General features: G+C 66.1%; 55 protein-coding genes and 1 pseudogene. 31 read left to right on the forward strand and 25 right to left on the reverse strand.

Going from position 1 to position 56,215, the window contains the following annotated elements:
- Window positions 1-807: DUF3027 domain-containing protein (locus tag A5709_RS09985; RefSeq protein ID WP_068119715.1), on the forward strand; the 807-nt coding region annotated here is incomplete at its 5' end.
- Here A5709_RS09985 and A5709_RS09990 read toward each other — a convergent pair.
- Window positions 804-1,259, reverse strand: coding sequence for an SRPBCC family protein (locus A5709_RS09990; protein WP_068119717.1), 456 nt, complete (start codon window positions 1,257-1,259; stop codon window positions 804-806). The two genes, A5709_RS09985 and A5709_RS09990, sit on opposite strands and share 4 nt — an antisense overlap.
- 32 nt (window positions 1,260-1,291) lie before the next feature.
- Window positions 1,292-1,567, reverse strand: coding sequence for a DUF2530 domain-containing protein (locus A5709_RS09995; RefSeq protein WP_067951523.1), 276 nt, complete (start codon window positions 1,565-1,567; stop codon window positions 1,292-1,294).
- Window positions 1,568-1,721: 154 nt separating this feature from the next.
- On the opposite strand from A5709_RS09995, the gene A5709_RS10000 reads away from it, so the two are divergent.
- The 3 genes from A5709_RS10000 to A5709_RS10010 are packed head-to-tail and all read left to right on the forward strand — an operon-like array spanning window position 1,722 to window position 3,249.
- Window positions 1,722-2,153, forward strand: a complete 432-nt coding sequence (locus A5709_RS10000; RefSeq protein ID WP_067951517.1) for a MarR family transcriptional regulator — start codon at window positions 1,722-1,724, stop codon at window positions 2,151-2,153.
- Entirely contained in the window at window positions 2,150-2,983 is an 834-nt protein-coding gene (locus tag A5709_RS10005) for an RNA methyltransferase (RefSeq protein ID WP_068119719.1), read from the forward strand. The genes A5709_RS10000 and A5709_RS10005 overlap by 4 nt, the downstream gene beginning before the upstream one ends.
- A complete protein-coding gene (locus A5709_RS10010; protein ID WP_067951513.1) occupies window positions 2,980-3,249 on the forward strand; it encodes a DUF2537 domain-containing protein in 270 nt (89 codons plus the stop codon). The genes A5709_RS10005 and A5709_RS10010 overlap by 4 nt, the downstream gene beginning before the upstream one ends.
- Here the strand turns inward: A5709_RS10010 and sepH are convergent.
- Both sepH and serC read right to left on the reverse strand, forming a co-directional pair.
- Window positions 3,246-4,019, reverse strand: coding sequence for a septation protein SepH (sepH, locus tag A5709_RS10015; RefSeq protein WP_067951511.1), 774 nt, complete (start codon window positions 4,017-4,019; stop codon window positions 3,246-3,248). The genes A5709_RS10010 and sepH overlap by 4 nt on opposite strands.
- A 197-nt stretch (window positions 4,020-4,216) precedes the next feature.
- Window positions 4,217-5,335: a phosphoserine transaminase gene (gene serC, locus A5709_RS10020; RefSeq protein WP_156768005.1), complete on the reverse strand. Its 1,119-nt coding sequence runs from the start codon at window positions 5,333-5,335 to the stop codon at window positions 4,217-4,219.
- A gap of 244 nt (window positions 5,336-5,579) precedes the next feature.
- Here serC and A5709_RS10025 point away from each other — a divergent pair, with 244 nt between their 5' ends.
- Window positions 5,580-6,605, forward strand: a complete 1,026-nt coding sequence (locus A5709_RS10025) for a diiron oxygenase (RefSeq protein ID WP_067951507.1) — start codon at window positions 5,580-5,582, stop codon at window positions 6,603-6,605.
- Between the two features lie 20 nt (window positions 6,606-6,625).
- Complete coding sequence (locus A5709_RS10030; protein ID WP_068119724.1) at window positions 6,626-8,323, forward strand: FAD-dependent oxidoreductase; 1,698 nt, start codon at window positions 6,626-6,628, stop codon at window positions 8,321-8,323.
- On the opposite strand, the gene A5709_RS10035 is transcribed toward A5709_RS10030, so the two are convergent.
- Both A5709_RS10035 and A5709_RS10040 read right to left on the reverse strand, forming a co-directional pair.
- Window positions 8,320-8,778, reverse strand: a complete 459-nt coding sequence (locus A5709_RS10035) for a VOC family protein (protein WP_067951503.1) — start codon at window positions 8,776-8,778, stop codon at window positions 8,320-8,322. The two genes, A5709_RS10030 and A5709_RS10035, sit on opposite strands and share 4 nt — an antisense overlap.
- A gap of 132 nt (window positions 8,779-8,910) precedes the next feature.
- On the reverse strand, window positions 8,911-10,032 hold the full coding sequence (locus A5709_RS10040; RefSeq protein ID WP_067951500.1) for a citrate synthase 2: 1,122 nt from the start codon (window positions 10,030-10,032) through the stop codon (window positions 8,911-8,913).
- Between the two features lie 72 nt (window positions 10,033-10,104).
- Here A5709_RS10040 and pdxH point away from each other — a divergent pair, with 72 nt between their 5' ends.
- On the forward strand, window positions 10,105-10,764 hold the full coding sequence (gene pdxH, locus A5709_RS10045; protein ID WP_197520112.1) for a pyridoxamine 5'-phosphate oxidase: 660 nt from the start codon (window positions 10,105-10,107) through the stop codon (window positions 10,762-10,764).
- 129 nt (window positions 10,765-10,893) lie between these two features.
- Complete coding sequence (locus tag A5709_RS10050; RefSeq protein ID WP_067951496.1) at window positions 10,894-12,186, forward strand: citrate synthase; 1,293 nt, start codon at window positions 10,894-10,896, stop codon at window positions 12,184-12,186.
- Here the strand turns inward: A5709_RS10050 and A5709_RS10055 are convergent, their stop codons facing one another.
- The 5 genes from A5709_RS10055 to A5709_RS10075 all read right to left on the reverse strand — a co-directional run bounded on the left by A5709_RS10055 (window position 12,187) and on the right by A5709_RS10075 (window position 17,574).
- On the reverse strand, window positions 12,187-13,740 hold the full coding sequence (locus A5709_RS10055; protein WP_068119728.1) for an NAD(P)/FAD-dependent oxidoreductase: 1,554 nt from the start codon (window positions 13,738-13,740) through the stop codon (window positions 12,187-12,189).
- A gap of 26 nt (window positions 13,741-13,766) precedes the next feature.
- Window positions 13,767-14,030: a DUF2630 family protein gene (locus tag A5709_RS10060; RefSeq protein ID WP_067951492.1), complete on the reverse strand. Its 264-nt coding sequence runs from the start codon at window positions 14,028-14,030 to the stop codon at window positions 13,767-13,769.
- A 152-nt stretch (window positions 14,031-14,182) separates the two neighbouring features.
- Entirely contained in the window at window positions 14,183-15,523 is a 1,341-nt protein-coding gene (locus A5709_RS10065) for a HAMP domain-containing sensor histidine kinase (protein ID WP_067951491.1), read from the reverse strand.
- A gap of 13 nt (window positions 15,524-15,536) precedes the next feature.
- The gene (gene prrA / locus A5709_RS10070; RefSeq protein ID WP_156673443.1) at window positions 15,537-16,247 is read right to left on the reverse strand and encodes a two-component system response regulator PrrA; all 711 of its coding nucleotides are present in this window, start codon (window positions 16,245-16,247) and stop codon (window positions 15,537-15,539) included.
- 187 nt (window positions 16,248-16,434) lie between these two features.
- On the reverse strand, window positions 16,435-17,574 hold the full coding sequence (locus A5709_RS10075; protein WP_067951489.1) for an FAD-dependent oxidoreductase: 1,140 nt from the start codon (window positions 17,572-17,574) through the stop codon (window positions 16,435-16,437).
- A 104-nt stretch (window positions 17,575-17,678) separates the two neighbouring features.
- Between A5709_RS10075 and A5709_RS10080 the strand changes: the two genes are divergently transcribed.
- Window positions 17,679-18,230 (forward strand): TetR/AcrR family transcriptional regulator, encoded by a 552-nt coding sequence (locus tag A5709_RS10080; RefSeq protein ID WP_067951487.1) that lies wholly within the window; start codon window positions 17,679-17,681, stop codon window positions 18,228-18,230.
- A gap of 42 nt (window positions 18,231-18,272) precedes the next feature.
- On the opposite strand, the gene A5709_RS10085 is transcribed toward A5709_RS10080, so the two are convergent.
- Complete coding sequence (locus tag A5709_RS10085) at window positions 18,273-19,745, reverse strand: carboxyl transferase domain-containing protein (RefSeq protein ID WP_068119730.1); 1,473 nt, start codon at window positions 19,743-19,745, stop codon at window positions 18,273-18,275.
- A gap of 27 nt (window positions 19,746-19,772) precedes the next feature.
- Here A5709_RS10085 and A5709_RS10090 point away from each other — a divergent pair, with 27 nt between their 5' ends.
- The 7 genes from A5709_RS10090 to A5709_RS10120 all read left to right on the forward strand — a co-directional run bounded on the left by A5709_RS10090 (window position 19,773) and on the right by A5709_RS10120 (window position 26,811).
- Complete coding sequence (locus A5709_RS10090; protein WP_067735701.1) at window positions 19,773-20,504, forward strand: enoyl-CoA hydratase; 732 nt, start codon at window positions 19,773-19,775, stop codon at window positions 20,502-20,504.
- Between the two features lie 5 nt (window positions 20,505-20,509).
- A complete protein-coding gene (locus tag A5709_RS10095; RefSeq protein ID WP_156768006.1) occupies window positions 20,510-21,622 on the forward strand; it encodes an MBL fold metallo-hydrolase in 1,113 nt (370 codons plus the stop codon).
- Window positions 21,623-21,660: 38 nt separating this feature from the next.
- Window positions 21,661-23,238 carry a serine hydrolase gene (locus A5709_RS10100; RefSeq protein ID WP_068119732.1) on the forward strand — a complete coding sequence of 526 codons (1,578 nt, stop codon included), beginning with the start codon at window positions 21,661-21,663 and terminating at the stop codon, window positions 23,236-23,238.
- The gene (locus tag A5709_RS10105; protein WP_068119733.1) at window positions 23,235-25,622 is read left to right on the forward strand and encodes a cation-translocating P-type ATPase; all 2,388 of its coding nucleotides are present in this window, start codon (window positions 23,235-23,237) and stop codon (window positions 25,620-25,622) included. Before A5709_RS10100 ends, A5709_RS10105 begins: the two co-directional genes overlap by 4 nt.
- A gap of 26 nt (window positions 25,623-25,648) precedes the next feature.
- Window positions 25,649-25,837 (forward strand): antitoxin, encoded by a 189-nt coding sequence (locus A5709_RS10110; protein WP_067951478.1) that lies wholly within the window; start codon window positions 25,649-25,651, stop codon window positions 25,835-25,837.
- Between the two features lie 4 nt (window positions 25,838-25,841).
- A complete protein-coding gene (locus A5709_RS10115) occupies window positions 25,842-26,312 on the forward strand; it encodes an SRPBCC family protein (protein WP_068012450.1) in 471 nt (156 codons plus the stop codon).
- 64 nt (window positions 26,313-26,376) lie between these two features.
- Window positions 26,377-26,811, forward strand: coding sequence for a hypothetical protein (locus tag A5709_RS10120; protein ID WP_067951474.1), 435 nt, complete (start codon window positions 26,377-26,379; stop codon window positions 26,809-26,811).
- Window positions 26,812-26,815: 4 nt separating this feature from the next.
- On the opposite strand, the gene A5709_RS10125 is transcribed toward A5709_RS10120, so the two are convergent.
- From A5709_RS10125 to A5709_RS10135, 3 genes are read right to left on the reverse strand one after another with little or no spacing between them, the layout of a single operon-like run.
- The gene (locus tag A5709_RS10125) at window positions 26,816-27,301 is read right to left on the reverse strand and encodes a VOC family protein (RefSeq protein ID WP_068012452.1); all 486 of its coding nucleotides are present in this window, start codon (window positions 27,299-27,301) and stop codon (window positions 26,816-26,818) included.
- The gene (locus A5709_RS10130) at window positions 27,301-28,815 is read right to left on the reverse strand and encodes a carotenoid oxygenase family protein (protein WP_067951470.1); all 1,515 of its coding nucleotides are present in this window, start codon (window positions 28,813-28,815) and stop codon (window positions 27,301-27,303) included. Before A5709_RS10130 ends, A5709_RS10125 begins: the two co-directional genes overlap by 1 nt.
- Window position 28,816: 1 nt before the next feature.
- A complete protein-coding gene (locus A5709_RS10135; protein WP_068119735.1) occupies window positions 28,817-30,043 on the reverse strand; it encodes an acetyl-CoA acetyltransferase in 1,227 nt (408 codons plus the stop codon).
- 578 nt (window positions 30,044-30,621) lie between these two features.
- On the opposite strand from A5709_RS10135, the gene A5709_RS10140 reads away from it, so the two are divergent.
- The 5 genes from A5709_RS10140 to A5709_RS10155 all read left to right on the forward strand — a co-directional run bounded on the left by A5709_RS10140 (window position 30,622) and on the right by A5709_RS10155 (window position 34,461).
- On the forward strand, window positions 30,622-32,100 hold the full coding sequence (locus tag A5709_RS10140) for a DUF4185 domain-containing protein (RefSeq protein ID WP_067951466.1): 1,479 nt from the start codon (window positions 30,622-30,624) through the stop codon (window positions 32,098-32,100).
- An 84-nt stretch (window positions 32,101-32,184) separates the two neighbouring features.
- Window positions 32,185-32,325: a hypothetical protein gene (locus tag A5709_RS27970; protein WP_156673444.1), complete on the forward strand. Its 141-nt coding sequence runs from the start codon at window positions 32,185-32,187 to the stop codon at window positions 32,323-32,325.
- 46 nt (window positions 32,326-32,371) lie between these two features.
- Window positions 32,372-32,605 carry a hypothetical protein gene (locus tag A5709_RS10145; RefSeq protein ID WP_068119737.1) on the forward strand — a complete coding sequence of 78 codons (234 nt, stop codon included), beginning with the start codon at window positions 32,372-32,374 and terminating at the stop codon, window positions 32,603-32,605.
- Between the two features lie 644 nt (window positions 32,606-33,249).
- A complete protein-coding gene (locus A5709_RS10150; RefSeq protein WP_068012462.1) occupies window positions 33,250-33,915 on the forward strand; it encodes a CAP domain-containing protein in 666 nt (221 codons plus the stop codon).
- A gap of 159 nt (window positions 33,916-34,074) precedes the next feature.
- Entirely contained in the window at window positions 34,075-34,461 is a 387-nt protein-coding gene (locus tag A5709_RS10155; RefSeq protein WP_156673446.1) for a DUF732 domain-containing protein, read from the forward strand.
- 655 nt (window positions 34,462-35,116) lie between these two features.
- On the opposite strand, the gene A5709_RS10160 is transcribed toward A5709_RS10155, so the two are convergent.
- Entirely contained in the window at window positions 35,117-35,743 is a 627-nt protein-coding gene (locus tag A5709_RS10160; protein WP_068119754.1) for a TetR/AcrR family transcriptional regulator, read from the reverse strand.
- 1,299 nt (window positions 35,744-37,042) lie between these two features.
- Here A5709_RS10160 and A5709_RS10165 point away from each other — a divergent pair.
- From A5709_RS10165 to A5709_RS10210, 10 genes are all read left to right on the forward strand, one after another.
- Window positions 37,043-37,828, forward strand: a complete 786-nt coding sequence (locus A5709_RS10165; RefSeq protein ID WP_068012544.1) for an ABC transporter permease — start codon at window positions 37,043-37,045, stop codon at window positions 37,826-37,828.
- Entirely contained in the window at window positions 37,825-38,679 is an 855-nt protein-coding gene (locus A5709_RS10170) for an ABC transporter permease (RefSeq protein WP_068012464.1), read from the forward strand. The genes A5709_RS10165 and A5709_RS10170 overlap by 4 nt, the downstream gene beginning before the upstream one ends.
- Window positions 38,680-38,693: 14 nt before the next feature.
- Window positions 38,694-40,163: an MCE family protein gene (locus tag A5709_RS10175; protein WP_068012546.1), complete on the forward strand. Its 1,470-nt coding sequence runs from the start codon at window positions 38,694-38,696 to the stop codon at window positions 40,161-40,163.
- Window positions 40,164-40,199: 36 nt separating this feature from the next.
- Window positions 40,200-41,228 (forward strand): MCE family protein, encoded by a 1,029-nt coding sequence (locus A5709_RS10180; RefSeq protein ID WP_068012466.1) that lies wholly within the window; start codon window positions 40,200-40,202, stop codon window positions 41,226-41,228.
- Complete coding sequence (locus A5709_RS10185; RefSeq protein WP_068119756.1) at window positions 41,225-42,547, forward strand: MCE family protein; 1,323 nt, start codon at window positions 41,225-41,227, stop codon at window positions 42,545-42,547. Before A5709_RS10180 ends, A5709_RS10185 begins: the two co-directional genes overlap by 4 nt.
- Window positions 42,544-43,893 (forward strand): virulence factor Mce family protein, encoded by a 1,350-nt coding sequence (locus tag A5709_RS10190; protein ID WP_068012468.1) that lies wholly within the window; start codon window positions 42,544-42,546, stop codon window positions 43,891-43,893. The genes A5709_RS10185 and A5709_RS10190 overlap by 4 nt, the downstream gene beginning before the upstream one ends.
- A 38-nt stretch (window positions 43,894-43,931) precedes the next feature.
- A complete protein-coding gene (locus A5709_RS10195; RefSeq protein WP_231972181.1) occupies window positions 43,932-45,050 on the forward strand; it encodes an MCE family protein in 1,119 nt (372 codons plus the stop codon).
- A gap of 1 nt (window position 45,051) precedes the next feature.
- Window positions 45,052-46,524 carry an MCE family protein gene (locus A5709_RS10200; RefSeq protein WP_068012550.1) on the forward strand — a complete coding sequence of 491 codons (1,473 nt, stop codon included), beginning with the start codon at window positions 45,052-45,054 and terminating at the stop codon, window positions 46,522-46,524.
- Window positions 46,488-47,240 carry an Mce protein gene (locus tag A5709_RS10205; RefSeq protein ID WP_068012471.1) on the forward strand — a complete coding sequence of 251 codons (753 nt, stop codon included), beginning with the start codon at window positions 46,488-46,490 and terminating at the stop codon, window positions 47,238-47,240. The genes A5709_RS10200 and A5709_RS10205 overlap by 37 nt, the downstream gene beginning before the upstream one ends.
- Window positions 47,241-47,303: 63 nt before the next feature.
- Window positions 47,304-48,002, forward strand: coding sequence for a hypothetical protein (locus tag A5709_RS10210; protein ID WP_068119739.1), 699 nt, complete (start codon window positions 47,304-47,306; stop codon window positions 48,000-48,002).
- Window positions 48,003-48,011: 9 nt separating this feature from the next.
- Here A5709_RS10210 and A5709_RS10215 read toward each other — a convergent pair whose 3' ends face one another.
- From A5709_RS10215 to A5709_RS27390, 9 genes and pseudogenes are all read right to left on the reverse strand, one after another.
- A complete protein-coding gene (locus A5709_RS10215; protein ID WP_068119741.1) occupies window positions 48,012-48,611 on the reverse strand; it encodes an isochorismatase family protein in 600 nt (199 codons plus the stop codon).
- Between the two features lie 3 nt (window positions 48,612-48,614).
- The gene (locus tag A5709_RS10220) at window positions 48,615-49,790 is read right to left on the reverse strand and encodes a cytochrome P450 (RefSeq protein ID WP_068119743.1); all 1,176 of its coding nucleotides are present in this window, start codon (window positions 49,788-49,790) and stop codon (window positions 48,615-48,617) included.
- Window positions 49,791-49,804: 14 nt separating this feature from the next.
- Window positions 49,805-50,602: an SDR family oxidoreductase gene (locus tag A5709_RS10225; protein WP_068012477.1), complete on the reverse strand. Its 798-nt coding sequence runs from the start codon at window positions 50,600-50,602 to the stop codon at window positions 49,805-49,807.
- Between the two features lie 12 nt (window positions 50,603-50,614).
- Window positions 50,615-51,442, reverse strand: coding sequence for a mycofactocin-coupled SDR family oxidoreductase (locus A5709_RS10230; protein WP_068012478.1), 828 nt, complete (start codon window positions 51,440-51,442; stop codon window positions 50,615-50,617).
- Window positions 51,443-51,603: 161 nt separating this feature from the next.
- On the reverse strand, window positions 51,604-52,383 hold the full coding sequence (locus A5709_RS10235) for an SDR family oxidoreductase (RefSeq protein ID WP_068119745.1): 780 nt from the start codon (window positions 52,381-52,383) through the stop codon (window positions 51,604-51,606).
- 29 nt (window positions 52,384-52,412) lie between these two features.
- Window positions 52,413-53,486 (reverse strand): acyl-CoA dehydrogenase family protein, encoded by a 1,074-nt coding sequence (locus A5709_RS10240; protein WP_068119747.1) that lies wholly within the window; start codon window positions 53,484-53,486, stop codon window positions 52,413-52,415.
- Window positions 53,483-54,631 carry an acyl-CoA dehydrogenase family protein gene (locus tag A5709_RS10245; RefSeq protein WP_068119748.1) on the reverse strand — a complete coding sequence of 383 codons (1,149 nt, stop codon included), beginning with the start codon at window positions 54,629-54,631 and terminating at the stop codon, window positions 53,483-53,485. Before A5709_RS10245 ends, A5709_RS10240 begins: the two co-directional genes overlap by 4 nt.
- A gap of 8 nt (window positions 54,632-54,639) precedes the next feature.
- On the reverse strand, window positions 54,640-55,491 hold the full coding sequence (locus A5709_RS10250) for an SDR family oxidoreductase (RefSeq protein ID WP_068119750.1): 852 nt from the start codon (window positions 55,489-55,491) through the stop codon (window positions 54,640-54,642).
- Between the two features lie 362 nt (window positions 55,492-55,853).
- Window positions 55,854-56,215, reverse strand: a pseudogene (locus A5709_RS27390) (hypothetical protein); the annotation flags it as partial.

Below are 56,215 nucleotides of genomic sequence, written 5' to 3' on the forward strand. Positions count from 1 at the left end.
CCGGCCGCCGCGACCCACCGGTTCCTGGCGCATCTGCCTGGATATCAGGGCTGGCAATGGGCCGTGGTCGTCGCCGCGCATCCCCGTGCCGACCACGCCACCGTCAGCGAAGTGGTGCTGATCCCGGGTCCGACGGCGCTGCTGGCGCCGCAGTGGGTTCCGTGGGATCAGCGGGTGCGTCCGGGAGACCTGAGCCCCGGTGATCTGCTGGCGCCCGCGGCCGACGATCCGCGGTTAGTGCCCGGCTACGCGGCCAGCGGTGACGCGCAGGTCGACGAGGCCGCCGCCGAGATCGGGCTCGGCCGGCGCTGGGTGATGAGCGCCTGGGGCCGCGCGGAGGCGGCCGAACGGTGGCACACCGGAGACCACGGTCCCGACTCACCGATGGCGCGGTCCACCAAGCGGGTATGCCGCGACTGCGGTTTCTTCCTGCCGTTGGCGGGATCGCTCGGTGCGATGTTCGGCGTGTGCGGCAACGAACTGTCGGCCGACGGGCAGGTCGTCGACAAGCAGTACGGTTGCGGCGCGCATTCGGACACGCCCGCTCCCGCCGGTACGGGTTCCCCCTCCTACGAGCCATACGACGACGGCGTGCTCGACGTTGTCGAGGCGCCGCCCGAGTCGTCCGAGCCGGCAGAGGTGACCGAGACACAGCCCGAGCCTTCCGAGACGACCGAACTCCCGGAATCGACCACCGAGGAGGCCGCGCCGGAGCCGTCGGCCTCAACGCCCGAGACCTCGGAAGCCCAGGCTGCAGCGCCGGAGTCCCAGCCCGAGGCGCTGGAGTCCCAGCCCGACGTCGGCTAGCCCTTCTCTGCGGCGGCCTTGATCTTGGCCAACGAGGTGTTCATCCCGTCGAGCAACTCGCGTTCGAAGTTGGTGGTTCCGCCGAGCAGCGCATTCACCGTCAGATTCGAAATTGCGGTCACGCCGTTCTCGGCGTGACGGCTTTCAATCACCCGGGTGCCCTCGCCGGTGGGTTGGAGCTCGTAGCTCCAGATCGTGTGGTTGGCGTTGACCCGGAACGCAAGCTTGGTTTCCGCGATGACCTCGACCACCGTGCAAGTGGTCGGCCAGTACAGGCGGTTACGGCGATTGATGTTGAGGCTGCGCATGCCCTGCCGCAGCGGACCGAAGGTTTTCATCCAACGACACTGCGGGCTCCACTCCGGCATCCGCCCCAGATCGGAGATCAACCCCCAAACCGTGGAAACCGGTGCGTCAATGTCGATTTGCGCTTGCAGTAGCGGGGCTACCATCGATCCTCCCGGGTCCGTGCTGGTTGCGAGATCTAGCCGTGATCGAAATAGTTTTCGAGTCCGTCTTGTGCGCCCCGTGCGCCGCGGCGGGCAGCCGCGAGTTGCAGCACGAAGATGCTCGTGCCGAGTACTCCGACGCCGAGCCCGGCCAGCGTCAGGGGGCGCCAGCTCTGCAGGGCGGGCACGAGAAACGCGGCGGCCGCAGCGACCAGCCAGCCGAGCGCGCCGAGTGCGACGAACGGCCAGGCGTTGAGCAGCGCGGGCGGCAGCGGCGGCGCCTCGCGGTTCTGGCCGGGTTCCACAGACATCGCGATTAACATAGCCGCCCGATGCGGTCCGCCGGTACCGCCCATGCGCGGCCGGGCGATCGAAAAATGCCTGGGCCGAGGGTCAAGCGCCCGCGCAAGCCGTCGTTCACCGGTTCGTATCCCGCTTTCAGGAGCTTGCGTGTAACCTCGCGCCATGCCTGACAGCGATGCGCGGCTGGCCAGCGATCTGTCGCTGGCGGTCATGCGGCTGGCCCGCCAACTCCGATTCCGGAACCCGTCGTCGCCGGTGTCGTTGTCGCAGCTGTCGGCGCTGGCCACGCTCGCCAACGAGGGCCCGATGACGCCCGGCGCGCTGGCGATTCGCGAGCGGGTCCGGCCGCCGTCGATGACCCGGGTGATCGCATCGCTGGCCGACATGGGCCTGGTTGACCGTGCCCCGCATCCCGTCGACGGCCGGCAGGTGCTGGTCTCGGTTTCGCACTCTGGCGCCGAGCTGGTCAAGGCGACCCGGCGCGCCCGCCAGGAGTGGCTGGCCAAACGGCTCGCAACGCTGGACAGCGAGCAACGTGACACCCTGCGCAACGCGGCCGACCTGATGCTGGCCCTGGTCGACGAAGGCCCGTGAGCGGCGGAACGGATGCCCCGAACGTCCAGGACGTTGACGATCCCGACGACCCCCGGCTCGACGATTTCCGCGACCTGAACAGCGTCGACCGTCGTCCCGATCTGCCGTCCGGCAAGGGTTTGGTGATCGCCGAAGGCGTGCTGGTCGTTCAGCGCATGCTCGCCTCCCGATTCACCCCGCATGCCCTGTTGGGGACGGACCGCCGGCTCGCCGAGCTCGCCGACGATTTGGCCGGTAGCGCCGTGCCGTTCTACCGCGCCTCCGCCGACGTCATGGCGCAAGTGGTGGGCTTTCACCTCAATCGCGGCGTGCTGGCGGCCGCGCGCAGGGTGGCGGAACCCAGCGTGGCCGAACTGGTCGAGCGCGCCCGGACGGTCGCGGTGCTCGAGGGCGTCAACGATCATGAGAACCTGGGCTCGATCTTTCGCAACGCCGCCGGGTTGGGCGTGGACGCGGTGGTGTTCGGCAGCGGCTGCGCCGACCCGCTCTACCGTCGCGCCGTTCGCGTCTCGATGGGCCACGCCCTGCTGGTCCCGTACGCGCGCGCGACGGAATGGCCCGCCGAGCTGATCATGCTGAAAGAGAACGGATTTCGGCTGCTGGCGATGACCCCGGACAGCAAGGCATGCGCCCTGCCGGAAGCGATGGCCGCCGCGCACGACCAGCGCGTCGCGGTGCTCGTGGGAGCCGAGGGGCCGGGGCTCACGCCGGCTACCTTGCGATTGAGCGATGTGCGCGTGCGCATCCCGATGTCGCGCGGCACCGACTCCCTCAACGTGGCGACTGCGGCCGCTTTGGCGTTCTACGAACGGGCTAGGCTCGGCTCGTGACCGACGATTCCGTGCCCTGGGCAACGGGTTTGACGGTCGCCGGCTTCGTCGCCGCAGTGACCGGCGCCGCCATTGTGGTGCTCACTTTGGGACTGATCCGGGTGCATCCACTCCTGGCGGTCGGTCTCAACGTCGTCGCCGCCGGCGGGCTCGCGCCCACGCTGTGGGGATGGCGGCACAAGCTGGTGCTGCGCTGGTTCCTGCTGGGCGCGGGAATCGGAGTCGCCGGCGGGTGGTTGACGCTGATCGCGCTGACGCTGCGCTAGCGCTGTCCGCCCGAGCGGACGCCGAGCAGCACGTCCTCCCAGGCCGGGATGACCGGCTTGCCCCGACGGGTGTGTACCGGCTGCTCCTGCGGCGCGGGTTGCTCTTGCGGCGCGGGAGCAGCGGGCTTCGCCGGTTCCTCGAACGAGACGTGGGCGACCCGCGCGAGCGGCCGCAGTGGGCGGTCGAAGTTCGGGTCCACCAGTTCTTTGGCCGCGTCGTCGACAGCCGTGACCGTTCCTCCGTGGGCGCCCGGGGCGAAGCAGAAGTGCGCGATGTTGTCGGACCGGCCGGCCTTCCACGCAAGCTGCACGGTCCAGCGGCTGTCTTCGTTGCGCCACGCATCCCAGCTGAGCCGGTCGGGTTCCAGGCCGCGCGTCACGAGCGCCGTGCTGACGGTTTCCAGCAAGGTGAGCACCGCGGGGCCGTCGGCGAGCACCGGATGCGCGGCCGTTGCCAACTCGGCGGCGCGGGCACGTTCCAGCAGCACCGGGTGCGCGAACCGCCGGACCCGCGAAACATCGGAGCCCGACGCCGCGGCCACCTGCTCGACGGACGCACCGGCCCGGATCTTGGCCTGAATCTCTTTGGGGCTCAGCATGTTGGTGACCTGAATGTCGAGGTGCGGTTGGTCCGGGTGCGCGGCCTCGCCGCGCACGGCGGCCTTCAACTGATCGTCGATGGCGAGCTTGAACGGTTCACCGGCGTCGCCGGCCCCACAGATGATGTGTTTGCCGTCGGCATCGACCCCAACCATTTTGAGTTCCCGCATGGCTTCTCCTCGCAGGCTCCGTGTGCAGGTCGACGGACCCATCTCGTGCGCACTCTAATGCGCCAACGTCCATAAGCGGTGCTGACACGCTGGGCGGTTGCGTGCTGATTGCGGGGCGGGGCGCTGGATTGCCCGCGCCTCCCCCGCAAGCGGGAGGTACCCCCACAGCTGGTCGTTTCGGCCCGCATGTCGCCGGGCTAAAGCCGCTCGACCACCCAGTCGACGCATTGCGTCAGGGCGCTGACGTCATCGGGCTCGACCGCCGGGAACATCCCGACACGCAACTGGTTGCGGCCGAGTTTGCGGTACGGCTCGATGTCGACGATGCCGTTCGCCCGCAAAACCTTCGCGACGGCCGCCGCGTCAACGTCGTCGACGAAATCGATGGTGCCCACCACCTGGGAGCGCAGTGCGGGGTCGGCGACGAACGGCGTGGTGTACGGCCGCTCCTCTGCCCAGGAGTACAACCGCTGCGAGGAGTCGGCCGTGCGCTTGACGGCCCATTCCAGCCCGCCGTTACTCAGCATCCAGTCGAGCTGCTCGGCCATCAGCGCCAGGGTGCCGATCGCCGGGGTGTTGTACGTCTGGTTCTTCAGGCTGTTGTCCACGGCGATCGGCAGCGACAGAAAGTCGGGAACCCAGCGGCCGGACGCGGCGATGGACTCGACCCGCGCCAGTGCGGCTGGGCTCATGACGGCGAGCCACAGGCCGCCATCGCTGGCGAAATTCTTCTGCGGCGAGAAGTAGTAGGCGTCGGTGTCGGTGATGTCCACCGGCAGGCCGCCGGCGCCGGAGGTGGCGTCGATGACGACCAACGCGTCGCCGGAGTCGGCGGGACGGCGGATGGGCACCGCCACCCCGGTCGAGGTCTCGTTGTGGGCCCAGGCGATCACATCAACCGAGGGATCGCTCTGTGGCTCGGGCGCGCTGCCGGCGTCCGCCTTGATGACGATGGGATCGCCGACGAAGGGGTTGTTGGCGACCGCCGAGGTGAACTTCGAGCTGAACTCGCCGAAGGACAAGTGCAGCGAGCGCTTGTCGATCAAGCCGAACGCCGCGGCGTCCCAGAACGCCGTCGCGCCGCCATTGCCGAGGATGACCTCGTAACCCTCTGGCACGGAGAACAGCTCGGCCACCCCCGACCTGACCCGGCCCACCAAATTCTTGACGGGTGCCTGGCGGTGCGACGTGCCGAACAGCGGGGCCGCGGTGGTCGCCAGGGCCTGCAACTGTTCGGGCCGGACCTTGGAAGGACCGCAGCCGAAGCGGCCGTCGCGGGGTTTGATGTCAGCGGGAACCTCGAGCTGGTCAGCCATGCTCATCAGGGTAGTGAGCGGACGTGACGCGCGGCACGGCGGTCTGACTGCCGACGCCGCGGGCTGCGGCAAAACACATGGCCGGGAGCTCGCGGGGTTTCACGCGCTGTGACGTGGGGCACACTATGGCGCTGACCGCTGGTCAGGCCACAGTGCCGCCGAGGGGTCTAGAAGATATGCGGTACCTGCGGTACTGTCTGGACACAGCACGTCCTAATGTAAACCTCGCTGGGGAGGCTTGGATATGGCCAGGACACGCATGGTTCGGCGTTGGCGCCGCAATATGGAAGTGCGCGACGACACCGAGTACGTCAACACGCTCGCCACCCTGTCCGAAGGGTCGGTGCGGCGAAACTTCAACCCGTACACAGACATCGACTGGGATGCGGCCGAATTCGCCGTCACGGAGAACGACCCGCGGTGGATACTGCCGGCGACCGACCCGCTGGGACGGCACCCCTGGTACCTGGCGCAGTCCGACGAGCGCAAGATCAAGATCGGCATGTGGCGCCAGGCCAACGTCGCCAAGGTGGGGCTGCACTTCGAGTCGATCCTGATCCGCGGTCTGATGAACTACACGTTCTGGGTACCGAACGGGTCCCCGGAATACCGGTACTGCTTGCACGAATCGGTCGAAGAGTGCAACCACACCATGATGTTTCAGGAGATGGTCAACCGGATCGGCGCCGACGTGCCGGGCATGCCGCGGATGCTCAAGTGGCTCTCGCCGCTGGTTCCACTGGTGGCCGGCCCCCTGCCGGTGGCATTCTTCATCGGAGTGCTCGCCGGCGAAGAGCCCATCGACCACACACAGAAAAACGTTCTGCGCGAAGGCAAGTCGTTGCATCCCATCATGGAGCGGGTGATGGCCATCCACGTCGCCGAGGAAGCGCGTCACATCTCCTTCGCCCACGAGTTCTTGCGCAGGCGGGTGCCGGAACTGACCAAGCGCCAGCGGTTCTGGACCGCGCTCTACCTGCCGCTGACCATGAAGATCCTGTGCCGGGCGATCGTGGTGCCGCCCAAGGCATTCTGGCAGGAGTTCGACATTCCGCGCGAGGTCAAGAAGGAACTCTTCTTCCGGTCGCCGGAGTCGCGAAAGTGGCTGAGCGACATGTTCGGTGACGTCCGGATGCTGGCCCACGACACCGGCCTGATGGAAACCCGCTCGGCGCGGCTCATGTGGCGGCTGTGCAAGATCGACGGGAAGCCCTCGCGCTACCGCAGCGAGCCGCAACGCCAGCACCTGGCCGCGGCGCCGGCCGCCTAGGACCACGCGGGTAATCGTTTATGCCGCACGTTATTACCCAGTCGTGCTGTAACGACGGGTCCTGTGTTTTCGCGTGCCCGGTGAACTGCATTCACCCCACGCCCGACGAGCCCGGCTTCGCCACCTCGGAGATGCTCTACATCGATCCGGTGGCCTGCGTGGACTGCGGCGCGTGCGTGAGCGCATGTCCGGTCGGCGCCATCGCACCCGACAGCCGGCTGGATACCAAGCAGCTGCCGTTCGTCGAGATCAACGCATCCTTCTACCCCGAGCGGCCCGAGGGCGAGAAGGTCCCGCCCACATCGAAGCTGGCCCCGGTGATTCCGGCCGCCCAGGTGCGCGCCCGCCGCCGGCCGCTGACGGTGGCCATCGTGGGATCCGGGCCGGCCGCGATGTACGCCGCCGACGAACTGCTCACCCAACATGGCGTGCGGGTCAACGTGTTCGAGAAGCTGCCGACCCCCTACGGGCTGGTGCGCGCCGGCGTCGCGCCCGATCACCAGAACACCAAGCGGGTCACCCGGCTGTTCGACCGGATCACCGGTCATCGCGGCTTCCGGTTCCACCTCAACGTCGAGGTCGGCAGGCACCTGAGCCACGCCGAGCTGCTGGCCCACCACCACGCCGTGATGTACGCCGTTGGCGCCCCCGACGACCGTCGGCTGGAGATCGACGGCATGGGCCTGCCCGGCACCGGCACCGCCACCGAATTGGTCGCGTGGATCAACGGGCACCCCGACTTTGCCGATCTGCCAGTCGATCTCAGCCACGAGCGGGTGGTGATCGTCGGCAACGGGAACGTCGCGCTCGACGTGGCCCGTGTGCTCACGGCGGACCCCGACGATTTGGCCCGCACCGACATCTCCGATCGCGCACTGGCGGCGTTCCGCGCTTCCGCCGTCCGCGAAGTGGTGGTCGCCGCCCGGCGGGGTCCCGCCCAGTCGGCATTCACCCTGCCCGAACTGATCGGGCTCACGGGCTCATCCGACGTCGTGCTCAGCGCCGCCGACCACGAGTTGGTGGCGGCCGATCTCGCGGCGGCCACGGACGGCTTGACGAAGCGCAAGCTGGAAATACTGAGCACGCTCGGTGACGATTCCGCGCCGGCCGCCCTGTCCGGCGCCCCGCGTATCCGGCTGGCCTATCGGCTCACCCCAAACCGCGTGCTGGGTGATGAACGCGCCACCGGGGTGGAGTTCGCGGTCACCGGAACCGACGAGGTGTGCCGACTGGACGCGGGTCTGGTGCTGACATCGATTGGCTACCGCGGCATGCCGATTCGCGACCTGCCGTTCGACGAGTCGACCGCGGTGGTCCCCAACGACGGCGGCCGTGTGATCGATCCCGACTCCGGGGCGCCGGTCCCGGGCGCATACGTCGCGGGCTGGATCAAGCGGGGGCCCAGCGGGTTCATCGGCACGAACAAGTCGTGCTCCCTGCAAACCGTTCAGGCCCTGGTGGCCGATTTCAACGCCGGCAAGCTAAGCGATCCGGTGGCCGAGCCGGAGGCGCTGGCCAAGCTGGTGCACACCCGGCAGCCCGACACCGTCGATGGCCGCGGCTGGCGAGCCATCGACGCTGCCGAGATCGCGCGCGGCAGCGCCGACGGTCGGCCGCGGAACAAGTTCACCGAGGTGACCGACATGCTCGCCGCCGCTGCCGCCGCCGAGCCCGCGCCGCCGCCGCGACGCGGGCTACTGGACCGGCTGCTCGGCTAGCCGGCGCCCTGCCCGGCCATCGCGGCCTGGATTTCGTCGTAGCCGACCTCGCGCACCGGCTGGCCCATCGACCATTGGTGGCCGAACGGGTCGGCGACCACGCCGTAGCGGTCACCCCAGAACTGGTCGTCCAGCGGGGCGACCACGGTGGCGCCCGCGTCCAGCGCCCGCTGGAACTTGGCGTCGACGTCGGTGACGGTCAGGTGGATGGTGACCGGGGTGCCGCCCAATGACTTGGGCGTCATCGACTTGCCGCCGCACATCTCGGGGAAGTCGTCGTTGAGCATGACCAGAAAGCCGTTGATGCGCACCGCGGCGTGGATGAGTTTTCCGTCCGGCCGAGGCACACGCCCCAGTTCCTCGGCACCGAAAGCCTTGACGTAGAAGTCAATTGCGGCAGCCGCGTCGTCCACCACCAGGTGGGGTGACAGGGCGGGTTCGATGTTGAGCGCCATTGTTGTTCTCCTTGCTGTCGGTTCCCAGGCCGGCCCGAGACGGGCAGGCTCGCGAGTTATGACTGCGCCCGCGACCAAAACTCATCGCGGCGACACTCATTTAATCGCCGGGCACCGACAACCGGCTTCCCCTCAGGCGTTGGTGAGGCTGCGGTCCCAACCCTCGACCGATTCCGGGCTGCGGGGGCCCGGTCCGACATAAATGGCCGACGGGCGCACCAGCTTGCCGAGCCGCTTCTGCTCGAGGATGTGCGCGCACCAGCCGGCGGTCCGTCCGCAGGTGAACATCGCCGGCATCATGTTGGCCGGCACCTGCGCGAAGTCGAGGATCACCGCCGCCCAGAACTCGACGTTGGTCTCGATGGCCCGGTCCGGACGCCGCTCGCGCAGCTCGGCCAGCGCGGCCTGCTCCAGCGCGACCGCGACCTCGTGGCGCGGCGCGCCCAGCCGCTCTGCGGTCGCGCGCAGCACCCGCGCCCGCGGGTCCTCGGCGCGGTAGACGCGGTGCCCGAAGCCCATCAGCTTGTCGCCGCTGTCCAGGATCTTCTTCACCAGCCCGCGGGCGTCGCCGGTGCGTTCGACCTCTTCGATCATCGGCAGGACCCGCGCCGGCGCGCCGCCGTGCAGCGGTCCGCTCATGGCCCCGATCGCCCCGGACAACGCCGCGGCCACGTCGGCGCCGGTCGAGGCGATCACCCGAGCGGTGAATGTCGACGCGTTCATGCCGTGTTCGGCGGCCGACACCCAGTAGGCGTCGATCGCCTCGACGTGCCGCGGGTCCGGCTCGCCCTGCCAGCGGGTCATGAAACGGGCTGTGACGGTGTCGCATTCATCGATCACCCGCTGCGGGACCGCGGGCTGGTAGATGCCGCGGGCGGACTGCGCCACGTAGGACAAGGCCATCACCGAGGCCCGGGCCAGCTGGTCGCGGGCGGTGGCGTCGTCGGTGTCGAGCAGGGGCCGGTACCCCCAGATCGGGGCCAGCATCGCCAGGCCCGCCTGCACGTCGACGCGCACGTCGCCGGTGTGGATGGGCAGCGGGAACGGCTCGGCGGGCGGCAATCCGTGGCCGAACTTACCGTCGACCAGCAGAGCCCACACGTCGCCGAAGGTGACCTGTTGATTGACCAGGTCCTGTATGTCGACACCGCGGTAGCGCAGCGCGCCGCCGTCTTTATCCGGTTCGGCGATCTCGGTGGTGAAGGCGACGACGCCCTCGAGGCCGGGGACAAAGTCTTCGGGGACCACAGTCATAGGCAAAATTCTCGCACCCCACGTTCGGACCGACGCTACCGGCCGGTAGCAAGCCCCGGTAGCGTTGGCGCGGTGGCAGGACCAGACTCCGAGCGCCTGCAGAGGATGCGCGTGGAATACGGATCGGCGGAAAAGGACGGCAGTCCCGATCTCGACACGGATTGGCTCGACGACGGTTGGGTTGCCTTGTTGCGCAAATGGATCGATGAGGCCGAGCGGTCCGGCGTCGCCGAACCCAACGCCCTGGTGCTGGCCACCGTCGCCGACGGCAGGCCGACAAGCCGATCGGTGTTGTGTAAGAGCGTGGACGAGTCCGGGATCACATTTTTCACCAACTATGACTCGGCCAAGGGCTCCGACCTCGCGGCGACGCCGTACGCGTCGGTGACGTTTCCCTGGTACCAGCTGGGCCGGCAGGTTCACCTCCGCGGTCCGGTGAGCAAGGTCACGCCTGAGGTCACCGAGGACTACTGGTCCAAGCGGCCCCGCGGCTCCCAGCTCGGCGCGTGGGCCTCGCACCAGTCCCGTCCGATCGCGTCGCGCGCGGCGCTGCTCGACCAGCTGGCCGAGGTGACCGCGCGCTTCGCCGACCGCGAGCAGGTTCCGGTACCGCCGGGGTGGGGTGGCTATCTGCTTGCTCCGGAATCGATCGAATTCTGGCAGGGCCGGGAGAACCGATTGCATAACCGGATCCGGGTCACCGGCGCTCATGTGGAGCGCCTCCAGCCCTAGCCCGCCCCGGGGGTCGGTGCGACGGGACAGACCCGACCCCGGGCAGGCACGCGAACGCGACAACGACTACCTTCACTTATAAGCACCTAGTCAGGGCAGCCATACCAGCCAGAGCGCAAAGGGGTTCTCGTGGCCGACACCGACGACACCGCAACTCTGAAGTACCCGGGGGGCGAGATCGACTTAGAGATCGTTCGCGCCACCGAAGGTGCGGATGGGATTGCGCTCGGTTCCCTGTTGTCCAAAACCGGGCACACCACCTTCGACAACGGGTTCGTCAACACCGCCGCGTGCAAGAGCGCCATCACGTACATCGACGGCGACGCCGGGATCCTGCGTTACCGCGGCTACCCGATCGAACAGCTCGCCGAGAAGTCGACCTTCATCGAGGTGAGCTACCTCCTGATCTACGGCGAGCTGCCCGACAAGGACCAGCTCGCGGAGTTCACCAAGCGGATCCAGATGCACACCATGCTGCACGAGGACCTGAAGCGCTTCTTCGACGGCTTCCCCCGCAATGCGCACCCCATGCCGGTGCTGTCGGCCGTGGTGAACGCGCTGAGCGCCTACTACCCCGACGCGCTGGACCCGATGGACAACGAGCAGGTCGAGCTGTCGACCATCCGCCTGCTGGCGAAGTTGCCCACCATCGCCGCGTACGCGTACAAGAAGTCCGTCGGGCAGCCGTTCCTTTACCCGGACAACTCGCAGTCGCTGGTGGAGAACTTCCTTCGCATGACGTTCGGGCTGCCGGCGGAGCCTTATCAGGCGGACCCCGAAGTCGTGCGGGCGCTGGACATGCTGCTCATCCTGCACGCCGACCACGAGCAGAACTGCTCGACGTCGACGGTTCGGCTGGTGGGTTCGTCGCGGGCCAACCTGTTCACCTCGATCTCCGGCGGCATCAACGCGCTGTGGGGTCCGCTACACGGTGGCGCCAACCAGGCGGTGCTCGAGATGCTCGACCAGATCCGCGAAAGCGGCGACGACGTCAGCGAGTTCGTCCGCAAGGTGAAGAACCGCGAAGAGGGCGTCAAGCTGATGGGCTTTGGCCACCGCGTGTACAAGAACTACGACCCGCGCGCCCGGATCGTCAAGGAACAGGCCGACAAGATCCTGGCCAAGCTCGGCGGCGACCCGCTGCTGGACATCGCCAAGGAGCTGGAAGAGGCGGCGCTGACCGACGACTACTTCATCGAGCGCAAGCTGTACCCGAACGTCGACTTCTACACCGGGCTGATCTACCGGGCCCTCGGCTTCCCGGTCCGGATGTTCACCGTGTTGTTCGCGCTCGGCCGGCTGCCCGGCTGGATCGCGCACTGGCGCGAGATGCACGACGAGGGCGACAGCAAGATCGGCCGCCCGCGCCAGATTTACACCGGTTACACCGAGCGCGACTACCAGACCATCGACGCGCGCTAATCAGCAGAGCGAGGCCAGCACCGCCATGGCGGCGTTGTGCCCGCCGATGCCCGACACTGCGCCGCCACGGCGAGCGCCGGAGCCGCACAACATGATTCGCTCGTGCGCGGTCGCCACCCCCCATCGCCGCGCCGGTGTGTTCAGCGGGTCGTCGTCGTCAGCGAACGGCCACGCCAGGCCGCCGTGGAAGATGTTGCCGGCCGTCATCCCCAGCGTGCGGTGCAGGTCCAGGGTGGTCGTCGTCTCAATGCACGGCCGGCCCTGAGCGTCGCTCATCAACACGTCCTGAATGGGTTCGGCCAGAACCGAATTCAGTGACGCCAGTACCGACTCGGTCAACCGGTCACGCAGGGCGCCGGAGTAGCTGCCGTCGAACAGCGAGTGCGGGGTGTGCAGACCGAACACCGTCATCGTGTGGGCGCCCGAATCGCGCAGGTCGGCCGACAGAATGCTCGGGTCGGTCAGCGAATGGCAATAGGCTTCGCACGGTAGCGGATTCGGAATATGCCCGGCGGCCGCGCGCGAATACCCGGCGTCCAGTTGGGTCCACGTCTCGTTGACGTGGAACGTCCCGGCGAAGGCCTGTTCGGGAGTGACGCCGTCATCGCGCAACCGGGGCAGCCGCCGCAGCACCATGTTCACCTTGACCTGCGCGCCTTGGGCGGGGGACGGCGGCCGTTCGCCGAGCAGGCCTGCCAACACCGCCGGCGTGACGCCGGCGAGGACGAACCGGCCCGTTATCAGGTGTTCCTCGTCCCCGGTGCGGTAGCGTACCACGCCGTCCGGTTCGACGGCGTAAACCTCTGCGCCAGTGGTTATTTCGGCACTGTGGCCGATGGCCGCCGCTGCCAGGGCATCGGTCAGTGCGCCCATCCCGCCGACGGGAACATCCCAGTCCCCGGTGCCGCCGCCCAGCACGTGGTAAAGGAAGCAGACATTCTGCATCAGTGACGGGTCGTCAAGGCGCGCGAACGTTCCGATCAGCGCGTCGGTCGCGATCACGCCGCGGACCACGTCGTTGCCGACGGCGGCGGTGATGGCGTGCCCGATCGGCTCGTCGATCAACGCCTGCCACGCCGCCGCCGCATCGCGGTCGCCGCTTCCCGCGACATGCAGGCGGGCCTCCTCTCGGGTGCGCAGCGGTTCCAGCAGCGTCGGCCATAGCCGTTGAGTCACCAGTCGGCAGCGTTGATAGAAGGCGGCGAACCCGTGCTCATCGGGGCCGGCGCCGATCGCGGCGAACGTGCCGCCGGACGCGCCGATCAACAGCCCACTCCGGCCATCGGTGGCGGGGTCGGGGGTGTACGACGAATACGGCCGCCGGGCCAGCCGGACCGCCGCACCCAGGTCGGCGACGATGCGGGGCGGCAACAAGCTGACCAGGTAGGAGTAGCGGGAGAGCCGGACGCCGACACCGTCGAAGGCCTGTGCCGAGACCGCTGCCCCGCCGACGTGCCCCAGCCGCTCGAGCAACCGCACCCGAAGACCCGCGCGGGCCAGGTACCCCGCCGCGACGAGGCCGTTGTGACCGCCACCAATCACGATGGCGTCCAAGGCACCGCCATCCGCCGCGTGACGGTTCAGCTCAGGTAACCCTCGACCTCGCCGGGCGGACGAACCTCGGCCTCCCGCGGGTCACCGCCGGTTTCACGCAGCGCCCGGCGCTGCCGCAGCAGGTCCCAACACTGGTCCAGCTCGACCTCCAGTCGGCGCAGGCGGTCGTGTTCCTCCGATTCGGAGATGTCGCGGTGTTGCAGCTGCTCCCGCAGGGCTTTCTCCTGTGCGACCAGGTCGCGGATGTGTGCCAGGGTCTCGCTGTCGGTCGGTTTCTTGCCGTTGGCCATCGCTCCAGTGTGCCCGACCGGGCGGGGGCCGAATCGCCAGGTTGCCCGTCGCCTGCCGGACGTACAGCGGGGACCAACGAATCCACGGACGCGAAAGCCTTGTGCCAGAGCCGTTTTCGGAACCGGCCACGCCGGGGATCTCGGCGGCTGCGCTAGCTCGGCCCCGGAAGGCGCAGCACCAGGCGCGCACCGCCCAGCGGGCTGCTCTCAAGTGCAGCGGTTCCGCCGTGCAGGTGGGCCTGCTGGGCCACCAACGCCAGCCCCAGGCCCGACCCGGAATGGGAGGCGGTCGACCCGCGGGAGAACCGCTCGAAGACCACTTGGCGTTCGTCTTCGGGTACGCCGCTGCCGTTGTCGTCGATGGCGATCTCCACCCCGGCGCGGGAGCTGACCGCCGAGAGGCGGACGCGGGTCGCGCCGCCGTGCTTGACGGCATTGGCGATCGCGTTGTCCACCGCGAGGCGCAATCCGGCCGGCAATCCCATGATGATGCACGTCGGCGACGGCACCAGTGACACGTCGAGGTCGGGGTAGATGCGCATCGCGTCGTGGGCGGCGCGGTCAAGGAGCTCGGTGATGTCGACCGGCACCTGATCGTCGGATGTCGACAGCTCGCCCTGGGCCAGCCGCTCGAGGGCGCTCAGCGTGGCCTCGATCCGCGACTGGGTGCGGATGACGTCGCTCAGCACCTCTTTGCGCTGGTCGTCGGGCATGTCCAGGGTGGCAAGCACCTCGAGGTTGGTGCGCATCGCCGTCAAGGGCGTGCGCAGCTCGTGCGACGACACCGCGGCGAAGTCGCGGGCCGACGCCAGCGCCTCCTTGGTCCGGATCTGCTCATCCCAGATGCGCTGCAGCATGCCCCGCATGGCCTCGGCGATCTCGACGGCCTCGGTGGCGCCGTGCACCTCCACCCGCGGCGCCTCGTCGCCGGCGTCGATCGATCGGGTCTGCTGCGCGAGCTGCTTGAACGGGCGAACGGCGAACGCGGCCAGCAACCAGGCGAACACCGCCGCCGCGCCAATGGCGAAGCCGCAGATCAGCAGGACGCGCCGGTGCAGGTTGTTGGTTTCGGCGAGGGTCGCGTCATACGTCGCGCCCACGGCCAGCGACGTGGGCTCCGGCGCGGGAATCTCCACCGTCCGCACCCGGTATCGCACGCCTTTGACGTATGCGTCGGCGTAATCGACGTCCAGCCTGGGTAGCGTCACGTCGGAGTTCGACTTGACCTGGTCGCCGCGGCGGACCGTCATGATGGCGTCGTTGTCGTTGGGGGAGCGCGGGATCTCGTCGAGACCGCGCGGCAGGAAAGGGATCGCGAAGCCGGCGGCCTCGTCGAGGCGGCGGTCCAGCCGCTCCTTGCGGTCGTTGGTGATGCCCACCCAGACGACGATCCCGACGATGAGCACGGGAATGGCGGCGCCGATGGCGGTCGCGACCACGACCCGCGCGCGTAGCGAAGGCGTACGGGTCAGGATGCGGGATAGAAAATTCATGACACCCGCCTGGTTACTGCATACGCAGCACGAACCCTACTCCGCGAACGGTGTGCAGCAGCCGGGGACCGCCGTTGGCCTCGAGCTTGCGGCGCAGGTACCCGATGAATACGTCGACGACGTTGGTGTCGGCGGCGAAGTCGTAACCCCACACCAGTTCCAGCAGCTGCGCGCGGGACAGCACCGCGGTCTTGTGCTCGGCCAACACCGCCAGCAGGTCGAACTCACGCTTGGTCAGGTCGACGTCGACGCCGTTGACGCGGGCGCGCCGGCCGGGGATGTCCACCTCCAGCGGGCCCACCGTGATGGTTTCCGAGGAGGACGTCGCTGTCGCGCCGCGACGGCGCAGCAGCGCCTTCACCCGCGCGACAAGCTCGGCCAACACGAACGGTTTGACCAAGTAGTCGTCGGCGCCGGCTTCGAGCCCGGCGACCCGGTCGTCGACCGAGCTGCGGGCGGACAGCACGCAGACCGGGACGTCGTTGTCCATCGCCCGCAGCGCGGTGACGACGCTGACGCCGTCCAGCACCGGCATGTTGATGTCGAGCACGATCGCGTCCGGCCGGGTTTCGGTGGCGCTGCGCAAGGCTTCGGCGCCGTCGACCGCGGTCGACACCTCGAATCCGGACAGCCGCAGGCCGCGTTCCAGCGACGCGAGCACATCGGAGTCGTCGTCGACGACCAAGACGCGGGGTGAGGTGCCACCAGTGTCCATGTCGCCCATCTTGCCTGATTGTTGATCGTGGCGGTGCCAAGGCCGGGCCGCCGATGCCTAAAAGGTTACGTTTTCGACGCTGCGCCGCAACTGCCCGTTGGTAGGGACGTGCGATCCCGAGATCGGTTGGTGCGACGTGGCATTCGCGTCCGGAGTGGCCGATTTCCGATTGATGTTGCCGCCGTGAAGGTTTGGGTCATTCCACGGAGAGTCCGCTCAGCCGCACCGCCAGCTGCCGGCGCACCGCGGGAACCCCCGCCGCCAGGCGCATTCCCGTGTTGCGCAGGGGGCGCAACAGGCGCGGCAGGGTTGCGACCCGGGTCAGCCGTCCCGTCAGTTTCAGTACCCGCTCGGCGCGGCGGCGCTGCGCGGTGCTGTACGCATCCAGCGCGGCCTCCGGGGCGCCCCCCAGGACTTCGGCGAGGGCCCCGGCCAGCGCCACCGCGTCGGTGATGCCGAGGTTCATGCCCTGGCCCCCGGCCGGGCTATGCACATGCGCCGCGTCACCGGCGAGCAGCAATCGGCCGGCGCGATAGGTGTCGGCGACGCGGTGATGGATGTGGAACCGCGAACCCCAGACCAGCTCGGTGACGACCGTCTGCCCTGGCCCGAATCCTCGGGTGTCGAGCAGGGCCTGCACAAACTGCGCCGACGGCAGCTGCGGCGCGTCGCCGGTCGGCGCGACGACACGGAAGATGCCACCGGGCAGCGGGGCCAGCACCGCCAGGCCGTCTTGGCCGTAGAACAGGATCACCTCGTTGCGGGGTGCTTCACCGGTTACTCGAACGTCGGCGAGGGTGAAAGCCTCGGCGAATTCGCCACCGGCGAAGCCGATTCCGGCTTGAGTCCGGACGGTGCTGTTCATGCCGTCCGCGCCGACGGCGTAGCCCGCCCTGATGGTGTCGCCGTCGTCGAATGTGGCCGTCACGCCGGCGGCGTCCTGGCGGATGCGGCTCAGCGTCTTGGGGCGGACCACGTCGCCGCCCAACTCCTGGAGTCGCTCGAGCAGCAGCCGTTCGGTGTCGGCCTGGGACAGCATCAGCGTGTACGGGTGGTCCGTCGGCAGCTCACTGAAGTCGACGGGGATCAGGATGCGCCGGCCCTCCCGCATGGTGAATCGCGGTGCGATCAGCCCCGCCTTGACCATGCGCCGGGCCACGTCGAGCTCCTCGAGCACCTCGAGGGTGCGGGCGTTGACGGCGGCGGCACGGGACGTGTTCGCGCCCTCGGCCAACTTGTCGACCACGACCGCCCGGATTCCGCGCCTGAGCAGTGTGGCGGCGAGCGTGAGGCCGGTCGGGCCCGCGCCTACCACCAGGACATCGGTGTCTTTCATGGTCCGCTCCTCTCTCGGTGCGTTTAGTCAACGCTTGTTGGCATACCCCCATGCTTGCGTGCCGGTGGAGCAATGTCAACAGTTGTTGGCCTACAATCGTTGACATGAGACGGTCGTCCGATGAGACCAAGGCAGTGATCCTGGCGGCCGCCCGCGAGCGGTTCGGCGCGGTCGGCTTCCAGGGGGCGACGATCCGGGCGATCGCCGCCGACGCGGGGATCGATCCCGCGATGGTCATGCGGTACTACGGCAGCAAGGACAAGCTGTTCGCCGCGGCCGCCGAGTTCGACTTGCGGTTCCCCGATCTCGCTTCGATCGACCCGGCGCAGGTCGGGCGGTCGCTGGTGCGCCACTTTCTCGAACGCTGGGAGGGCGACGAGGCGCTGGTGATCCTGCTGCGGTCCAGCGCCACCAACGGCGAGGCGGCGCAACGGATGCACGAGATCTTCGGAACCCAGATCCGGCCGCTTGTCGGCTCGCTTGTGCCGTCGGAGGAAGTCGCCGTGCGCGCGGGGCTGATCGCGACCCAGATCCTGGGGATGGCGTTGTGCCGCTTCGTGTTACGGCTACCGCCCATCGTGGAGATGACCCGCGACGAGATCGTCGACTGGCTCGGCCCGACCATTCAGCGCTACCTCGGGCTACCCGATGGCTGACGCGAGACGCGTGGTTTATGTGTCGCGGCGGTCCGCCGCCGCTCAGGGCAATCCGATGCGGCGGTAGCGCCGCAGGCGGGCCGTCAGCCGCTCGCCCGCGGGAAGCGCCCGCAGCGCGTGCACCTCGGTGGCGATGGCGCGCGAGAGTCGCTGGCAGAACTCGATCGGCTCGTCGGCGGCGTCGGGATGTTCCGGCACGACGGCGTCGACGATGCCCGACGCCAGCAGGTCGAGCGACCGGATGCCTTGCGCGGCAGCAAGTTCGGCGGCGTGAGCGGTGTCTCGGAAGACGATCGCGCTGGCGCCCTCCGGCGGGAGCGGGGCGAGCCACGCGTGCAGCGCGGCCAGCACCCGATCTGCCGGCACCATCGCCAGCGCCGGCCCGCCGCTGCCCTGGCCAAGCAGCACCGACACCGTCGGGGTATCGAGGGTCACCAGCTCGGCCAGGCACTGGGCGATTTGGCCGGCCAGCCCGCCCTGTTCGGCCTCGGCCGACAGCGCGGGGCCGGCGGTGTCGATCACCAGCACCAGCGGAAGGCGCAGCTCGGCGGCCAGCGCCATGCCGCGCCGGGCCTCGCGCAGCGACGCGGGCCCGACCATCCCACCCGTCACCCGCTGCTGCCCGAGCACCACCGCGGGCTGGCCGGCGAAACGGGCCAGCGCCAGCAGGGTCGTCGCCGCTTCGCCCTGCCCCGTGCCCGACAGCAGCACCCGATCGGTGGCGCCGTGGCGCAGCAGCAGCCCCACACCCGGCCGGTCGGGGCGGCGCGACGCCACCACCGAGTCCCACGCCGGCACGTCGGGCAGCGATTCGGCCGGCCCCGCCGCCGGGAGGCGCTCGGGTGGGTCGGCGATGACGGTCAGCGCCCGGTCCAGCGTCCGGCGCAGCTCGCCGACCGGGACGACCCCGTCGATCACGCCATGGCGCTGCAGGTTCTCCGCCGTCTGGACGCCTTCGGGGAACGGCTCGCCGTAGAGCAGCTCGTACACCCGGGGTCCGAGGAAGCCGATCATGGCGCCCGGTTCGGCGACGGTGACGTGGCCGAGCGATCCCCACGACGCGAACACCCCGCCGGTGGTGGGATTGCGCAGGTAGACCAGGTAGGGCAGGTGGGCCTGCTTGTGCAGGCGGACGGCGGCGGCGATCTTCACCATCTGCAGGAATGCGACCGTGCCCTCCTGCATGCGGGTGCCGCCGGAGCTCGGCGAGGCCAGCAGCGGCAGGCCCTCGGCGGTCGCTCGCTGCACCGCGGCGGTGATCCGCTCAGCCGCGGCCACCCCGATCGAGCCGCCGAGGAAGCCGAACTCGCAGACCACCACCGCCACCCGGCGCCCGTAGATGCGCCCCTCGCCCGTCAGCACCGATTCGTCCAGGCCGGTCGCCGCCCGCGCGTCGGCCAGCTCTCGCGCGTAGGCCTCGCTGGCCCGCACCGCGAGCGGCTCGCCGTCCCAGCGGATGAAAGAGCCCTCGTCCAGCACCGCGTCGCGCAGCTGAGCAGCCGTGATACGACTCACGACACGAGGCTATATAGGGTGGCTGCCATGATCGGTGTTACCCAGGCCGAAGCCGTGCTGACGATTGAGCTGCAGCGGCCCGAGCGCCGCAACGCTCTGAATTCCCAGCTCGTCGAGGAGCTGCGCGAAGCCTTCCAGAAGGCGAGCGACGGCTCCGTCCGGGCCATCGTGCTGACCGGTCAGGGCACGGCGTTCTGCGCCGGCGCCGACCTGAGCGGCGACGCGTTCGCCGCCGACTATCCCGACCGGCTCATCGAGCTGCACAAGGTGATGGATACGACGCTGATCCCGGTGATCGCCGCCATCAACGGTCCCGCCATCGGCGCGGGCCTGCAGCTGGCCATGCAGTGCGATCTACGGGTCGTCGCACCGGACGCGTTCTTCCAGTTTCCGACATCGAAATATGGCCTGGCACTTGATAACTGGAGCATTCGCCGGTTGTCTTCACTGGTCGGGCACGGGCGGGCCCGCGCGATGCTGCTGGCCGCGGAGAAGCTGACCGCCGACGCCGCGCTGCAGACCGGAATGGCCAACCGCATCGGAACGCTGGCCGACGCCCAAGCGTGGGCCGCCGAGATCGCCGGCCTGGCACCGCTGGCGATTCAGCATGCCAAGCGGGTGCTGAACGACGACGGCGCGATTGAGGAGGCCGGGCCCGTGCACAAGGAGCTGTTCGACAGGGCGTGGGGGAGCCAGGACGTCATCGAGGCCCAAGTCGCCCGCATCGAGAAGCGACCGCCAAAGTTCCAGGGGGCCTAACCGTCATGCTGCGGGGGGCGCTGCGATTGGCCGCCGGCACGGCTTCGCTGGTGGCCGGCAGCTGGGTGGTGCGGGCGCTGCACGGCGCACCGGCGGCCCTCGGCGCTCATCCCGCCGCGATCAGGGCGGTGGCGGAGGGGTCACCGAACTACCGCGACGGCGCATTCGTCAACCTCGACCCCGCCTCCAATTTCACGATGGATCGCGAAGAACTGCGGCTGGTCGCGTGGGAGCTCATCGGCAATCGGGGGGTGAGCCGGCCTTCAGCGCCAATCCCGTTGGCCACTCCGGCGATCTACGACGGTGACCCCGGCCGGCTCGCCGTCAGCTGGTTCGGTCACTCGACGGCGCTGCTGGAAATCGACGGTTACCGGGTGCTCACCGACCCGGTCTGGAGCGACCGGTGCTCACCGTCGGACATCGTCGGACCACAGCGGCTGCACCCGCCGCCGGTGCAACTGGAAGGGCTGCCCGCCGTCGACGCGGTCGTGATCAGCCACGACCACTACGACCACCTCGACATGGACACGGTGACGGCGCTGGCCCACACGCAGCGGGCCCCGTTCTTCGTGCCGCTCGGTGTCGGCGCGCACCTGCGCGCGTGGGGGATACCGGAGCACCGCATCGTCGAGCTCGACTGGCATCAGAGCGGTCTGGTCGACCAGCTGACCGTGACTTGCCTTCCGGCGCGGCACTTTTCGGGTCGCTTCCTGGACCGCAACACCACGCTGTGGGCGTCGTGGACATTCGTCGGCCCGAATCATCGCGCCTACTTCGGCGGCGACACCGGCTATACAAAGAGCTTCGCGCAGATCGGCGCCGACCACGGACCGTTCGACCTGACCCTGTTGCCCATCGGCGCCTACAACACCGCGTGGCCGGACGTCCACATGAACCCCGAGGAAGCGGTGCGGGCGCACCTGGACCTCACCGGCGACGGACTGCTCGTGCCGATTCATTGGGGCACTTTCCGGCTGGCTCCCCACCCGTGGGCCGAGCCGGTTGAACGCCTGCTCGCAGCCGCTGAACCGCAAAATGTCAAAGTGGCGGTCCCCGCCCCCGGCCAACGCATCGATCCCGCGGCGCCGCCGAAATCGAACCCCTGGTGGCGGCTCTGATTCGGGGGTCTGCCGACCCCGGGCGTTAGAGTTCCGCCATGACGAAACGCGCGGCCGCGGCCGTTGCCACGGTGCTGCTCGGTCTGACCGGTTGTGGGGCCACCCGACAGGCATCCAGCCGGCCCGCGCTTTCGGACGCGCCCCCCAACGAGGTGTCGGGCCTCGCGATCCCCGCCGGCCGTATCGACGAGGCGGTCGCCAAGGTCGACGGCCTGGTCGGCGACCTGATGAAGAGCACCGGTGTCCCGGGCATGGCCGTCGCCATCGTTCACGGTGGAAAGGTGCTGTACGCCAAAGGATTCGGCGTCAAGGATGTGGGCAAGGGGGAGGGTCAGGACAACAAGGTGGACGCCGACACCGTTTTCCAGTTGGCCTCGGTGTCCAAGTCGGTCGGCTCGACGGTGGTCGCGCACGAGGTCAGCGACAACGTTGTCGCGTGGGACACCCCGGTGGCATCCAAGCTGCCGTGGTTCACGCTGAGCGATCCCTACGTCACGGGCCACGCCACCGTCGCCGACCTGTACTCGCATCGCTCCGGGCTGCCCGACCACGCCGGTGACAAACTCGAAGACTTGGGCTACGACCGTCGGCAGACCCTGGAACGGCTGAAGTACCTGCCGCTGGCCCCGTTCCGAATCAGCTACGCCTACACCAACTATGGGGTAACCGCAGCGGCCGAGGCGGTGGCCGCCGCGGCGGGCAAGTCCTGGGAGGACCTGTCCAACGAGGTGCTCTACCGCCCCCTGGGGATGACGTCGACCAGTTCGCGGTTCGCCGACTTCGTCGCACGACCCAACCATGCGGTCAACCACATCAAGATCGCCGAAAGGTGGGAGGCCCGATTCCAGCGCGACCCCGATCCCCAGTCACCCGCGGGCGGAGTGAGCTCGTCGGTCAACGACATGGCCCGCTGGCTGATGATGTTGCTGGGCAACGGAACTTACAACGGCCAGCGGATCGCCTCGCCCGAAGCCTTGCTGGCCGCCACCAGCCCCCAGACGGTTTCGGCGCCCGCGAAAACGCCCCGGGCGCGCTCCGGGTTCTACGGCTACGGCTTCAACGCGTCGGTCGACTCGTCTGGGCGCACCGAATACAGCCATTCCGGCGCTTTCGATTTGGGGGCGGCGACAAACTTCGTGGTGATGCCCTCGGAGGACTTGGGCATCATCGCGCTGACGAATGGCGCGCCCTACGGCATCCCGGAGACGCTGACCGCCGAATTCATGGATCTCGTGCAGTACGGCCAGATCCGTGAGGATTGGGCGGCTCTGTACAAGAAGGCGATCGGCTGGCTGAACAACCCGGGGGGATCGCTGGTCGGCAAGCAGCCACCGGCCAGCCCCGCGCCGGCCAGGCCGCTCGGCGACTACGCCGGCGTGTATGCCAGCGATTACTGGGGCCCGGCCGTCGTCACCGAACACGACGGCTCGCTGCAGCTGGCGATGGGCCCCAAGAACCGGATGGTCACGCTGACGCACTGGGACGGCGACACCTTCACCTTCGGTTTGACCGACGAAAACGCCCCGCCCGGAACCGTTTCCAAGGCCACATTTTCTGGACGGACCCTAAACCTGGAGTACTACGACGCGGACAAGCTGGGAACGTTCACCCGATGATCGCCGGACTGACCGATGCCGAGGTGGCGCAGCGGGTCGCCGACGGTAAGAGCAACGCGGTCCGCGAACGCGCCACCCGCAGCATCACGGACATCGTGCGGGCCAACGTCTTCACCCGGATCAACGCGATACTGGGGGTGTTGCTGCTGATCGTGCTGGCGACCGGCTCGTTGATCAACGGGATGTTCGGCCTGCTCATCATCGCCAACAGCGTCGTCGGCATGGTCCAGGAGATTCGTGCCAAGCGGACGCTGGATGCCCTGGCCATCGTCGGGCAGGCGAAACCGTTGGTGCGCAGGCAATCCGGTACGCGCACCCTGCTGCCTTCCGAGGTGGTGCTCGACGACATCATCGAACTCGGCCCGGGGGACCAAGTCGTCGTCGACGGCGAGATCGTCGAAGAGGCGAATCTCGAGGTCGACGAGTCGTTGCTGACCGGGGAGGCCGATCCGATGGCCAAGGCAACCGGCGATGCGGTCATGTCGGGCAGCTTCGTCGTGGCGGGCACGGGCGCCTACCGCGCCACCAAGGTCGGGCCGGAGGCCTATGCCGCCAAGCTCGCCGAGGAGGCCAGCAAGTTCACGTTGGTCAAATCCGAACTGCGCAACGGGATTAACCGGATCCTGCAGTTCATCACCTACCTGTTGGTGCCGGCCGGCCTGCTGACGATCTACACCCAGTTTTTCACCACGCACGCGGGCTGGCGGCAGTCCGTGCTCCGTACCGTGGGCGCGCTGGTCCCGATGGTGCCAGAAGGGTTGGTCTTGCTGACGTCGGTCGCGTTCGCCGTCGGGGTGATCCGGCTGGGGCAACGGCGGTGCCTCGTGCAGGAGCTGCCGGCGATCGAGGGACTCGCCCGGGTCGATGTGGTCTGCGCGGACAAGACGGGCACCCTGACCGAGAACGGCATGCGCGTGGCGGGCGTCGAGGAACTCGACGCGGCACAGCGGCACCGGGTCGCGGACGCCCTAGCCGCGTTGGCCGCCGCCGACCCGCGGCCCAATGCCAGCATGCAGGCGATCGCCGAAAGCTACCAGCGCCCGCCCGACTGGATCGCCACGGCCACCGCGCCGTTCAAGTCGGCCACCAAGTGGAGCGGGGTGTCCTTCGGGGATGACGGCAACTGGGTGATCGGGGCGCCGGACGTGCTGCTTGATCCGGAGTCGACGGCGGCCGAGCAGGCCGAGCGGATCGGCGCGCAGGGGTTGCGGGTGCTGCTGGTCGGCACGGGCGACGTCGCCGTCGACCATCCGGACGCGCCGGGCCGGGTCACCCCCGTCGCGCTGGTGGTTCTCGAGCAGCGGGTGCGCCCGGACGCCGCGGACACCCTGGATTATTTTGCCGAGCAAGGTGTTTCGGTCAAAGTCATTTCCGGCGACAACGCGGTGTCGGTCGGTGCCGTCGCCGACAAGCTCGGGCTGCGCGGGGAGACGATGGACGCACGCCGGCTGCCGGCGGAACCCGCGCAATTGGCCGACGCGCTGGACGCCTGCACCACCTTCGGCCGGGTGCGGCCCGACCAGAAGCGGGCGATGGTGCACGCCCTGCAATCGCACGGGCATACGGTCGCGATGACCGGCGACGGCGTCAACGACGTCCTGGCGCTCAAGGATGCCGACATCGGCGTCGCCATGGGTTCCGGCAGCCCGGCGTCACGCGCGGTCGCCCAGATCGTGTTGCTGGACAACAGGTTTGCCACCCTGCCGTATGTCGTCGGCGAGGGCAGGCGCGTGATCGGCAACATCGAGCGGGTCGCCAACCTGTTCTTGACCAAGACCGTCTACTCGGTGCTGCTGGCGCTGCTGGTCGGCATCGAATGCCTGCTCTCGAAACCGCTCGACGCCGACCCCCTGCTGTACCCGTTTCAGCCGATCCACGTCACCATCGCGGCGTGGTTCACCATCGGGATCCCGTCGTTCATCCTGTCGCTCGCCCCCAATAACGAACGCGCCTACCCGGGTTTCGTGCGTCGGGTGCTGAGCTCCGCGCTACCCTCCGGGCTCATCGTCGGCACCGCGACTTTCGGGTCCTACCTGGTGGCCTATCACGGCCGGCACGCGACGTTCCAGCAACAGGAGCAGGCGTCTACCGCGGCCCTCATCACGCTGCTGATGACGGCGCTGTGGGTGCTCGCCGTGGTCGCGCGCCCCTACCAGTGGTGGCGGGTAGCGCTGGTGATCGGCTCCGGCCTGGCCTACGTGGTGATCTTCAGCATCCCGCTGGCCCGCCGGGCGTTCCTGCTCGACCCCTCCGATGTCGTGGTGACGTCGACCGCGGTGGGGATCGGCTTGCTGGGCGCCGGCGCCATTGAGGTGATGTGGTGGGTCCGGGCACGGGTGCTGGGCCTGCAGCCGCGGCTGTGGGGCGAGCCACCGGCCAAGTAGGATTTCGGCGGGGAAAGGACGGGTACATGGGATTCCTGGACAAGGCCAAAGACCTGCTGTCGCAGAACGCCGACAAGGTCGGAACCGCGATCGATAAGGCCGGCGAATTCGTCGACGAGAAGACACAGGGCAAGTACTCCGACACCATCCACAAGGTGCAAGAAGAGGCCAAGAAAGCGGCCGAGTCCGCGGCCAAAGGCGACGACCAGAACTGAGCTCATGGCGAAACTCTCCGGATCCATCGACGTCCCGCTGCCACCCGAGGTGGCCTGGAAGCATGCCTCCGACCTGTCCCGGTACAAAGATTGGCTGACAATCCACCGCGTGTGGCGCAGCAAGCTGCCCGATGACATCGACAAGGGCACGGTCGTGGAGTCGATCGTCGAAGTCAAGGGCATGTACAACCGAATCAGGTGGACGGTCGTGCGCTACAAGCCGCCGGAAGGCATGACGCTCAACGGTGACGGCGTCGGCGGCGTCAAGGTCAAGCTGATGGCCAAAGTTCAGCCCGCGGAAGAGGGCTCGATCGTCAGCTTCGACGTCCACCTCGGTGGCCCCGCCCTGTTCGGGCCCATCGGCATGATCGTCGCCGCCGCGCTGCGTGGCGACATCGACATGTCGCTGCAGAACTTCGTCACGGTATTCACCCGCCCCGACCCCGGGATGAACGGCTCCGGCGGTCGTCACTGACCGACGGGCGCCACGCGAGCGTGACGGCGCCGAGGTCGGTCCCAAGTCGGCTAATCTCGCTTGCATGACTCGGCGGCTGCGCCCTGGTTGGCTGGTGGCGCTCTTCGCCTTGGTGATTTCGGCCAGCGCCTGGCTGCCGTGGTTGACGACGGCGGTCAACGGCGGGGGCTGGGCAAACGCCATCGGAGGCGCCCACGGAAACTTGGAACTGCCGCGGGGGTTCGGCGCGGGCCAGCTCATCGTCCTGCTGTCCTCCGCGCTGTTGGTGACCGGGGCGATGGTCGGCCGCGGGCTGTCGGTCAGGCTCGCTTCGGTTGGCGCGCTGGTGATTTCGCTGTTGATCGTCGCGCTGACAGCGTGGTACTACAAGCTCAACGTCAATCCGCCGGTATCGGCCCAATACGGCCTGTACGTCGGGGCGGTCGCGGCGGTGTGTGCGGTCATCTGCTCGGTTGCGGCGGTCATCGCGGCGCTGGCTTCCGGTCGGTCCGGCCGCTGAGACCTCAGGGGGGCGAGGGGAACTCGTGCGTTCCCGAGGCCAAGCTGTCGCTCGGCTCGTTGACGCCGAACACGAAGGGCGCGAACACGATTTCGCGACCGTCCGGGTCGCGGTAGGTGACGGCGCCCGTCGCCGCCCAGTACGGATGCTGGTCGACGGGGTCGATCCCCGCCGCTTGCAGGCGGGCGATCGCCGCCTGTTGCGCCTGCTGGTCGGGGAAGTACAGGCACAGCTGTTCGTGGTGGTCCACGGCGACGGCCTCGCCGGATTCCACGATCTCCAGGGTCAGATTCCAACTGGGCAGGCCGAAGATGGCGCCGTTGCTGCCGTAACTGTCACCGAAGGTTTCGAAGAGCGGCAAGCCGACCAGCTCTCGGTAGAACCGCACCGTCTCCTGGAAGTTCGCCGACCGGCGCGCGAAGCGAATGCCGCCGATCGACGCCAGCTGTACCGGCCAGTGCGTGGTGCGGCGAGGATGCTGGGCGGCCATCACAAGCCGACCGCGCTTGCCGCCGACTCGGCGGTATCCCAGCGCCGCAGCTGGTGGCCGGCGGCCCACGTCGAATGGGTACCGCTCGAAATACGCTCCGGCAGTTGGAGTTTGCACACCGGGCCATCGGCGATCCGGGCGGCGTCGAAGACCACGCAATAGGAGGCGTCGGTGTTCATGTCGGTGGTGAGCGTGACCAGGTAACCGTCGTCCTCACCGGTGGCGCCGACCCGTGGCGCCATCGCCGTCTCGCTTCCATAGACGCCGTCGCCGAAGCGGAATTCCTGTTGGTTCCCGGTGCGCAGGTCGTGTTTGACCAGCCCGTCGAACAAGAACCAGCCCGGCTTGCCGGTGGCGGCATAGGCGTAGCGGTAGTCGCCCGCGGCATAGTCCGGGTTGATGGTGCCGAACTCGGTGATGGACTCCGAGAGCCGCTCCTCCCGCACCGCCCCGGTGGTCAGGTTGAAACGCCAACGATGCAGCCGCGACTGCAGGCGATCGAGCGCCAGGAACCGAAACAGCTTGTCCCACTTCGACCCGCCGGTGTCCAGCGGGGAGGGGTCGTCCTCGAAGAAGCCGTCGAGGACGATCTCGTCACCGTCCTCGTAGGCGTTGACGAAGTGCAGCACGAACGTCGGGGCCGCCTCGAACCACCGGATGTCACCGGTCCCACCGCGGCGGGGGAGGATCGCGAACCGCGATGGGATGTCGGGGTAGAAGCGCGGCAGGTGCACGTCGTGCTCGAGCAGGGCGGGGTCCCAGAACAGCGGAAAATCGTTGAGAATCACGTAGTTTTCGGTGAACGCCATATCGTGCGGCAGTCGCGGCCCTGGCAGCGGGATGTCCATGTAGTGGACCAGCTCGCTGTTCTCGTCGACCACGCCGTAGCGCATGTACGGCTCCCGCTTGCTGTAGTTGAAGAACAGCAATTCACCGGTTTTGCCGTCCACCTTCGGGTGCGCGGACACGCCCCAATCGGTCGGGAAGCGCCCGTTCCAGCTTTCCTTGCCCAGCGTCTCGCCCGAGTATGGATTGACCCGGTAGAGGTCGCCGCATTGGTAGAAGCTGGTCAGTGCGACGCCCCGGTGCACGATGACGTCGGTGCTCGACGCGTCCTTCATCCGGGTGCGGGCCCCCCACCCCTCCTCGCGCTTGGCCAATTGCACCGGCTCGGCCAGCCCCGGCCACAGCGGGCCAGCGGCTTCGTTCTCGGCCAGGAAGCCGTCGGTGCGGACAAAGCGGTTGCGGTAGAAGGCCTTTCCGTCGCGGAACCCGACCATGTGCAGCATGCCGTCGCCGTCGAACGGGTGATAGGTCTTCAGCGCCGGGTGCAGCGGATTCTCGGTGTTACGCAGGTAGATGCCGTCGAGGTCGCGCGGGATTTCCCCTTCCACGGCGGTGAGGTCGTCGGCGTCCCACTCGGTGGTCTGGGGACGCCACGGCCCGGTCCGGTACGGGTGGTCGTCGTCCTCGGGCAGCGTGGACAGGAACTTTCCGACGATCTCAACGTCCATGTCACACGCTTTCTGCTGTCCTGACAATGAAACTGACCGTGGTGGCGGTGCTGCCGCCGAAGTTGAGGGTGCCGAACGTTTTCGCGCCGTCTACCTGATACTCCCCGGCCGCGCCGCTGACCTGCTTGGCCGCGTCGAGCAGCATGCGCACGCCGGAAGCCCCGACAGGATGACCGCCGCCGATCAGCCCGCCGCTGGGGTTGATCGGCAGCCGGCCGCCGATCTCGATCTCGCCGTTTTCGATGGCCTTCCATGACTCACCGGGGCCGGTCAGCCCGATGTGGTCGATGGCCAGATACTCGCTGGGGGTGAAGCAGTCGTGCACCTCGTACCCGTCGAGGTGGTCGAGGCTCAGGCGGGCGCGGGCCAGCGCGTCGTGCACCGCGGCCCGCACGTGCGGAAGGACGTAGGGGTCGTCAGCGGCCCGGTCCAGCTTCTGCCGCAGACCCAGCCCCACCGTCCGGTGCCCCCAGCCCTCGATGCGCCCGATCGGGCGCGCATCCGGATGGTCGCGCAGATAGTCGGCGCCGACCAAAACCAATCCAGCGGCGCCGTCGGTCATTTGGCTGCAGTCGAAGCGCCGCAACCGGCCCTCGGTGATCGGATTGGCGGCGTCGTCGTCGGTGATGGGGTCGGGGACCGTCCATCCACGTGTCTGGGCGTTGGGGTTACGCCGCGCGTTGGCGAAGTTCAGCTGCGCGATCGCCCGCAGGTGTGCGTCGTCCAAGCCATAGCGCCGGTCGTACTCGTCGGCGACTTGGGCGAACATCGACGGCCACAGGTAACGCGCGTCGGCGCCCTCGTGACCCGTCCACGCGGCCGCACCCAGGTGCTGGGCCGCGGTGTCGCCGGGCACCGTCTTCTCGAGCTCAACCCCCACCACCAGCGCGGTGTCGTACGCGCCCGACCGCAGGTCGGCGATCGCCGACAGCGTCGCGATGCTGCCGGACGCGCACGCTGCCTCGTGCCGGGAGGCGGGAATGTCCCAGAGTTCGGCGCAGACCGTGGCCGGCATCGCCCCGAGGTGACCCTGGCCGGCGAACATCTCCCCGAAGGCGTTCGCGACATGGACCACTTGGATCTCGGCTGGGTCCACCCTGGCCGAGGCGAGCGTGCCCTGGACGACCTCCGCGGTCAGGTCGGCGAAGTCGCGGCCCTCCTTGGTGAGGTTGCGGGCGAAATCGGTTTGCCAACCGCCCAGGATCCACACGCCCGCCGAGTCATCCATACGCCGCACGGTACTCCTGGAAAACCTCATCGTTCAGGCGTATCGCAGGCGCTCGCGGTCGAGAAGGTGCCCGAAATGGGGCGGCCCCGTCGGCTCTCGGGCTGAACCGACGGGACCTAGGCGTACGCGAAGGCCGGCCGACGCGTTCGCCTCTCATGGAACATTGCCCCGTACGGCGGCAGACAAACATGCGGACTCAACCTGATGCCGTGCGCGGCGAAACCATTTTGAACGCTTCGGGTTTGTCGCGGGCGGCTCGCATCCGGGTTGGGACCGTGCCGGGCACCGCGAATCGGGCGGGCGCGGATATGCCCGTCTCGTTTGACTGACGGCCGGGGCGGGTGGGTGAGCTTGTCGCTGCGCGGCGGACGCCACCGGCGGGGAGAAGGGCCGCGCCGGGCCTGGCGAGGAAGCGGGTTAGGAGGGCGGTGGCTGCCCCCTTGGGGTGGTGTTTCGACACGGTCACGGATGCGTACCTATCGACGCATCACTAGTCACAACAGTCGCGCTAGTCACTATCGTCACATGAGCCAACTACGGACGTCAATGCGGTGTCCCCGCAGCTCGAAAGGTGTTACATGTCGGCGATTCTTCGAAGTGTGTCGCTATCGATGGCGTCGGCGGCCGCTGTCGGACTCGTCTACGTGGTCGGCCCGGCGCCGACGGCCAATGCCACCCCGTGCGGGGCACCCGAAGCGAATGTGGAACCACCGGCCGCGCAGCCGGCCGTGCCCGCACCCCAGCCCGTCGTCCAACCACCCACCGGGCGCAGACCCACTCACACCAATGACCAGGCGCCCCTGCCCAGGCTGGGACCGCTGATCTCCTCATTCCTCAAGCCGGCGGCCCCTCGACAGGCCGCGCCGATGCGACCGCAAGCGGAGGTCCTTCCGCCCGGCCCAAATCCTCCCGTCCCCGGTCTGCCACAACCGCCCAACGCCGGCCAGTTGCAGCCCAACGCGGCCCCGGTCCCGCCGCCGCAGCCGCCGGCGGAGGCGCCGCCCGTCTCGATTGCCGGGGCGCCCACATCGCTCGTCGACTGGGTGACCGGACCCGACGGCCCGAACAAGACTTTGCAGCGTTTCAGCATTTCCGGCACCGACCTCGGTATCGCTTGGGACAACGGGGATCCGGTGAACCGTCAGGTGCTGATGGCCTTCGGCGACACCTTCGGCTACTGCAAGGTCAAGGGTCAACAGTGGCGCTACAACACGCTGTTCCGCAGCTCGGACCGGGATCTGTCGCATGGAATCCACATCGCGGAGGGCGTCCCCAACGACCGGTACTCCGGTTCACCGGTGTGGGCGCCGAGCCTGTCCAAGCAGGTCGTCAACACCATCCATAAGGCCGCCCACGAGACGGGGATCATTCCGACCGCCGGCATCTCGATCGGCAGGACGCAGTACATGAGCTACATGTCGATCCGGCAGTGGGGCCGAGACGGCGAATGGAGCACGAACTACTCGGCGATCGCACGGTCCAACGACAACGGCCAGAACTGGGGCATTTTCCCCACCTCGATCCGCACGGCCTCCGCGGACGCCATTCCGGGAGCCGGCTTCACCCCCGGTAACGAAAACTTCCAAATGGGTGCCTTCATGAAGGGCAACGACGGCTACCTGTATCAATTCGGGACTCCGTCGGGGCGCGGCGGTGCTGCGTTCCTGTCGCGGGTGCCGCCGGGTCAGTTGCCCGACCTCACCAAGTACCAGTACTGGAACGGCGACAACGGCGGCCGCTGGGTGCCCAACAACCCGGGCGCGGCGACGCCGATCTTCCCGGGGCCGGTGGGCGAAATGTCGGCGCAGTACAACAGCTATCTCAAGCAATACCTGGTGCTCTACACCAACGGCGGCAGCAACGACGTGGTGGCACGCACCGCGCCGGCACCGCAGGGGCCGTGGAGCCCTGAGCAGCCGCTCGTGTCGTCCTTCTCGATGCCCGGCGGCATCTATGCGCCGATGATTCACCCCTGGTCGTCGGGGCGGGACCTGTACTTCAACCTGTCGCTGTGGTCGGCATACGACGTGATGCTGATGCACACCGTCTTGCCCTAATCGTGATCGTGTCGCACCCCGAATAGTCGGTAAAGCAGGCGCACCCTGAATGAAGCGGGGGCCTAGCGAGAGAGGAGATCGAGGATGATCACTTTCGAGAACCCGGCCACGTCGACCGCCGGGAAGCCGCGGCGGCCAGACATCGAGGTGCGCATCGAGGGCGTGCGCCGCCGCGACGGCGCGGTCCGGCTCGGCATCATGCTCGACGGGCGGATGGCGACATAGCCCAGTGCGTCGGCGCCGGCCGCGACGGCAGGGGCAGTATGTACGCGTGAGTTGGGCGAAGCGTGAAGCAAAGGCGCTCGCGGACATGACACTGACGGGCGAAGCGTTGCTTGCTGAGCTTGAAGACTATATCCGCGTGCACAATCCGCTTTTGACGGATGTTCGGCTGGAGCGGGCAACCGCCACCGAGGAGTTCGACACAGCCGCCCAACCGCCTCGACGCTGGTACGACGTGATCTACCTGGCTGACGACGGCGAGGGTTACGGGATCAAGCCTTAGGCGTTTGGCTACGCGGTCGAGCCACTTACGTATCAGCGTGCGCTCAGCGGACCGAGAATCGCCAGCGCGCCGTGGTCAGCCCGAAGGCGGAGCGCGGCCGAGCGCGCACTTCCGTCTGCAGACTGGCGCCGGCACACCGGCAGCGGCCGCTACGGCCGGGGTGGTCAGTGTGCTCGGACCGTCCTGGGTAAGGAGTTCAGCCGCGACACCGACGATGTGGCCTCGGATCTGCTCGTGATGGGTGCGCGCGCTTCCGCCGGCTGCCAAGGCGAAGCAGGACGTCGCGCCACCGCAGAACAGGCACCGTCGCGGAAGACCGGCGTAACGTTTACGGATAACAGATAAATATTTTGCTTATTAGCTCTGGACGCCGCGGCGACGTTCTGGGTAGCCTACTTTCATGCGGGGCAGGCTCGGGTCGTTCACTGGCTAGGTTTCAGATGGTCAACAGCACGCTGGCGACGACGGCCGACGAGTCCGAATAGCTGTTATTGCAACCTGTTTAGGAGATTCGAGAGTGCTCGAGCGCTCCATCGACACCATTGAATTCGAGGGTGCGACTGCGGCCATGGCGGTCCCTCGCCACACCACCAGCGCCGCTGAGTGCCGTCCCCTGCCACCTCTCGGTTCATGAGGACTTGGACATGCGGTATCGAGCCCTATCCCTTTCGACCGCGGTGGCTTTCGCCACCGGAGTCCTCGTGGGACCTCCCATCGCGAATGCGGATGGGGACAACAACACGCTGATACCGAACAATAAGCGACTCAATGACAGTGTTGTCGCCAACGTCTACACGGTTCAGCACCAGTCGGGGTGCAAAAACGACGTCAGGATCAACCCGCAACTGCAACTCGCCGCGCAGCGGCACACCGAGGACGTGCTGAACAACCGGGCCCTCGATGGGGACATTGGCTCAGACGGTTCCACCCCGCAAGATCGGGCTAATCGGGCCGGGTTCAATGGTCCGGTGGCAGAGACGGTTGCGATCAACCAGTCCATCGCCATCAGCGGCAACGACTTGATCAACCGGTGGTACCACGACCCCGAGAACCTCAATATCATGTCGAATTGCGCCAACAGCCAAATGGGAGTCTGGTCTTTGAATAGTCCGGATCGCACTGTGGTCGTGGCGGTCTACGGCCAGCCTCAAGGGAGTGGGGGAAAACCGCCTCCGAGCACCGAAGGGCAGAACATTCCACTAGATCCCAGCCCCGACTATGACGCCAGCGACGAACTCGAGTTTGGTATCAGATGGCTGCCATGGATCTTGAGGGGCGTGTACCCGCCGCCGGCGCAGCCACCCGAATAAAGCTCGACTCGGATCTCATCGGTGGTGCCGAACCGTTGAGTGCGTCGGAACATTCAGGCTGGTGACCCGGCGACCACGGCACTTACGGTGCGCTCGCGCGCGGCGGCTTTAGCGTGAAGCAGTGCACTGCGACGCAGTCGGAATGCGAAAAGTAGATAGATGTATTACTCTTTACTTCTGATGAGTCGGCGGAATCGCTCGGCCGGAGCGGTCACTATCACGGCCCTCGCGATGGGCTGGGCTGCCGCTGTGGCTGTCACCCCAGCGCGAGCTGACTCAGTGGCGTATTTGTTGAACGTAACGGTTCGACCGGGGTACAACTTCGCCAGTGCCGACCAGGCTATCGCCTATGGCCAGGGGATCTGCGCCAAGATCGCCAGAGGCGACAGCTATGCCAGCATCGCCCGAGACGTCAAGGCGGACTTCAACAAATCTGACGAATACCAGGCGACATACCTGATAAGTCAGGCCGCGCAGGAGCTATGCCCCAACCTGATCTGGCAGCTGCGTAAGTCTGCGGCAAACTACATTCCGCCACCGCCGTGAATGCCAAACTCACTTCACTGCTGGGCGGTCACCAGGCCTGGCTTGAAAGCCGCCGACCGCGAATCGTAAGTCGAGTCGGTCTGGGGAGAAGCTCGATCGTTGATCGTTAGTGGTGCTGCTCCGCCGGACAACGTTCCGGGTGCCGTTGCGTTCTATGACGACGCGCATGCGACGACGCCAACCGCGATTAGAAGGGCTGCTGACACGTTGCTAAACCGCTTCTGCATCAGCTCACCCCGCTCGTTGGGTTCTTAAGCGTTGCCCTATGCCACATGGGAACCAAGGTGACCCGGCCATAATCCGCCGTAGGCACTGTGTGAAAGCGGCAGGGTCCGGGTGTTTTTCGTAACCTCGACCCCACCAGAGCATCCCGAACGCAAACATCGCGCCACCCGTTCGTCGTCGAACGCCTGCACCTCCGCCGGGATGCGTTGTCCCGAAACGATCTTCGGCCGGGTACGAGTTGCGGTAGCCGCATTGATCGCCTAGGCCGGCCGAGCAGCGCGTTCCGGGACTGCATAGAAAGGCTGCAACCGAAGCGATTTGGGCTGAAGATTGCCATTACGTCCGATTTCGGTCGGCGTGGCGCGGTTCGGGCGGCTTTGGAGCTGTCCAAGTGCCCTGTCGAAGGGCGTCTGTCACACCGCGCGTCGGCCTACAGACGAGGCATTAGTGAGGCGACTAGCAGGTTGCGCAGAACGCCGTCATCACCGCCGTCTTCCGGCTGGGCGGGTTCAGTGACAAGGCTGAAGGTCACCCGGACAATCCAGCGCGCGAGAGTGTCGGGGGACAGATCCTGACGAATCTCGCCCGCGGCGGCCGCCGTCTCGAGCCGCCGCACAAGGGCATCGGCAAGCCTTGCTCGCCATAGCTCCGAGCCCTCTGCGGCGCGATAGGCAGCGCCTAGGCCTTCATGGTCGTCGACGAGCGAGCGCATCACTGCCGAGTTGCGAGCGACGTGAGTGCCGCGGAGGCATGCCGCGACTAGCTGAGCAAGAAACGGTTCGTCAGTCTGCCAGCACTCTTCGACCCCATTTAGGGTAGACGTCAGCACCCGTAGGAAGGACGCAGCCAAGAGCGCGTCTTTGGTCGGGAAGTAGTAGTACACGGTCGACCGATGCACGCCAGCGCGACGGGCAACGTCACCCATCCGGGTGCGCGTCGGCCCTTTGTCCTCATAGCACGCATCGGCTGCGGCGAGCAGCCGTTCGCGGGCCTCCTCGTCTGCTTGCGAGTCTGAGGCACGCGAATTCCCATGTCGATCACTCGGCTGATCGGTCACCACTGCACCCTAAAGCCTTCGGGCAGAGCATTGATGCAGCTCATGGTCGGCATCCGCCTGGCACGCCGGCAATGGGCGTCGGGACACTTAGCAGCGACGTTTCCCGCGTATAGCTAACCGTTAGCAACGATCGAGTCGCGAGTGGCACGTGTTGCGTACAGCACTTGACAGTTCGATTGGTGAATCGACCGCAAAGCGCCCGAAAGCCGCTAAAGAGCTAATCCGATATATAGATATATGTTTTGCTGAACTGGCCTTGGCTGGCAAGTTTCTCTGTTTAGCGGACTGGGTTGTGCCTCAGTGCACTAAAGCGGCGGTCCGCGACCAGGCCGGCGATGGGTTGCGTTACTTTGGCCGACTGTTTCGAAGCAATGTTGAAAATTGCTGCAACATAATCCGAAGCGCCATCTGAGCCCCAAGCGATTGGGGAGCGTCTACCGCCGTGAAGTTCTTAGCGATGTCGGCGGGTATAAGCCCTGGTCGCGGACTGTCTATGCGCCAGCACCAGCTGGGCACTTCTTGAGTGACTCCCAGAGTTGTGACCGGGCGAGCGGTCCGGGTGGGCACCGACACCGCTCAGGATGAAGTTGTTTGCGATGCCCTCCGCGGTTAACGCATCGAGATGAATATGTGCAAGATTATATCGTCATTGTATTGCGGTCATCCGCAGCGGGTGCGCGATAAATAATCCAAACACGCCCCGATTAATTACGTCGTATATATTGCTGGCGGATGAGTAGGTGGAGCTGTCGGCGCAGCATCCTCCGAAGCCATTTCGACCGTCACATAATTACTTTTTCATTTCGTATTTTCATTTACATAATCTCTGATATGGCAAATAAGCTATCCACGTGGAACCGGGCCGGGGAGCGGGCATCGGACGGGCCGAGCCCCGGAGGAGCTGACCCCATCAATCAAGAGACACGCGGATGAATATGCTGTTCAGAGCCCTAGATGACTAGAAAGCCGGTCAAGACATCCAAGCGAGCGGACTTGCCTGGCCGGGTGGCAGTGCGACATTTAGTACGAAATTGTCGGATACAGCCAGCAAATGCAACCGCTCGGACGATTCTCGCTCGCAGTACTCATCCAAATCGAGCGCGCCAGTGTTGCCCTTTCTTACTAAGATGGTGTAGCGTCCCGCTGTGCTGTAGGCCACATCATTACGGCGGCGGGGTTACCTTTCCGTCGTGGGGAGGATTCATACGGTCTAATGTTGTCTGCGACTAGACATTGGCGACCACGCTAGTGGTAGCGGTAGATACCGAGCCGATTGCCGCCGCGTCCAGTGCGGCCCGCATATTGGCGTCCCTTGAGACCGGGCGGGGGGCCAGCGCCGCCAAGCCGCTGCGCGAGGTTGGCAGCTTCTTTGCGCTCTCGCTCGACACGCTGGTCCAGATGTTCCGTCCACCGCTTGCCTGGCGCGAGTTCATCCACCAGGCGTGGTTCGTCGCTCGGGTGTCGATGCTGCCGGCCGTCTTCCTGTCGATCCCGTTCAATGCTCTCGCGATTTTCATCATCAACATCCTGCTTGTTGAGATCGGAGCTGCTGACGCCTCCGGAGCTGGCTCTGCCTTGGCCGCTGTCGTGTACATCGGCCCCATAGCGGCAGTGCTGGTAGTCGCTGGGACCAGTGCGACCGCAATGTGTGCCGACCTGGGCGCCCGAACCATCCGCGAAGAAGTCGACGCCATGCGTGTCATGGGTATCAACCCGGTCCAGCGACTGCTGGTGCCTCGCGTCCTGGCGATCGGACTGAACGGGTTCCTCGTCAACTCCATCATCACCGTCGTCGGTTTGATTGCCAGCTACCTGTTCTCGGTCTACCTACAGCACGTCAATCCCGGCTCCTATGCGGCGAGCCTGACGTTGCTCGTCGGGCTGACTGACCTAGTCATAGCGTTCGCCAAGGCGACGTTGTTCGGCTTCATCGCGGGTTTGATCGCCTGCTACAAGGGGATCACGGTCGGTGGGGGGCCCCAAGGTGTCGGCAACGCCGTCAACGAGACGGTGGTCTATACGTTCCTGGCGCTCTTTGTCATCAATGTGGCGCTGACCGCGATTACGAACAAGGCGACGATGTGAGCGCCGCCCCAGCGGCGCACCGGCTGCCGAATCTGACGAGCACGCTGGGCCGACTCGTTGACGGCTGGAACCGCCTCGGAAGCCAGACCGCGTTCTACGTCCGAGCCCTTGGTTTTCTGTGGGAAGCGTTGAGCCGCTACAGAATAGAGACGCTGCGGCTGATCGCAAACATGAGCCTGGGTGTCGGCGCCCTCGCCATGATCGGCGGCACCGTAGTCATCGTCACGACTTTGACGATGTCTACCGGTGGACTCGTTGGTATCCAGCTCTTCCGATCGTTGTCCGACGTTGGCGTGCAGGCGTTGAGCGGATTCGCCTCCGCTTACATCAACACACGGCTGGCCTCGCCTCTGATCGCCGATGTCGGCCTGGCGGCCACCATCGGCGCGGGCGCTACGGCACAGTTGGGCGCCATGCGAATCAACGAGGAAGTCGACGCGCTCGAGGTGATGGGCATCCACTCGATTTCTTATTTGGTCTCCACCCGGGTGGTAGCCGGTGTGCTGGTGGTGATCCCGCTGTGGTGCATGGCGACGTTGTCCGGATATCTGGCCACCCGCAGCTTGATCATTTTCGTCTACGGGCAGTCACCGGGCGTGTTCGATCACTACTTCCGTACTTATCTTCAGCCCACCGACTTGATCTGGTCCCTACTACAAGTTATTGCCGCGGGCAGCGTAATCATGTTGGTGCACACGTATTACGGCTTCCACGCGTCGGGCGGGCCGGCGGGCGTCGGTGAGGCGGTCGGTCGCGCCGTGCGCACCTCGCTGACCGTTGCGGTCGCGGTGACGTTGGCGGTGGCATTGGCCGCCTATGGAGTGTCCGGCAACTTCCACCTGTCTGGGTAGCAGCTATGACGACCATGCGCCGAACGCGACGAGAGGCCGGGCTGCCGCCGGCGCTGTGGACCTTCATCCTGTTCGCCTTCATCATTGGATTGGTTGTACTAACGACGGCCGCGTTCAACAGAGACCTCAGACCGTACGCCCGCGTGACCGTGACATCTGATCGTGCGGGCTTGGTCATGGAACCCGGCGCGAAGGTGAAGTTGCGCGGTGTGCAGGTCGGCCGGGTCTCGGCGGTTCAGCCCGGCAACCCTGTGAAACTCCAACTGGAGCTGTATCCCGAACAGCTGCAATACATTCCTGCCAACATCGGCGCGAAAATCACCGCCACTACCGCGTTTGGTGCCAAATACGTCGACCTACTTACCCCAAACACCCCGAGTCCAAAACGGCTAACGGCAGGGTCCGTTGTGCCCTCGAGCGACGTCAGCGTCGAGACAAACACGGTATTTCAGAACCTCGTGTCGGTGCTGAACCAGGTCGACGTGCCCAAACTCAACGCAGTGCTCACGGCCCTAGCCGATGGATTTCGCGGCAAAGGGCCTGTCGTCGGTGAGGCCATCACCGACCTCAACGAGGTGCTGCTAGCGGTCAATCCCCGCAGCGAGACGATCCGAGCCGACTTCGGCGCCCTGAAGGGATTCAGCGACACCTACAGCGCGGCAGCGCAAAACATTGTGTCCGTGTTGAATTCGGTCAGTACCACGAGCACCGCCATCACCGATGATGCCAAGCAACTTGACGCGCTGCTGCTCAACGTCAGCGGGCTTTCCCGCGCCGGCATCAACCTGATCGGCCCGAATAGGGACAACCTCGTACACGGTGTCAACTTGTTGGAATCCACCACCCGCCTGTTGATGAAGTACAACCCCGAACTCACCTGCACGATCGTCGGCGGGAAGAATGTGCTCGACGATTTCCTGCCCATTGCCGGTGGCCACACCGGCTATTCGGTCGTCCTCGACGTCGCGCTGTTGCTCGGCGACGATACCTACCAGTTCCCTGACAACCTGCCGATCAACGGCGCCAAAGGTGGGCCCGGCGGTCAGCCAGGGTGTGGATCGTTACCTGACGTCTATAAGAACTGGCCGCAGCGCTACCTGGTCACGAATACCGGGTGGGGCAGCGGGATGGATCTGCGGCCCAACCCCGGTATCGGTTTCCCCGGATACGTCGACTACTTCCCCGTCACGCGCGGGATACCCCGACCGCCGAGCATTCGGCATCCCGGCGGACCGGCGCCCGGCCCCATCCCTTATCCGGGGGCGCCTCCGTACGGGGCGCCGCAATACGCGCCCGATGGAACCCCGTTGTACCCCGGCTTGCCGCCGGCACCACCGCCAGGAAGGCCGCGCGAACCCGGTCCACCGCCTGCAGGGACCGAGCCCTTTGTGCCTCCGGCACCAGGGGGGACGCAGCCGACATGCGGAGTCGTCACCCAAGAGTGCGCGCCGCTGCCCCCACCGCCCTACACCCCAGCGCCTTAAGGCACCCCGCTCCAACGTGACCAGAGGAAAGTAGACATGCGAGAGAACTTGGTAGGCGCCCTCTGGCGCCTGACCATTTACTTGGTCGTGTGCCTGATCGGTGCGTTCGCACTGATCGCCGTCTTCGCCCAGTTGCGCTTCCAGCCGGAGAAGACCTACAAAGCTCAGTTTTCCAGCGTGTCCGGGCTCGAGAACGGAAACTTCGTTCGCATCGCCGGTGTCGACGTCGGCAAGGTCAAGAAGATCACCATCCAGCCCGACTCCACAGTCCTTGTCGAGTTCACCGCTGCTGACTCGGTAGTGCTCACCCAGGGCAGCAGGGCGGCGATTCGCTTCGCCGACCTCATCGGCGGTCGGTATGTGGCCCTCGAGGAGGGGGCCGGGGGCGTCACGCTCCTGCATCCCGGTGACACCATCCCGCTGAGTCGCACCGAGCCGGCGTTAGATCTCGACGCGCTCATCGGCGGCTTCCGACCTTTGTTCCGCGCGCTGGACCCCGACCAGGTGAATCGATTGACGGGTCAACTGATCGCCGCCTTCGATGGTCAGGGCGCCACCATCGGCTCGTTTCTCACCCAGGCCGCCGCCTTGACGAACACGCTGGCCGACCGCGATCAACTGATCGGTCAAGTCATCACCAACCTCAATACCGTCCTGGGTTCGCTCGGCGGGCAGAGCAAACAATTCGGCAAAGCGGTCGACTCCCTGGCTGAACTGGTGGAAGGCCTCAAGGCCCGCAAGCAGGACATCAGCAACGGTGTGGCCTACGCCAACGCCGCTGCGGCGTCGGTGGCCGACCTCCTGGCACAGGCCCGGCCGCCGCTGACGAAGGTAGTGCACGAAACGGATCGGACCACCTCGCTTGTGCTGGCCGATCGCGACTATTTCGACCATTACCTCGAGACCTGGCCTGAGGCATTCCAGATTCTCAATCGGCAGGGCATGTATGGAGACTTCTTCAGCTTCTATCTGTGCGACCTCGTGCTCAAGGTCAATGGCAAAGGGGGGCAACCGGTTTACATCAAGCTGGCCGGTCAGGCCACCGGGCGGTGCACGCCGAAATGAAGCCCTTCTCCGAACGCAATCCGCTCCTCATCGGCGCGGTCGGCCTCGGCGCCGTCCTAGTGCTCATGCTGCTGTCGGTGAACTACCAGAAGCTGCCGTTCTTCAACACCGGAAGGACTTATTCGGCCTACTTCGCCGAAGCGGGCGGTTTGCTGCCCGGTGACCACGTCCAAGTGTCGGGCTTTCGGGTCGGTCAGGTGTCCAGTGTGGACCTGGACGGAGCGCGCGTCCTGGTCAAATTCACTGTGGCCAACGGTGTCCGCCTCGGCGACCGCACCGAGGCGGCGATCAAATTACGGACGGTGCTCGGTACCAAACTTCTCGAAGTCACCCCGCGCGGGGACGGACAACTGGCCGGCCCGATTCCGCTCGGGAGAACCACCTCGCCCTATCAGTTACCCGACGCGCTAGGCGATCTCACCACCACCATCAGCGGATTGGACACCAAGCAACTGTCCAACTCGTTGGCCGTGCTGGCCAACACCTTCTCTGACACCCCGCCAGATCTGAAGGCGGCGGTGCAAGGAGTGGCTCGCTTTTCGAAGACCATCGACGAACGCGACAGCGAGCTGCGAAACTTGTTGGCTAACGCCGATAAAGCGACAAAGGTGTTGGCCGAACGCAGCGACGAAATCGTCAACCTCGTCGCCAACACCAATGCCCTGCTGGTGCAGCTGCGAAGCCAAAGCCGCTCATTGGAACAGATTTCGCACAATCTCTCGGCGCTGGCTCAGCAGCTCAAGGGGTTCATCAGCGAGAACCGCAGCACGCTCAAGCCTGCGCTCGACAAACTCAACGGCGTGCTCACGATCGTGGACAACCGCAAACAGAATGTGCAGAAGGCGATTACAGGGCTGAGCAGATACGCTCTGGGCCTGGGTGAATCGGTCTCGTCAGGCCCCTTCTTCAAGGCCTACCTGGCCAACCTGTTTCCTGGGCAGTTCGTGCAGCCATTCGTCGACGCCGCGTTCTCCGATCTCGGACTGGACCCCAATGTCCTTCTGCCCTCTCAACGCGCCGATCCCCAGACCGGGCAGCCGGCCACTCCTCCACTGCCGATTCCGTTCCCGCGGACCGGCCAGGGCGGCGACCCGCGCATGACCATCCCAGACGCCATCACCGGCAACCCCGGCGATCATTCGTGCGGTCCGCCCGGTGCGCCGTTACCCGGGCCTGGCTGCTATCCGTATCGGGAGCCGCCCGCAGCGCCCCCACCCGGCGGTCCCCCGCCAGGACCTCCCGCGCTGCCGGGTCCCGGCGAAGGACAGTCAACTGCGACTCCGGCCCCGCCGACCTCATTCGAAGTTGGTGGACAGTGAGGGCACCTAGGGCCAGACTCGTCGTAGCCGTCACCTTGGCGGCGGTGCTGGTTGGCGGAGTTATCACGGTGGTCCGCTCCGTCGGCATCGGGCGCACTTACGTCACCGGATACTTCGCCAACAGCACCGGCCTCTACGGCGGCGACGACGTCGTCATCCTTGGGGTGCGCGTCGGCAAGGTCGACAAGATCGAACCTTTGCCCGACGGTGTCAAGATCAGCTTCTGGTACGACGACAAATACAAGGTGCCCGCCGACGCGAAGGCGGTAATTTTGTCGCCATCACTGGTGACGCCGCGCTCCATCCAATTGACGCCGGCCTACACCGGAGGTGCGGTTCTGCCCGATCATGCGGTCATCCCTCAGCAGCGGACAGCTGTGCCGGTGGAATACGACGACTTTCGCCGACAACTGGAAAAGCTGACCGAGACCCTGCAGCCCACCCAACCGGGTGGTACCAGCACTCTTGGGGCGTTCATCAATACCGCGGCCGACAACCTGCGTGGTCAGGGACCCGATATCCGTGACACGATTATCAAGCTGTCGCAAGCGATTTCCGCTCTCGGCGACCACAGCAACGATCTGTTCAGCACCGTGAAGAATCTGTCGATCCTGGTCTCCGCGTTACATGACAGCAGCGACCTGTTAGGGCAGTTGAACCAGAATCTGGCTGCGACAACCGGCCTGCTGGCCGAAGATCCCAACCAAGTCGGCAATGCGATTCACGATCTCGATGACATCGCCGACGACGTCCGAAACTTTGTGGCCGATAACCGAGAGGCGTTGGGTACGACCTCGGACAAGCTGGCCTCGGTATCTGCAGCGCTCAACGACAGCCTTGACGATGTCAAACAAGTTCTGCACACCGCCCCGACAGCGTTCCAAAACTTCTTGAACATCTACCAACCCGCACAGGGGACACTGACCGGCGCGCTTGCGCTCAACAACTTCGCTAATCCGATTCAATTCCTATGCTCAGCAGTCCAGGCGGCGTCGCGCCTGGGCAGCAAGCAGTCAGCCAAATTGTGTGTGCAGTATCTGGCGCCCATCATCAAAAACCGCCAGTACAACTTCCCGCCCCTAGGAGAAAACCTGTTCGTCGGCGCCTCGGCGCGCCCCAACGAAATCACATATAGCGAGGATTGGCTGCGGCCGGACTACGTTCCCCCGCGACCACCGGCCTCGGCCAACTCGCCTGAGGCTGCCGATCCGGCCAACCCCGCAGCCCCGGCTGTCGCTCCACCGGCGCCAGAGGGACCGGCCGCGCCGCCGATCAATCAATCCGTTCCTACCAATCCGGCCGATGGCCTGCGAGGAATGATGACGCCACCCGGAGGTGGACAGTGAGTCGAGCACAGATCTGCCGGCGTGTCGCGACGGCGCTCGTGGCGACACTGGCGTTGGCCGCGCTCGCTGGCTGCGACTTCCGTGGCGCAAACTCGTTTACCCTTCCAGGAACCAAAGGCCAGGGCCCCGGCGCCTACACGATTCAAGCGCAGATGCCCGATGTCCAGAATTTGCAGCGGAATTCGCGTGTCCGGGTCAACGATGTCACCGTCGGTAATGTCACCAAGATCGAGCTTCAGGGCTGGCATGCCCTGGTCACTATGACCATAGACGGCGACGTTGACCTGCCGGCCAACGCGAGCGCCACCATCGGTCAAACCAGCTTGCTCGGGTCAGTGCACGTCGAACTGGCGCCACCGAGAGGTGTGCCACCCCAAGGGAAGCTCAGGAATGGATCACTCATTCGGTTGACGTCGGCCAACAGCTATCCCTCGACCGAACGGACACTGGCCGGGGTTTCACTGCTGCTTAACGGCGGCGGTCTCGGTCAGCTCCAAGACATTACGAAATCATTGGGCACCGCATTTACCGGTCGCGAGCAAGACTTGCGAAGCCTGCTCGGGCAGCTTGATAAGTTCGTCGGCTACCTCAACGATCAAAAAGCGGACATCATCGCCGCAACCGACAGCCTCAACAACCTTGTCGGGCAATTCGCCGACCAAAGGCCTGTGATCGACAAGGCGCTCAAGACCGTGCCGGACGCCTTGGCTGTGTTGGCTCATGAGCGGGACAACCTCGCCCAAGCGCTGGGCGACGTAGGCAAATTCGGTGCGCTTGCCGCTGACTCGGTGAACAAAACCAAGGAGAACCTGATCAAGGAGCTCAAGGACCTCGGCCCGGTGCTGCAGTCGTTGGCCGACGCTGGGCCGGCCCTGACTCGCGCACTCGGTTTCTACGGAACCTTCCCGTGGCCACGGGACACCATGAGCAAATGGCTGCGTGGGGACTACGCCAACTTGACCGCGGTGATCGACCTGACCCTGAGTCGGCTCGACGCCTCGTTTTTCACCGGAACACGCTTTGAGTGCAACCTGACCGAGCTAGAGCTCCAGTGGGGCCGCACCATCGGCCAGATGCCCAGCCCCTGTACCGGAGGTGGGCCCTACAACCCCGGCAACCCGCTGGTTGTTCCCTACCACTTCAACCAAGGGCCGTGACATCGTGCTGACTAGACGGGTCAAGATACAGCTGGTGGTCTTCGCGGCGCTGAGCCTGACCGCCGCCACCATCATGTTCTTCGGCTTCATCCAAGTACCTACCGTGTTTTTCGGAGTGGACCGCTACACCGTGACGCTCCAGCTGCCCCAAGCGGGTGGTCTCTATGAGGGCGGCAACGTCACCTACCGCGGTGTCGAGATCGGTCGGGTGCAGGCTGTGCGGCTGACCGATAGCGGCGCCCAGGCTGTGCTGCAACTGAATTCGGACATCAAGGTCCCCGCCGACCTCAATGCTGAAGTGCACAGCGTGTCGGCCGTCGGTGAACAATATGTGGAGTTGCTACCGCGCAGCGGCAAAGGGCCGTCGTTGAAGAACGGCGACATGATCTCGGCCGACCGGACCTATGTACCGCCAGACATCAACTCACTGTTGGGCGCAACTAATCGGGGCTTGACGGCGATCCCGCGCGACAACTTGAAAACCGTGGTCGACGAATCCTATGTGGCCGTCGGCGGCCTCGGTCCCGAACTGTCTCGGTTGGTGAGCGGGACGGCGAACCTGTCGATCGATGCCCGCAAGAATCTGGACGCCATCGTCGACTTGATCGACAAGTCCAAGCCGGTGCTCGACAGCCAAACCGACTCGGCGGATGCGGTTCAAGCATGGGCCGCACACCTCGCGACCATCACAGGTGAGTTGCGCGACAACGATTCTTCGGTGCGTGGCCTTCTCCAAAAGGGTAGTCCAGCGGCCGCGGAGGGCCGGGCGTTGTTCGACCGGCTCAACCCCACGCTGCCTATTGTGTTGGCCAATCTGGTCAGTGTCGGGCAGGTGGGCGTCACCTACCGGGACAATTTGGAATCAATCCTGGTCGAGTTGCCACAGGGGGCGGCTGACATCTTGTCCATCGCCGTGCCCAACAAGAACACCAAACAGGCTTACAACGGGGGATTCCTGAGCTTCAACCTCAACCTCAACTGGCCACCGGTATGTAGCACCGGATTCCTGCCGGCCCAGCAACAGCGGTCGCCCAGCTACGAGGACTATCCGGATCCTCCGAAGGGAGACTTTTACTGCCGGGTGCCCCAAGACTCCATGCTCAATGTGCGTGGCGCCCACAACTATCCGTGCGAAACCCGCCCCGGTAAGCGGGCCCCGACGGTGAAACTGTGCGAAAGCGACCAGACCTACGTCCCCCTCAACGACGGCTTCAACTGGAAGGGGGATCCCAACGCGACATATACCGGTCAAGGCGTCCCGCAGTTCGCGCCCGGTGAGGAACCACCCGGGCAGGCACCGCCGCAATCACCCCCGGGACCGTTGCCGCCACCAATTGCCGCAGTTCAATACGACCCAGCCACAGGCATGTACATGGGGCCAGATGGGCGCATGTACACCCAGAGCGACCTCGCCCGCGGCAGCAGAAAGGAGCAAACATGGCAAAGCATGCTGGTGCCACCCAAGAGGAACTGAGTTACGTGGAAATGCTTGGAGCCGCGTCCGACTCGTCCAACAGCACTGACGAGAGCTCGTCACCACCACTCGATGACGCCGCGGACAACCACGAAGGCGCGGAGGCGCCACCGGTCTCCAAGACTGCTCCGGGAAAGGGGCGAAGCGGGGAAATCCCGTCTCACAACGAGTCTCGTGCCGAGGACGGCGGTGCCGACCGCGATGAAGAAGGCGACGCGTCGATCAAGAAGCCTAGATCGCCGGTCCGCTTAGCGGTCATCCTGGTGTTGGTCACAGTTGTCGGTTTGGGAGCCCTGGCCGGTTGGTTCGGGTTCCAGGAACACAAGGCCCGCCAGGCTCAGCAGCAGCGTGAGTTGCTGGTTCGAGTGGCGAGGCAAGGCGCACTGAATTTGACCACTATCGATTGGCAGCATGCCGACACCGATGTCAAGCGCATTCTCGACAGTGCGACCGGCACTTTCTACGAAGATTTCTCGCATCGATCTCAGCCTTTCATGGATGTCGTGAAGAAGGCGCAGTCGACGTCGGTGGGAACGATCACCGAGGCCGGTCTGGAATCAGAGTCGGGGGACGAAGCTCAAGTGCTGGTTGCTGTTTCGGTAAAGACGTCCAATCGCGGTGCATCCGAACAGGATCCGAGGCACTGGCGGATGCGAATTACCGTACAGAAGCTTGGCGGCGAGGCCAAGGTTTCCAACGTCGCTTTCGTGCCATGACAGTTGCGCGGACGGGTGAAGCGGCGATGACCATGGCCATGAATCGGGAAGGAAAGAAGCGCAGTGCGAGTTAAAAGTCGTTCCGCCGTCGAGCAGGACGAAGCGGACGTTGCCCAGGAGAACGCTGGTCAGGTCGCTGCTGAAAGCAGTGACGCTGAGGAGACCGGTGGCGGTGAGGACGCCCTCGACCTCGAAGACACTGAGGCACCAGAGGATAAATCCCCCGAGGGGGACGATGCCCAGCACTCGGAAGGCGATCAGCCACCGGCAGGTAAGCGAATCAAGTGGTTGCGTGTGGTGGCCTTCAGCGTGTTACCCATCTTGCCTCTGGTGATTGCAGGTGCTGCCGGCTACCTCAAGTGGCAAGACGCCTGGGTCCGCGGATCAGGCGTCGCCGGCATCGAGTCCGTTGCCGCCGCTAAGGATTCCACTGTAGCGATACTCTCATACCAGCCCGACAGCGTCGAGAAGGATCTGGGAGTCGCCCGTGACCGGCTGACTGGTCAATTCAAGGACTCCTACAGCCAACTGATTCACGATGTGGTGATACCCGGCGCCAAGAAGGACCACATTGCGTCGATCGCGACCGTTCCCGCCGCTGCCTCGGTGTCAGCAAATCCTAACCACGCGGTTGCCCTGGTGTTCGTCAATCAGGCCGTGACCGTTGGCAATGATGCTCCTACCGATACGGCGTCCGCGGTGCGAGTGACTCTCGACAAGAGCGGCGCGCGCTGGCTGATCTCCGCCTTCGATCCCATCTAAGTCAAAGGCTTATGACGTCCATTCTCCGATGAGGTCATCGACGGTGGTTAACCGGCCGAGTACGGCAATAGTGTTGTCCAGCACCTGGTCTCCATACTCGGCCGGCGTACCCGAAACGGCGTCGCGCGGGACAACGAGTGCGAAGCCAGCCTGAGTGATATGTCCCGCGGAGATCGGGAGTGCGAGGTTCAACGAGACACCGGTGAGCACGATCGTCCGCACCCCGAGACCCCTGAGGACTGGCAACAGCTCGGAATCCATGGTGGGGAACAAACCGTGGTGGCGCGGTAGCACCAGGTCGGTCGGCGCGAACAGCTCGGAAAGCACCTGAGTTTCAGGCGAACCGGGCGCCCATGCCGCAGTGGCTGGTCCCAGTAACCGCCAAATGCGTGCGGTGCCCGTGTGCCCGCCGCCCAGGGTGCCTTCATAGGTGGCATGGACCACCCTCACGCCGGAGATCCGCGCCGCGTCGAGGAGCCGGCGGAGGTTTCCGACGAGTCCCGCGCTGTCCGAGGCGAGCTGTGGGAGTACCGATTCGGGCCCTAGCACGCCGTTCTGGCACTCGACACATACCACTGCAACGGTGGGGAGCGTGCTCGAGGTGGCCACCGGTCAATATCTCAGCATTAGCGAGCCAAGGGCGAAAGTGTTCGCCGGAAAGTCGATCTCGGGCTCGCAGCCCCGGGCCACCTCGAATTCGGGCACGCGCTTCAGCCACTCCTCGATGATCAGGCTCAGCTCCAGTCGTGCCAGATGGGAGCCGAGACAGCGGTGCGGTCCGCCGCCGAATCCCCAGTGCGGATGGATCTTTCCGTCCATGACCACCTGGTTAGCTGAGATCTCGTCACTGTCGTCGCGATTGATCGCCGCCAGACACAGGCGTAGCTTTGTGTCAGCCGGAAGCGCCACGCCGCCGATGGTCACCTCCCGAGTGGTCACTCGCGGCACGATCGGGGCGGGCGGCTCCAGCCTGACCATCTCCTCGACGAAAACTCGGATCTCTTCAGGGGTTTCCCGCAACGCCCGCCGAAGTTCAGGGTTGCGGGCCAGTTCCAATAAGGCGAAGCCCATCGAAGCGGTGACCGTGTCGAGGCCCGCCAGGACGAAGAGGAAGCTCAGTCCGATCGCTTCGGCGTCGTCGAGCGGGTCATCTCCGCTGAGCACATGAGACAGCAGGTCGTTCCCCGGATTTTGGCGGCGCTCATTGATCGCCTCCGAGACGTAGGTGACCAGTTCGAGTGCGGGCGTTAGGTCGGCGCCCTCCATTGAGGGCAGCTCCGACAGCGCGATCACGTTGTCCTTCCACGCGATCAGGCGGTCGCGGTCCTTCAGCGGCAGGCCGAACAACGTGAGGAACACCTGCGACGGGTAGGGGATCGCGATGTCGGCCATGACGTCGCACTCGTGCTTCGCGGCGGCCGCCTCGACGATGGAGATCGCCTGTTCCTGCAGCGAGGGCAGCATGTCCTTAAGCGTGTGCGGGCTGAAGAACGGCTGCAGGATCTTCCGGAATCGTGTGTGTTCGGGTGGGTCGAATGAGATTGGGACCAGCGGCAGGGGACTGCCGAGCTCGTCGAATGCCTTCTTCGACGAGAACGTGCTTGGATCGCGCAACGCCGTGAGGACATCCTCCCGTCGGGTCAGGTAGTACCACCCGTCCATGTACACCACGGGGCCGGCGTCGCGCACCACCTCCCAGCCGACTCCCCGGTCGGCGGCCATCGGCAATTTCGCCCATTCAAGTTCGGCCACGCCTGCGATCGTTCGTGCCTTCTGGTCGGTGCTCATAGTCGTCCTATCCCTCAGAACGCCGATCGGTGCAGTCCACCGTCGACCTCAATCCACGCCCCTGTGATGTATCCCGCGGTCTCCGAACACAAATACGTGATGAGCGACGCGATTTCGCGAGGTTGGCCCATCCGTGCCGCGGGGACGCGGGCCTGCGTCAGCATGAAGTCACGGCGCTGCTGCTCATCGGCGGTGCCCAGGTTCTTCTCGAGATAGGCGATCGCGTTGTCGGTCTCGATCCAGCCCGGGGCGACGGTATTGACCGTGATGCCGTAACGGGCGTACTCGTCGGAAACCGTTTTGAGCAATCCGGTCGTGGATGGCCTGGTGGCGTTGGCGACCACATGGTGGATGTTCCCCGTCGGCTCCTTGGCAGTAGCCGATCCGATGTGCACAAAGCGGCCCCAGCCCGCTTCCCGCATCGCGGGAAGGACCGCACGGAGCAGGAAGATCTGGCTCATTGTGTACGCCTCGAACGACTCTCGATAGGCGTTCAGATCTTCGATGTCGGCGAAGTCGCCGGGATGCTGGTAGATGGCTTGTCCGATGACGATCAGTGGTGGCCCGAACTCGTTGCCGACCTGGCGGATCGCGTCGCCGAGCGCCTCGGGCTCACTGACGTCGGCGCACACACCGACGGCCATGCCCTTCTCGCGCCGGATCTCCTGCACGGCGGCATCGACGTCGGCCTTTGTTCTTGCCAGCACCGAAACTCGACACCCCTCGGCCGCAAGCATCCGCGCGACCTCGAAACCGATGCCCTTGCTCCCGCCGACGACCAGCGCCGACTTGCCCCGTATCCCGTAGTCCACGAACGTCGTCCCCTATCGGCGGACGTCCATGCCGGCGTCGACCTTGAGCAGGCTTCCGGTGAACGACCGACCCAGATCGGAGATCAGGAACAGAATGGCGTTGCTGACGTCTTTGGGCTCGATCATCGGAAAGTCGGGCAGCGCCGTCTGCATCGCATTTGCCAGGTGCGGATTCGCTTCAATGACCTTGAACAGTGCGGGGTTCTCGGTCACCATCGGCGTCATGCAGTTGGTCGGGGCGACGGCGTTGACCCGGATCCGGTCGGCTGCGAGCAAATTCGCATACGCGCGCACCAGGCCGGTGATCGCCAGCTTTGCCATGGTGTAGGCGTCGGAGCCGCCTCGACCGTCGGTCATGTCCAGTAACGCCGCCATCGAACTGGTCGCGACGAGGTTGCCTCCCTCGCCACGTTCCCTCATGTGGGGGATGGCGACCTGGAAAGTGTTCCACACGCCGATCTGCATGATGTCGATTCCGACCCGCAGCGCCTCGGAGGCGTCCACCTCATCGACATTGGTGAGGATGACGCCCGCGTTGGCGATCACCGTATCGATGTGGCCGAACTGTTGGACGCCCGTGTCGAAGGCGGCCTGCAGCGCGGCTTTGTCCCGCACGTCGGCCTGCGCTGTAAGCATCTGCTGGCCGGTCTTTTCGACCAGGCGGCCCGTTTCCTCCAGGTCCTCGAGAGTGCCGAGCTGGTAGGGCACGACGTCGAGGTCGTGGCAAATGTCCACACCGACGATGTTCGCGCCCTCCTCCGCGCACATGACGGCATGTGACCGTCCCTGTCCACGGGCCGCACCGGTGATGAAGACGACCCGACCGTCGAGCAAGGCCATGAAGTGCTCCCCTCGTTACCATCGATTGCCCTGAATGTGCCGCACAGTCTTACACGGTGTGACCCGCGCCACGAAAGGATGATACGCGTCTGGGTCCGAAATATACAACTATTTTGATAATTCAAGTCGGCGCACCTGGGGGAGGCGCCGGCCGCGAGAAGTCAACGCGGAGTAAAACGTTGTGCGCCGTCAAGACGCATCACTTCACCGTTGACGTACCCGTTCGTTAGCAGGAAGACCGCAGCGTCAGCGAACTCGGCAGGAGCCCCGAGGCGTTTGGGGAAGGGCACGTTCGCGGCGAACTTCGCGATCGCCTCTTCTCCGACCGACTCCATGATCGGCGTCTTCATCGTCCCGGGGGCGATCGTGTTCACCCGAATGGCAGCGGAGCTGAGGTCGCGCGCAGCGGCGATCGTCAATCCGATCACACCGGCTTTCGCCGCGGCGTAAGCGGTTTGACCGATCTGGCCCTCGTATCCGGCGATGGACGCCGTGAGGACCAACGCGCCTCGCTCGCCGTCGGCTTGCGGCTCCGCGGCCGCGACGGAAGCGGCGACGAGCCGAGCGACGTTGTAGGTCCCGTTGAGATAGAGATCGATGGTTTTGGTGAAGCCGGCAAAATCGGCCGGGCTGCCGTCGCGTTGCACAATGCGTTGCGCGACGCCGAATCCACCGTGTGCGACGACGGCATACCGCAGCTGGCCGAGTTGGTTCGCCTGTTCGATCGCTTCGCTGACCGAGTCTTCGCTCGTCACGTCCGTACTCACGAAAGCCGCGCGGCTGCCCAACTCGTCAGCGAGCGCCTTGCCCTTGTCGGCGGCGAGATCGGCGATCACCACGCCGAGGCCTTCGGCATGCAATCGCCGCACGGTGGCCTCACCGAGGCCCCCCGCGCCTCCGCTGACGATCGCGGACGCACCGTTGAATTTCTCGACTGTCACTGTTACTCCTTCTGAGTTGACTGCACCGGTCACACATTGCCGATTACCAGGTCCCACGGATCGGTGGCGCTCAGGGCCATTCGTCCGAGCCGACGCGCGTAGCCGGACGTCGTGCCGTAATCGTTGCTCCAGCTCTGCGCGCGCAGTGTTACCGATGACAACGGATGTTCGGCGGTCACGCCGATCGCACCGTGAAGTTGGTGGGCGATGGTCGTGACCGGTGGGACAGCCCGACCTACAGCGACCCGTGCGACGGCGACCGCGAACTCCGTCTCGCGACAACCGAACCCATATTCAGCGGCAGCCACGACGGCAAGCGTGGCGGCGGCTCGAGCGCGTTCGATCTCACCGGCCATCGCGGCAAGAGCATGCTGGACGGACTGAAACTTGCTCAGCGGCCGGCCGAATTGCATTCGTTCCCTCGTGTGCGTCACCGACATCGCTGCTGCCGCATCGAGCGCCCCGACGACCTGTACGCAGCGACACCATGAGCCGCGGAGCGACAACTCGGTGGCGACGGCCGGTTCGACGATGGCGAGCTCGTCGGCGGCCAGGTCGAAAGCCAGTCGATCGCGTGGCTCACCGGCCAGGTTGTAGCTCTCCTCCAGCTGGGCGCGGTCGATGTCGACGATGCCCACGCGCGTTTCGTCGTGGCCTCGCGCGAGAAGCAGCACGGCGGAGCATGCGCGCGTCCACGGAATGTCACTTGCCGTCCCGAGGATGCGCCCCCCATAAGCGTCCGCGTCAGCGATTGCGACGGTGAGTGGTCCTTCCGGCAGTTCGATGCCCGCCCGGTTTCCGAGCCAGCCTGCCAGAGCGTCGGTTTCGGCCAACGGGACCGCGCCCGCGTGCCGGGCGATGCCGGAGAGCGCAATGGCAAGCTCACGCGGCCCCGCGCCCAGATCCGCGGTGCTCGTCAACCGGGCCAGCCCCGTGTCCTTGAGGCTGTGCCACAACTCCGCGTCGAATTGCTCGGGAATTCTGCGCTGGCCGATCCGGGCATCGAACGATCGCCGCCCGATATCGTCGACCAGCTGCCGCAGCTCGGCATGTTCGTCATCGGCGGTGTCGGTCGCGAACACGCCCTTCGAAAAGGCCGTCACCGCAGCCCCATTCCGCGTGCGACAACACCGCGCAACACCTCGTTGGTGCCACCGCGCAAGGTGAACAGGGGCTTGTGCAGCGCAGCGGTGGCCGCCAGCGCCGCCAGCTCCGGTGTCGGTGCCACCTGGTCGAGCATGTCGCTGATCACGTCGATCGATTCCTGCTCGAACCGGGTGCCGAGATCCTTGACCAGTGCCGCCTGATTCGCCGCGTCCTTGTTCTCACTGAGCGTGCGTGCCACCCAGACCGACAGCTGTCGCAACGAGATCAGCCGTCCCACAAGGTTTCCGACGACCCCGGCGGTGGCGTCATCGGTGTCGCCAGAGCTGCTCAACAGCCGGATCGCCGCCGTGATCAGCGGCGCGGTCGATAAGATCCTTTCGGGCCCGCTGCGCTCGAAGGACAGTTCAGCGGTCACCTGGTGCCATCCTTGGCCGACCTCGCCTAGCACGTCGCCGTCCGGCACGAAGACCTCCTCGAAGGCGACTTCGTTGAAATGATGGTCGCCGTTCATCAGCAGGATCGGTTCGATCCGCACGCCTTTGGCGTCGCAGGGAACGAGGAACTGACTGAAGCCGTCGTGCCGTCGTTGCGGGTCCGGTGGACTCGTCCTGGCGAGCACCACAACCTGATGGGCGTGGTGTGCCCCACTAGTCCAGACCTTGGTACCCGTGAGCAGCCAGCCGCCGTCGGTTCTGGTCGCCTTGGTCCGTACGGCCGCGAGGTCGGAGCCGGCGCCGTGTTCGCTCATGCCGATGGAGGAGTAGAAGGTCCCGGCAGCGATGCGTGGCAGCAGCCGCTCGCACTGTTCCTCGCTGCCATAGGCCAACAGGCCGGGAACGACCTGTCGGTCGGCGACCCAGTGCGCCGCGATCGGGGCACCCGCCGCCAGCAATTCCTCGGTCACCACGTAGCGATGGAGGTGCGTCAACCCCCGTCCGCCGTACTTCTCGGGAATGATCAGCCCGACAAGACCGGCCGCGCCGAGGCGCGCGCTGAATCCCTCGTCCCACTGTCCGAGCCAGGAGTCGACGTCGGGCGCCCAGCCGTATTCTGCCCGGTCAGCCTGCAGGAACCCCCGTACCGATGCACGCAGCTCGGCGAGTTCTGCTTCGTTGGCGCGTAGCGCGTCGAATTGACTCACGGATCAACCTATAAGGCCGGTACCGGCGTGGACGGCAGATAGAAGTTCGGCGTCAGGTCATCCTCGTGGGCGGCGAGTCGATAGCCGGCGAAGTCGTCGATGCCTTCCTCGCGCAGCACCTCCTCGTCGGTGTAGAAGTGGCCGGTGCAATCGGCGGGCCGGGTGATCAATGCGTGCAGCGCGTCGGCCATGATTCGTGGGTCTCGCGCTTGCGCGCGCACTCCGTCGCCCATCGCGACAATCATCCCCGTGCTGGCCACAGTGACGGCGGGCCACAGCGAATTCACCGCGATGGGTACCGACGCGAATTCCGCTGCCCAGCCCAGCGTCAACAGGCTTTCGGCGTACTTGCCCACCGTGTGGCCGACGTGTGAGCCGACCCAGCGTGGCTCCAGATTCACCGGAGGCGAGACGTTGACGATGTGCGCGTTGTCGGAGCGCAGCAGGTATGGCAGCGCCGCTTGCACTACCGCGAAGGGCCCTTCGACGTTGATCTCCAGCAGACGGCGGAAATTCTTGGGAGGCAACTTGGACGTGGGGCGCAGATCCAGTGCGCCGGCATTGTTGACCACGGCGTCGATGCCGCCGAACGCCTCTGCCACCTCTGCCACGGCCGATACCACCGCCTCCGGATCGCGAACGTCACACACCACCGGCAGTGGCCGGCCACCTGCCTCGCGAACGGCGTCCGCCGACTCGCCGAGGGTGCCGGGCAGTTTGGCGTTCGGGGCGTTGGTCTTCGCCAGTAGAGCAACGGCTGCGCCGTCGGCAGCGGCGCGCACCGCTATTGCGCGGCCGATGCCACGGCTTGCACCGGTCACCACCAGTACGCGGTTGTTGAGGGTGCGAGACCTGTCCACCGTCTTGGGGCTCCTCTCGGCCGCGGGCGCGAACGTATTCGCTTGAATGCTATAACTATATATCTCATTTGATCTACGACCGCGGCGGGCTCCGTCGCGCAGGAGCGAGGCACGATGACCCACTTCATCTCGATCGGCACTTATGCGCCGCCGTGGTGCAAGGGCGACCGGCGGGTCAAAGGACCCGACGAGGACGCGCTCACCATGGCTGTGGCGGCCGGCCGGGCTTCCGACGCTGATGCTATTGCCCGTCGCGTAATCCTGGTCTCCCGCGACTTTCCGCTCATCGAAGGCGGCAACGGCGCAGTCCTGCTGGCTGCGCTGTACCTGCCGGCCGACACGCCGATCACGGAGGTGCTCGGCGGCGCGCCCGCCACCGCGGCCACCACGGGGCCACCGGCCAGCTCGAGCCGGCTCATGGTGCCCCGGATCCCGACCTCACGCTGCAGGCGCGGGTCGGCATAGGAATGACACTTGCCGTCGCCGCTCCGCGCCACCAGCGGCAGGCTCCTCGTCTGACGTCCGACCGCGGTCAACGTGGGTTCGCCGTCGCCGATCAACACGGCAGCCGCACCCACCGCCCCGTCGTTGTCGTCGGCCGCAATCACCAGCGTGCCGGGCGACGCCGTCACGAGCTGGTCCAGGACGGCGGGCGCGCCGCCGAGCACCTCCGTGATCGGCGTGTCGGCCGGCAGGTACAGCGCAGCCAGCAGGACTGCGCCGT

Source organism: Mycobacterium sp. E1386 (assembly GCF_001672745.1).
In the GTDB taxonomy this organism is placed as follows: Bacteria; Actinomycetota; Actinomycetes; order Mycobacteriales; family Mycobacteriaceae; genus Mycobacterium.

Bases quoted from the DNA above. Each gene is read 5' to 3' on its own strand.
- A5709_RS10185 (WP_068119756.1), top strand. From the start codon at position 41,225: ATGAAGCCCTTCTCCGAACGCAATCCGCTCCTCATCGGCGCGGTCGGC.
- A5709_RS10130 (WP_067951470.1), bottom strand. From the start codon at position 28,815: ATGGACGTTGAGATCGTCGGAAAGTTCCTGTCCACGCTGCCCGAGGAC.
- A5709_RS10095 (WP_156768006.1), top strand. From the start codon at position 20,510: ATGCTGCGGGGGGCGCTGCGATTGGCCGCCGGCACGGCTTCGCTGGTG.
- A5709_RS09995 (WP_067951523.1), bottom strand. From the start codon at position 1,567: ATGTCTGTGGAACCCGGCCAGAACCGCGAGGCGCCGCCGCTGCCGCCC.
- A5709_RS10120 (WP_067951474.1), top strand. From the start codon at position 26,377: ATGACTCGGCGGCTGCGCCCTGGTTGGCTGGTGGCGCTCTTCGCCTTG.
- A5709_RS10230 (WP_068012478.1), bottom strand. From the start codon at position 51,442: ATGGCCTTGCTCGACGGTCGGGTCGTCTTCATCACCGGTGCGGCCCGT.
- A5709_RS10030 (WP_068119724.1), top strand. From the start codon at position 6,626: ATGCCGCACGTTATTACCCAGTCGTGCTGTAACGACGGGTCCTGTGTT.
- A5709_RS10060 (WP_067951492.1), bottom strand. From the start codon at position 14,030: ATGGCCAACGGCAAGAAACCGACCGACAGCGAGACCCTGGCACACATC.
- A5709_RS10080 (WP_067951487.1), top strand. From the start codon at position 17,679: ATGAGACGGTCGTCCGATGAGACCAAGGCAGTGATCCTGGCGGCCGCC.
- A5709_RS10035 (WP_067951503.1), bottom strand. From the start codon at position 8,778: ATGGCGCTCAACATCGAACCCGCCCTGTCACCCCACCTGGTGGTGGAC.
- A5709_RS10025 (WP_067951507.1), top strand. From the start codon at position 5,580: ATGGCCAGGACACGCATGGTTCGGCGTTGGCGCCGCAATATGGAAGTG.
- A5709_RS10100 (WP_068119732.1), top strand. From the start codon at position 21,661: ATGACGAAACGCGCGGCCGCGGCCGTTGCCACGGTGCTGCTCGGTCTG.
- A5709_RS10075 (WP_067951489.1), bottom strand. From the start codon at position 17,574: ATGAAAGACACCGATGTCCTGGTGGTAGGCGCGGGCCCGACCGGCCTC.
- serC (WP_156768005.1), bottom strand. From the start codon at position 5,335: ATGGCTGACCAGCTCGAGGTTCCCGCTGACATCAAACCCCGCGACGGC.
- A5709_RS10065 (WP_067951491.1), bottom strand. From the start codon at position 15,523: ATGAATTTTCTATCCCGCATCCTGACCCGTACGCCTTCGCTACGCGCG.
- A5709_RS10140 (WP_067951466.1), top strand. From the start codon at position 30,622: ATGTCGGCGATTCTTCGAAGTGTGTCGCTATCGATGGCGTCGGCGGCC.
- A5709_RS10105 (WP_068119733.1), top strand. From the start codon at position 23,235: ATGATCGCCGGACTGACCGATGCCGAGGTGGCGCAGCGGGTCGCCGAC.
- A5709_RS27970 (WP_156673444.1), top strand. From the start codon at position 32,185: ATGATCACTTTCGAGAACCCGGCCACGTCGACCGCCGGGAAGCCGCGG.
- A5709_RS10155 (WP_156673446.1), top strand. From the start codon at position 34,075: ATGTATTACTCTTTACTTCTGATGAGTCGGCGGAATCGCTCGGCCGGA.
- A5709_RS10090 (WP_067735701.1), top strand. From the start codon at position 19,773: ATGATCGGTGTTACCCAGGCCGAAGCCGTGCTGACGATTGAGCTGCAG.
- A5709_RS10150 (WP_068012462.1), top strand. From the start codon at position 33,250: ATGCGGTATCGAGCCCTATCCCTTTCGACCGCGGTGGCTTTCGCCACC.
- A5709_RS10125 (WP_068012452.1), bottom strand. From the start codon at position 27,301: ATGGCCGCCCAGCATCCTCGCCGCACCACGCACTGGCCGGTACAGCTG.
- sepH (WP_067951511.1), bottom strand. From the start codon at position 4,019: ATGCGGGAACTCAAAATGGTTGGGGTCGATGCCGACGGCAAACACATC.
- A5709_RS10175 (WP_068012546.1), top strand. From the start codon at position 38,694: ATGCGCCGAACGCGACGAGAGGCCGGGCTGCCGCCGGCGCTGTGGACC.
- A5709_RS10135 (WP_068119735.1), bottom strand. From the start codon at position 30,043: ATGGATGACTCGGCGGGCGTGTGGATCCTGGGCGGTTGGCAAACCGAT.
- A5709_RS10000 (WP_067951517.1), top strand. From the start codon at position 1,722: ATGCCTGACAGCGATGCGCGGCTGGCCAGCGATCTGTCGCTGGCGGTC.
- A5709_RS10205 (WP_068012471.1), top strand. From the start codon at position 46,488: ATGGCAAAGCATGCTGGTGCCACCCAAGAGGAACTGAGTTACGTGGAA.
- A5709_RS10180 (WP_068012466.1), top strand. From the start codon at position 40,200: ATGCGAGAGAACTTGGTAGGCGCCCTCTGGCGCCTGACCATTTACTTG.
- A5709_RS09990 (WP_068119717.1), bottom strand. From the start codon at position 1,259: ATGGTAGCCCCGCTACTGCAAGCGCAAATCGACATTGACGCACCGGTT.
- A5709_RS10040 (WP_067951500.1), bottom strand. From the start codon at position 10,032: ATGACTGTGGTCCCCGAAGACTTTGTCCCCGGCCTCGAGGGCGTCGTC.
- prrA (WP_156673443.1), bottom strand. From the start codon at position 16,247: ATGGGCGACATGGACACTGGTGGCACCTCACCCCGCGTCTTGGTCGTC.
- A5709_RS10115 (WP_068012450.1), top strand. From the start codon at position 25,842: ATGGCGAAACTCTCCGGATCCATCGACGTCCCGCTGCCACCCGAGGTG.
- A5709_RS10220 (WP_068119743.1), bottom strand. From the start codon at position 49,790: ATGAGCACCGACCAGAAGGCACGAACGATCGCAGGCGTGGCCGAACTT.
- A5709_RS10110 (WP_067951478.1), top strand. From the start codon at position 25,649: ATGGGATTCCTGGACAAGGCCAAAGACCTGCTGTCGCAGAACGCCGAC.